This is a genomic window from Brenneria populi, from assembly GCF_036016195.1.
In the GTDB taxonomy this organism is placed as follows: domain Bacteria; phylum Pseudomonadota; class Gammaproteobacteria; order Enterobacterales; family Enterobacteriaceae; genus Brenneria; species Brenneria populi.
In genome coordinates, this window is the sequence record NZ_JAYWTM010000009.1 from 1 (window position 1) to 57,671 (window position 57,671).

General features: G+C 56.3%; 51 protein-coding genes and 1 tRNA gene (1 of these 52 running past the window's edge). 27 read left to right on the forward strand and 25 right to left on the reverse strand.

Features of this window, described 5'->3' with window-relative positions; all coding sequences use genetic code 11:
- Positions 1-23: 23 nt before the first annotated feature.
- Positions 24-539, reverse strand: a complete 516-nt coding sequence (mobB, locus tag VSX58_RS11640; RefSeq protein WP_327618231.1) for a molybdopterin-guanine dinucleotide biosynthesis protein MobB — start codon at positions 537-539, stop codon at positions 24-26.
- Positions 529-1,107 carry a molybdenum cofactor guanylyltransferase MobA gene (mobA, locus tag VSX58_RS11645; protein ID WP_327618232.1) on the reverse strand — a complete coding sequence of 193 codons (579 nt, stop codon included), beginning with the start codon at positions 1,105-1,107 and terminating at the stop codon, positions 529-531. The genes mobB and mobA overlap by 11 nt, the downstream gene beginning before the upstream one ends.
- Before the next feature lie 123 nt (positions 1,108-1,230).
- Here mobA and VSX58_RS11650 point away from each other — a divergent pair, with 123 nt between their 5' ends.
- From VSX58_RS11650 to VSX58_RS22580, 5 genes are all read left to right on the forward strand, one after another.
- A complete protein-coding gene (locus VSX58_RS11650) occupies positions 1,231-1,500 on the forward strand; it encodes a YihD family protein (protein ID WP_327615342.1) in 270 nt (89 codons plus the stop codon).
- 102 nt (positions 1,501-1,602) lie between these two features.
- Positions 1,603-2,589 (forward strand): serine/threonine protein kinase, encoded by a 987-nt coding sequence (locus tag VSX58_RS11655; protein ID WP_327618233.1) that lies wholly within the window; start codon positions 1,603-1,605, stop codon positions 2,587-2,589.
- A gap of 24 nt (positions 2,590-2,613) precedes the next feature.
- Positions 2,614-3,237, forward strand: a complete 624-nt coding sequence (dsbA, locus tag VSX58_RS11660) for a thiol:disulfide interchange protein DsbA (protein ID WP_327615340.1) — start codon at positions 2,614-2,616, stop codon at positions 3,235-3,237.
- A 509-nt stretch (positions 3,238-3,746) separates the two neighbouring features.
- Entirely contained in the window at positions 3,747-6,539 is a 2,793-nt protein-coding gene (gene polA / locus VSX58_RS11665; protein WP_327618234.1) for a DNA polymerase I, read from the forward strand.
- A 174-nt stretch (positions 6,540-6,713) separates the two neighbouring features.
- Entirely contained in the window at positions 6,714-6,761 is a 48-nt protein-coding gene (locus VSX58_RS22580; RefSeq protein ID WP_071892919.1) for a spot 42 RNA, inhibition of DNA synthesis, read from the forward strand.
- Positions 6,762-6,930: 169 nt separating this feature from the next.
- Here VSX58_RS22580 and yihA read toward each other — a convergent pair whose 3' ends face one another.
- Positions 6,931-7,569 carry a ribosome biogenesis GTP-binding protein YihA/YsxC gene (gene yihA / locus VSX58_RS11670; RefSeq protein ID WP_327618235.1) on the reverse strand — a complete coding sequence of 213 codons (639 nt, stop codon included), beginning with the start codon at positions 7,567-7,569 and terminating at the stop codon, positions 6,931-6,933.
- A gap of 1 nt (position 7,570) precedes the next feature.
- Here yihA and VSX58_RS11675 point away from each other — a divergent pair, with 1 nt between their 5' ends.
- From VSX58_RS11675 to hemN, 4 genes are all read left to right on the forward strand, one after another.
- Entirely contained in the window at positions 7,571-7,786 is a 216-nt protein-coding gene (locus tag VSX58_RS11675) for a hypothetical protein (protein WP_327618236.1), read from the forward strand.
- A 28-nt stretch (positions 7,787-7,814) separates the two neighbouring features.
- Positions 7,815-8,354, forward strand: a complete 540-nt coding sequence (gene yihI, locus VSX58_RS11680) for a Der GTPase-activating protein YihI (RefSeq protein WP_327618237.1) — start codon at positions 7,815-7,817, stop codon at positions 8,352-8,354.
- A 3-nt stretch (positions 8,355-8,357) separates the two neighbouring features.
- Positions 8,358-8,531: a hypothetical protein gene (locus VSX58_RS11685; RefSeq protein ID WP_327615335.1), complete on the forward strand. Its 174-nt coding sequence runs from the start codon at positions 8,358-8,360 to the stop codon at positions 8,529-8,531.
- Between the two features lie 132 nt (positions 8,532-8,663).
- Positions 8,664-10,037: an oxygen-independent coproporphyrinogen III oxidase gene (gene hemN, locus VSX58_RS11690; protein WP_327618238.1), complete on the forward strand. Its 1,374-nt coding sequence runs from the start codon at positions 8,664-8,666 to the stop codon at positions 10,035-10,037.
- Positions 10,038-10,113: 76 nt separating this feature from the next.
- On the opposite strand, the gene VSX58_RS11695 is transcribed toward hemN, so the two are convergent.
- The 6 genes from VSX58_RS11695 to glnA form a co-directional block, all read right to left on the reverse strand.
- Positions 10,114-10,236 carry a YshB family small membrane protein gene (locus VSX58_RS11695; protein ID WP_327615324.1) on the reverse strand — a complete coding sequence of 41 codons (123 nt, stop codon included), beginning with the start codon at positions 10,234-10,236 and terminating at the stop codon, positions 10,114-10,116.
- 163 nt (positions 10,237-10,399) lie between these two features.
- Positions 10,400-11,446 (reverse strand): MBL fold metallo-hydrolase, encoded by a 1,047-nt coding sequence (locus VSX58_RS11700; RefSeq protein ID WP_327618239.1) that lies wholly within the window; start codon positions 11,444-11,446, stop codon positions 10,400-10,402.
- Positions 11,447-11,543: 97 nt separating this feature from the next.
- Positions 11,544-12,230 (reverse strand): DUF2076 domain-containing protein, encoded by a 687-nt coding sequence (locus VSX58_RS11705; RefSeq protein ID WP_327618240.1) that lies wholly within the window; start codon positions 12,228-12,230, stop codon positions 11,544-11,546.
- A 206-nt stretch (positions 12,231-12,436) separates the two neighbouring features.
- Complete coding sequence (glnG, locus tag VSX58_RS11710; RefSeq protein ID WP_327615321.1) at positions 12,437-13,849, reverse strand: nitrogen regulation protein NR(I); 1,413 nt, start codon at positions 13,847-13,849, stop codon at positions 12,437-12,439.
- A gap of 8 nt (positions 13,850-13,857) precedes the next feature.
- Entirely contained in the window at positions 13,858-14,907 is a 1,050-nt protein-coding gene (gene glnL / locus VSX58_RS11715) for a nitrogen regulation protein NR(II) (protein WP_327618241.1), read from the reverse strand.
- A gap of 289 nt (positions 14,908-15,196) precedes the next feature.
- A complete protein-coding gene (gene glnA, locus VSX58_RS11720) occupies positions 15,197-16,606 on the reverse strand; it encodes a glutamate--ammonia ligase (RefSeq protein WP_327618242.1) in 1,410 nt (469 codons plus the stop codon).
- A gap of 369 nt (positions 16,607-16,975) precedes the next feature.
- Between glnA and typA the strand changes: the two genes are divergently transcribed.
- The 4 genes from typA (at position 16,976) to fabY (ending at position 21,073) form a co-directional block, all read left to right on the forward strand.
- Positions 16,976-18,790 (forward strand): ribosome-dependent GTPase TypA, encoded by a 1,815-nt coding sequence (gene typA, locus VSX58_RS11725; protein ID WP_327618243.1) that lies wholly within the window; start codon positions 16,976-16,978, stop codon positions 18,788-18,790.
- A gap of 154 nt (positions 18,791-18,944) precedes the next feature.
- Positions 18,945-19,556 carry a glucose-1-phosphatase gene (gene yihX / locus VSX58_RS11730; RefSeq protein ID WP_327618244.1) on the forward strand — a complete coding sequence of 204 codons (612 nt, stop codon included), beginning with the start codon at positions 18,945-18,947 and terminating at the stop codon, positions 19,554-19,556.
- Between the two features lie 66 nt (positions 19,557-19,622).
- Positions 19,623-20,060, forward strand: coding sequence for a D-aminoacyl-tRNA deacylase (dtd, locus tag VSX58_RS11735; protein WP_327615316.1), 438 nt, complete (start codon positions 19,623-19,625; stop codon positions 20,058-20,060).
- A gap of 71 nt (positions 20,061-20,131) precedes the next feature.
- The gene (gene fabY, locus VSX58_RS11740; RefSeq protein WP_327618245.1) at positions 20,132-21,073 is read left to right on the forward strand and encodes a fatty acid biosynthesis protein FabY; all 942 of its coding nucleotides are present in this window, start codon (positions 20,132-20,134) and stop codon (positions 21,071-21,073) included.
- Positions 21,074-21,100: 27 nt separating this feature from the next.
- On the opposite strand, the gene VSX58_RS11745 is transcribed toward fabY, so the two are convergent.
- The 7 genes from VSX58_RS11745 to gmk all read right to left on the reverse strand — a co-directional run bounded on the left by VSX58_RS11745 (position 21,101) and on the right by gmk (position 30,350).
- Positions 21,101-22,795 (reverse strand): AsmA family protein, encoded by a 1,695-nt coding sequence (locus VSX58_RS11745; protein WP_327618246.1) that lies wholly within the window; start codon positions 22,793-22,795, stop codon positions 21,101-21,103.
- Positions 22,796-22,951: 156 nt separating this feature from the next.
- Entirely contained in the window at positions 22,952-24,340 is a 1,389-nt protein-coding gene (locus VSX58_RS11750) for a uracil-xanthine permease family protein (protein ID WP_327618247.1), read from the reverse strand.
- Between the two features lie 159 nt (positions 24,341-24,499).
- Complete coding sequence (recG, locus tag VSX58_RS11755; RefSeq protein ID WP_327618248.1) at positions 24,500-26,581, reverse strand: ATP-dependent DNA helicase RecG; 2,082 nt, start codon at positions 26,579-26,581, stop codon at positions 24,500-24,502.
- Positions 26,581-27,273, reverse strand: a complete 693-nt coding sequence (gene trmH, locus VSX58_RS11760; RefSeq protein WP_327618249.1) for a tRNA (guanosine(18)-2'-O)-methyltransferase TrmH — start codon at positions 27,271-27,273, stop codon at positions 26,581-26,583. The genes recG and trmH overlap by 1 nt, the downstream gene beginning before the upstream one ends.
- A gap of 5 nt (positions 27,274-27,278) precedes the next feature.
- Complete coding sequence (spoT, locus tag VSX58_RS11765; protein ID WP_327618250.1) at positions 27,279-29,378, reverse strand: bifunctional GTP diphosphokinase/guanosine-3',5'-bis pyrophosphate 3'-pyrophosphohydrolase; 2,100 nt, start codon at positions 29,376-29,378, stop codon at positions 27,279-27,281.
- Positions 29,379-29,396: 18 nt separating this feature from the next.
- The gene (gene rpoZ, locus VSX58_RS11770) at positions 29,397-29,672 is read right to left on the reverse strand and encodes a DNA-directed RNA polymerase subunit omega (protein ID WP_048636744.1); all 276 of its coding nucleotides are present in this window, start codon (positions 29,670-29,672) and stop codon (positions 29,397-29,399) included.
- A 54-nt stretch (positions 29,673-29,726) separates the two neighbouring features.
- Positions 29,727-30,350 carry a guanylate kinase gene (gene gmk / locus VSX58_RS11775; protein ID WP_327615309.1) on the reverse strand — a complete coding sequence of 208 codons (624 nt, stop codon included), beginning with the start codon at positions 30,348-30,350 and terminating at the stop codon, positions 29,727-29,729.
- 318 nt (positions 30,351-30,668) lie between these two features.
- Here gmk and ligB point away from each other — a divergent pair, with 318 nt between their 5' ends.
- Together ligB and eptB are read left to right on the forward strand one after the other, a co-directional pair.
- Complete coding sequence (gene ligB / locus VSX58_RS11780) at positions 30,669-32,363, forward strand: NAD-dependent DNA ligase LigB (protein WP_327618251.1); 1,695 nt, start codon at positions 30,669-30,671, stop codon at positions 32,361-32,363.
- Positions 32,364-32,541: 178 nt separating this feature from the next.
- Complete coding sequence (eptB, locus tag VSX58_RS11785; protein ID WP_327618252.1) at positions 32,542-34,218, forward strand: kdo(2)-lipid A phosphoethanolamine 7''-transferase; 1,677 nt, start codon at positions 32,542-32,544, stop codon at positions 34,216-34,218.
- 47 nt (positions 34,219-34,265) lie between these two features.
- Here the strand turns inward: eptB and uhpT are convergent, their stop codons facing one another.
- The 4 genes from uhpT to uhpA all read right to left on the reverse strand — a co-directional run bounded on the left by uhpT (position 34,266) and on the right by uhpA (position 39,350).
- Positions 34,266-35,657 carry a hexose-6-phosphate:phosphate antiporter gene (gene uhpT / locus VSX58_RS11790; RefSeq protein ID WP_327618253.1) on the reverse strand — a complete coding sequence of 464 codons (1,392 nt, stop codon included), beginning with the start codon at positions 35,655-35,657 and terminating at the stop codon, positions 34,266-34,268.
- 236 nt (positions 35,658-35,893) lie between these two features.
- Positions 35,894-37,249, reverse strand: a complete 1,356-nt coding sequence (gene uhpC, locus VSX58_RS11795; protein WP_327618254.1) for an MFS transporter — start codon at positions 37,247-37,249, stop codon at positions 35,894-35,896.
- Between the two features lie 8 nt (positions 37,250-37,257).
- Positions 37,258-38,760: a signal transduction histidine-protein kinase/phosphatase UhpB gene (uhpB, locus tag VSX58_RS11800; protein ID WP_327618255.1), complete on the reverse strand. Its 1,503-nt coding sequence runs from the start codon at positions 38,758-38,760 to the stop codon at positions 37,258-37,260.
- Positions 38,760-39,350, reverse strand: a complete 591-nt coding sequence (gene uhpA, locus VSX58_RS11805) for a transcriptional regulator UhpA (RefSeq protein ID WP_327618256.1) — start codon at positions 39,348-39,350, stop codon at positions 38,760-38,762. The genes uhpB and uhpA overlap by 1 nt, the downstream gene beginning before the upstream one ends.
- Before the next feature lie 23 nt (positions 39,351-39,373).
- Here uhpA and VSX58_RS11810 point away from each other — a divergent pair, with 23 nt between their 5' ends.
- From VSX58_RS11810 to VSX58_RS11820, 3 genes are all read left to right on the forward strand, one after another.
- Positions 39,374-39,547, forward strand: a complete 174-nt coding sequence (locus tag VSX58_RS11810) for a hypothetical protein (RefSeq protein ID WP_327618257.1) — start codon at positions 39,374-39,376, stop codon at positions 39,545-39,547.
- Between the two features lie 21 nt (positions 39,548-39,568).
- Positions 39,569-39,645 (forward strand) — tRNA-Pro (locus VSX58_RS11815).
- 439 nt (positions 39,646-40,084) lie between these two features.
- Positions 40,085-40,615, forward strand: coding sequence for an Ail/Lom family outer membrane beta-barrel protein (locus VSX58_RS11820; RefSeq protein WP_327618258.1), 531 nt, complete (start codon positions 40,085-40,087; stop codon positions 40,613-40,615).
- Positions 40,616-40,678: 63 nt separating this feature from the next.
- Here VSX58_RS11820 and VSX58_RS11825 read toward each other — a convergent pair whose 3' ends face one another.
- Together VSX58_RS11825 and VSX58_RS11830 are read right to left on the reverse strand one after the other, a co-directional pair.
- Positions 40,679-42,274 carry an EAL domain-containing protein gene (locus tag VSX58_RS11825; RefSeq protein WP_327618259.1) on the reverse strand — a complete coding sequence of 532 codons (1,596 nt, stop codon included), beginning with the start codon at positions 42,272-42,274 and terminating at the stop codon, positions 40,679-40,681.
- Between the two features lie 197 nt (positions 42,275-42,471).
- The gene (locus VSX58_RS11830) at positions 42,472-43,671 is read right to left on the reverse strand and encodes a BaiN/RdsA family NAD(P)/FAD-dependent oxidoreductase (RefSeq protein WP_327618260.1); all 1,200 of its coding nucleotides are present in this window, start codon (positions 43,669-43,671) and stop codon (positions 42,472-42,474) included.
- Between the two features lie 281 nt (positions 43,672-43,952).
- Here VSX58_RS11830 and pitA point away from each other — a divergent pair, with 281 nt between their 5' ends.
- Entirely contained in the window at positions 43,953-45,467 is a 1,515-nt protein-coding gene (gene pitA / locus VSX58_RS11835) for an inorganic phosphate transporter PitA (protein ID WP_327618261.1), read from the forward strand.
- Between the two features lie 253 nt (positions 45,468-45,720).
- Here the strand turns inward: pitA and uspB are convergent, their stop codons facing one another.
- Positions 45,721-46,056: a universal stress protein UspB gene (gene uspB / locus VSX58_RS11840; protein WP_327615301.1), complete on the reverse strand. Its 336-nt coding sequence runs from the start codon at positions 46,054-46,056 to the stop codon at positions 45,721-45,723.
- Positions 46,057-46,612: 556 nt separating this feature from the next.
- On the opposite strand from uspB, the gene uspA reads away from it, so the two are divergent.
- The 8 genes from uspA to VSX58_RS11880 all read left to right on the forward strand — a co-directional run bounded on the left by uspA (position 46,613) and on the right by VSX58_RS11880 (position 56,091).
- Complete coding sequence (gene uspA, locus VSX58_RS11845; RefSeq protein WP_327618262.1) at positions 46,613-47,056, forward strand: universal stress protein UspA; 444 nt, start codon at positions 46,613-46,615, stop codon at positions 47,054-47,056.
- A gap of 303 nt (positions 47,057-47,359) precedes the next feature.
- Complete coding sequence (gene gdhA / locus VSX58_RS11850) at positions 47,360-48,703, forward strand: NADP-specific glutamate dehydrogenase (protein ID WP_327618263.1); 1,344 nt, start codon at positions 47,360-47,362, stop codon at positions 48,701-48,703.
- 611 nt (positions 48,704-49,314) lie between these two features.
- Positions 49,315-50,301 (forward strand): autoinducer 2 ABC transporter substrate-binding protein, encoded by a 987-nt coding sequence (locus VSX58_RS11855; protein WP_327618264.1) that lies wholly within the window; start codon positions 49,315-49,317, stop codon positions 50,299-50,301.
- A gap of 107 nt (positions 50,302-50,408) precedes the next feature.
- Positions 50,409-51,908: a sugar ABC transporter ATP-binding protein gene (locus VSX58_RS11860; protein ID WP_327618265.1), complete on the forward strand. Its 1,500-nt coding sequence runs from the start codon at positions 50,409-50,411 to the stop codon at positions 51,906-51,908.
- A complete protein-coding gene (locus VSX58_RS11865; RefSeq protein ID WP_327618266.1) occupies positions 51,901-52,890 on the forward strand; it encodes an ABC transporter permease in 990 nt (329 codons plus the stop codon). Before VSX58_RS11860 ends, VSX58_RS11865 begins: the two co-directional genes overlap by 8 nt.
- Position 52,891: 1 nt before the next feature.
- Positions 52,892-53,845, forward strand: coding sequence for an ABC transporter permease (locus VSX58_RS11870; protein WP_327618267.1), 954 nt, complete (start codon positions 52,892-52,894; stop codon positions 53,843-53,845).
- Between the two features lie 15 nt (positions 53,846-53,860).
- On the forward strand, positions 53,861-55,498 hold the full coding sequence (locus VSX58_RS11875) for an FGGY-family carbohydrate kinase (protein ID WP_327618268.1): 1,638 nt from the start codon (positions 53,861-53,863) through the stop codon (positions 55,496-55,498).
- The gene (locus VSX58_RS11880) at positions 55,495-56,091 is read left to right on the forward strand and encodes an SIS domain-containing protein (protein WP_327618269.1); all 597 of its coding nucleotides are present in this window, start codon (positions 55,495-55,497) and stop codon (positions 56,089-56,091) included. Before VSX58_RS11875 ends, VSX58_RS11880 begins: the two co-directional genes overlap by 4 nt.
- Here VSX58_RS11880 and rsmJ read toward each other — a convergent pair.
- Both rsmJ and prlC read right to left on the reverse strand, forming a co-directional pair.
- Complete coding sequence (gene rsmJ / locus VSX58_RS11885) at positions 56,088-56,834, reverse strand: 16S rRNA (guanine(1516)-N(2))-methyltransferase RsmJ (RefSeq protein ID WP_327618270.1); 747 nt, start codon at positions 56,832-56,834, stop codon at positions 56,088-56,090. The two genes, VSX58_RS11880 and rsmJ, sit on opposite strands and share 4 nt — an antisense overlap.
- A 13-nt stretch (positions 56,835-56,847) precedes the next feature.
- A protein-coding gene (prlC, locus tag VSX58_RS11890) for an oligopeptidase A (protein WP_327618271.1) crosses the window boundary here: on the reverse strand, positions 56,848-57,671 show its final stretch. The gene runs 1,219 nt beyond the window's last position; 824 of the gene's 2,043 nt are visible here — the last part of the coding sequence; the start codon falls outside the window, past its right edge; the stop codon is at positions 56,848-56,850.

Sequence of the window (57,671 nt, forward strand, 5' to 3'; positions counted from 1 at the left end):
GCGAATAGGATAATGTGCGGCGATTAGCGTCCTAGGTTGATCCACCGGTGAATAAAGTCGGCTATCTGTCGCGGCTGATTGATATCAAGCTGGGTGAATGATGTGGTAAGAGGGCTATCCGTAGCAATGGCGATTACATACTCGTCCAGTAAATCACTCAGCGGACGCCCCAGATCCTGACGAAACAGCACGATCTTGTTAATCTCCTCCTGCTTAAACCCTTCCACCAGAATCAGATCGAGCGCGGAGGCATCCATCCTTTTCGCCAATTCATGCAAATCGGGCGGCTGTACGGGGGTTTCCGTCATCAAGGCCCATCGTTGGTTACTGACCACCATGGTCTGCTCTGCGCCGGCCTTGCGTAGTTCATAACTATCTTTGCCCGGCGTATCAACATCCATGTTGTGGTGCGTATGCTTGATTAGGCCAACCCGAATACCAGCCTGCTTAAGGATAGGGATGATTGCCTTTAGCAACGTTGTTTTTCCGGTACCGCTATAAGCGGCGATAGCGAGCAATTGGGGCTGTTCATGATTCATTATGCCGCCTTTGGAGAGATGTCAGATCCTCGGGGAAATTCAAATTAAGAAATGCTTCTGGCTGATCGGAAAACGATATCGGCGTGGCTCCGATCTGCTCCATAAAGATCATAAGCTTTCGATCGCCGTGACCGAGATATGTTTCCAGCGGCTTCAGAAGGCAGCGATTAATCAGCAGTAAGGTAGGGTGCCCGCGTTTACCGTCGGTGGCATAGGCTGCGTTTTTTCCGTTCCGCCCTTCCCATAGCCGCTTTACCAGGTCCTGCGGCAGCTCAGGAACATCACAGGGAACGAAAACAATCCACTCCGAGGTAGAGGCATACATGCCGGTGAGTATGCCGGCCAAAGGCCCGGAAAAGCCATTTGGCAGGTCGCTAATGACCCTATATCCGCTTTGTTGATAAACAGGAAGGTTGCGATTGGCATTGATAAAGATGCCATCAACCTGTTCTCTTAACCGCGTCAGTACGTGTTGATATAACGGTAGCCCGTTTAACGCCAGCAGACCTTTATCACAGCCGCCCATACGGGTTGCCTGCCCGCCGGCCAGAATCACGCCAGTGATCATTTTTCGCCTCGGTTGTTTATGCCATGCGTTATTTTCTGAAAACATTTGCTGAAGACCAAGTTCTTTTCACATATTAATAAGACTGTTATTTTTGTCATGGTATTTACATCTGAGGATCAAAAAATGAAATGTCATCGCGTTAATGAATTGGTTGAACTGCTGCATCCGGCATGGCAAAAAGAGCCGGATTTAAATCTTGTACAATTTTTACAAAAACTTGCACAGGAGGCGGGGTTTGAGGGGCAGTTTAGTGACCTGACTGATGATATCCTTATTTACCATCTGAAAATGCGTGGTTCAGATAAAGAGCAGGCCATTCCGGGGCTCAAAAAAGATTATGAGGAAGATTTTAAAACCGCATTACTTCGTGCTCGCGGAGTCATTAAGGACTGACGCGGCTAAGCATGCAGGCTTCTGTTTGCATGGCCCAATAATTTTCTGATGTTGATATTCATACGTGTTTATCTTACGTCGTCGTTACCGGTAGTGGTTGTTATGAACGGTTCGGTTTTTAATTTTCAAACGCTGTTCCCTGAACTGATAATGGATGCACTGTTGAACGCGGGGATACGCGTGGACTCTGGTTTAACAGCCCTAAACAGTTATGAAAACCGGGTATATCAGTTTATTGATGAGGAGCGGAAGCGTTTCGTTGTTAAGTTCTATCGCCCAGAATGGTGGAGCGCCGAGCAAATTATGGAGGAACACGCGTTCGCGCGTGAGCTTGCGGAAGATGAGGTGCCGGTAGTCGCTCCGTTAGTGCTTAATGGCCATACGCTTCATTTTTATGAAGGATTTCATTTTGCCGTTTTTCCAAGCGTTGGCGGGCGGCAATATGAGATGGATAATGAAGATCAGTTGGAATGGGTTGGGCGTTTTTTGGGCCGAATTCATCAGGTCGGCCGTCGCGCCTCATTTTTGCAAAGGCCGACGATAGGTTTGAATGAATATCTGCATGAGCCCTATAAGGTATTGGAACGCTCTGCGCTAATACCGGAAACGCATCGCAATGCTTTTTTACAGGCAACCCGTAGGCTGAGCGATGCTGTCGAGGGGTGCTGGAGTTCGGATTGGCAATCGATTCGTTTACATGGGGACTGCCATCCGGGGAATATTTTATGGCGTGATGGCCCTCTGTTTGTTGATTTGGACGATGCCCGCAATGGTCCGGCGGTACAGGATTTATGGATGTTGCTGCATGGCGAACGCCATGAGCAACGCATTCAGTTGGATATTCTGTTGGAGGCTTACGGTGAGTTTGCCGAATTTCAGGATAAAGAGTTGGCGTTAATCGAGCCTTTGCGGGCGATGCGGCAGGTTCATTATTTGGCCTGGATTATACGACGCTGGGAGGATCCCGCTTTCCCGCCGAATTTCCCCTGGATAAAGGATGCGGATTTCTGGCTTAAACAGATATCAATATTTACCGAACAGGTTAAGCTGCTGCAAGAGCCTCCTTTGCAGCTAATGCCAATGTACTGAAATTGAACGAAGAGAGAGTATTTTATGAAAAAACTATGGTTTGCACTGATTGGCGTGGTTCTGGCATTTGGCGCGTCAGCGGCTGATTTTTCTAATGGCAAACAGTATGTTGAATTAGAAAAAACCGCCACTCAGGAGCCTCAGGTTCTCGAATTTTTCTCGTTTTATTGTCCGCACTGTTATCAGTTTTCTCAGGTTTACCATATCTCCGATGCGGTAGAAAAGGTGCTGCCTGCCGGAACGAAATTAACGCGTTATCATGTTGATTTTCTTGGTCCGTTAGGAAAAGATTTGACCCAGGCCTGGGCCGTGGCCACGGCTCTGGGGGTGGAAGATAAAATTAGCCCATTGATGTTTGATGCGGTTCAGAAAACGCAAACCGTACAGAAGCCGGAAGATATTCGTAACGTATTTATTAACGCGGGCGTCAGCGCTGAAGAGTATGACGGCGCGTTAAATAGCTTCGTCGTGAAGTCCCTGGTGGTTCAACAGGAAAAAGCGGCGGCGGATTTACAGTTACGCGGCGTTCCCGCCATGTTCGTTAACGGTAAATATATGATCAAGAGCGACGGGCTTGATACCAGCTCAATGGATGCTTACGTAAAACAGTATGCCGAGGTTGTGAAATTCCTGCTCGATAAAAAATAAGCTATGCGTATATAACCGCGTCGATGATGTTCTAGATAATTTGAGTTGCAGGACAAAAACGCCAAAAGCGTTTTTGAACGCCGCTTGCGGCGGCCCCAATGGATGGGGCGAGTAACAAAGCCAACGCACATGCGACTTGAAGTATGACGGGTATATATCGACGTGGTTACACCCATCTCTCCCCATCACCTGTTTAGACCATAAAAATCAATCTTACATTAATATTGAGCGGACTCATTTATATCCACAAATATGAATCATCTTTTATCGATCGGTGAAAATGACGGCTTTATTATAACTGCATGAAAATTATGATTATAATAATGAATGCCATAATTTTCGTTAGCATGGATAATTAATCTGTTATTTCTATTCACAAAGTTATCCACAGATGGATCTTGCGTATATCCTCGCAAAAAACGGCGAATATCGCGCGTTAAGGATCGTCTCTTTCCCTTAGCTATGGCATGCTTAGCAGCATGGCAGACGACAAAGATCATATACAGGCTATGGCTCAGATTGCAGAAAACCCTTTAATTCTGGTGGACGGTTCTTCCTACTTGTACCGTGCGTATCACGCATTCCCTCCATTGACCAACAGCGCCGGAGAGCCCACCGGGGCAATGTACGGCGTATTGAATATGCTGCGCAGTTTGCTGGCGCAATATCATCCCAGCCACGTGGCGGTTGTCTTTGACGCCAAGGGCAAAACGTTCCGCGATGAGCTATTTGAAAACTACAAAGCGCATCGTCCTCCGATGCCGGATGATTTACGCGAGCAGATTGAGCCTTTGCACCGTATGGTAAAAGCGATGGGGCTGCCGCTGCTGGCTATTTCCGGCGTCGAAGCCGATGATGTTATCGGTACGCTCGCGCTACAGGCGGAGAAGGCGGGTATTCCGGTATTAATCAGCACCGGCGATAAAGATATGGCCCAGTTAGTCACGCCGAACGTTACGCTGATCAACACCATGAACAACACTATCCTGGGGCCGCAGGAGGTCTGTGACAAGTATGGGATCCCTCCCGAGCTGATTATCGATTTTCTTGCTTTGATGGGCGACGCTTCCGACAACATTCCCGGCGTTCCCGGCATTGGTGAAAAAACGGCGCAGGCCCTGCTGCAGGGCGTGGGCGGGTTGGATGAGCTGTACGCCAATCTTGATAAGATTGCCGGACTGTCGTTCCGCGGGGCCAAGACCATGGCGCCGAAATTGGAACAGCATAAGGACATTGCCTACCTTTCCTACAAGCTGGCCACGATTAAAACCGATGTCGAACTGGAGCTATCCTGCGATCGGCTAACCGTGAATGAGCCGGATGTGGATGAATTGCATCGCCTATTTTCCCGTTACGAATTCCGACGCTGGCTGTCGGATGTCGAGTCCGGCACCTGGCTGCAGGGGAAAAAGAGCGGCCAGGCGCCGCAAAAAGCCGTGGCGAAGTCGCAAGACGCGCCCAAAAAAGAAGAGCTCGCCGCCGTTGCGCTCTCTTCGGATGGCTATATCATCATCCTGGATGAAAAGACGCTGCTGGAATGGATCGAGCGTATCAAGAAAGCGGATGTTTTCGCTTTTGATACCGAAACGGACGGTCTGGATACCCTTACGGCCAACCTGATCGGCATGTCGTTTGCCGTAACGCCGGGCGAAGCCGCCTATCTGCCGCTGGCGCATGATTATCTGGATGCGCCGGAACAGCTGGATCGCGATCGGGTTCTGGCGCTGTTTAAACCGCTGCTGGAAGATGAAAAGCGGTTGAAGGTTGGTCAGAATCTCAAATTCGATAAGGGCGTGATGAAACGCTATGACATCGAATTGCGGGGGATCGCCTTTGATACCATGCTGGAGTCCTACGTTCTGGATAGCGTTGCCGGCCGCCATGATATGGACAGCCTGGCCGATCGCTACCTTGGCCATAAAACCATCAAGTTCGAAGATATCGCCGGCAAAGGTAAAAATCAGCTGACCTTCAACCAGATTGCGCTGGAGGAGGCGAGTCCCTATGCCGCGGAGGATGCGGATGTCACCCTGTATCTGCATCAGAAAATGTGGGGCGAGTTACAACAGCACGAAGAGTTGCGCAAGGTATTTCAGGCCATCGATATGCCGCTGGTTCCGGTGCTGTCCCGCATGGAGCGCAACGGCGTTCTGATCGATCCCCATATTCTGGCGGAACACTCGAAAGAGATCGCCGTTCGCCTGGGGGAACTGGAGGCGCAGGCATATGAATTGGCGGGCGAAGAGTTTAACTTGTCGTCTACCAAGCAGCTGCAGGGCATTCTGTATGAGAAACAAAAGCTGCCGGTGCTGAAAAAAACGCCTAAAGGCGCGCCGTCCACCAATGAGGAGGTGTTGGCTGAGTTGGCGCTGGATTACCCCCTGCCGAAGCTGATTCTGGAATATCGCGGTCTGGCAAAGCTGAAATCGACCTATACCGATAAGCTGCCGCAGATGATTAACCCGTCAACCAAGCGCGTTCATACTTCGTATCACCAGGCGATAACGGCGACGGGGCGTCTGTCCTCCAGCGATCCTAACCTGCAGAATATTCCGGTGCGTAATGATGAAGGGCGCCGTATCCGGCAGGCGTTCATCGCGCCGGAAGGGTGCAGCATTGTTGCGGCGGACTATTCACAGATTGAGTTGCGCATTATGGCGCATCTTTCCGGCGATAAGGGGCTGCTGCGCGCTTTCTCCGAAGGAAAAGATATTCACCGGGCTACCGCGGCGGAAGTTTTTGGCCTTGAACTTGATAAGGTGACGCCTGAACAGCGCCGCAGCGCCAAAGCCATCAACTTCGGCCTGATTTACGGCATGAGCGCTTTCGGCCTATCGCGCCAGCTGAATATTCCGCGCAGCGAATCGCAGAAATATATGAACCTGTACTTTGAGCGCTATCCGGGGGTTCAGGACTATATGGAGAGGACGCGTCAGCACGCCGCCGAGCAGGGATATGTGACGACGCTGGATGGCCGGCGCCTCTATCTGCCGGAGATCACGTCGCGCAACGCAATGGCGCGCAAGGGCGCTGAACGGGCCGCGATTAACGCGCCGATGCAGGGTACGGCGGCTGATATCATCAAAAAAGCGATGATCGCCATTGACGGCTGGCTACAAAAAGATCGGCCGTCAGTGAAGATGATTATGCAGGTTCACGATGAGCTGGTGTTTGAGGTTCATGATTCGGTATTGAACGAAGCTAAAAACAAAATCAGAGAGTTAATGGAAGGATGTATGCAGCTGAGCGTTCCGCTGCGGGTTGATATTGGAACCGGGCTGAACTGGGATGAGGCGCACTAAGCGCGAGCGCCAAAGAGTGGACAAGGTTTATTTATGTAATTAAGCAACACTATTTTGTGACCTGGCTTAACTTTGTCTCTCTGGTTGTCATTTTTTATGAAAGTAAACTACAAAAACCCCTTTTTTATCATGAAAAAATAGGGTAGAGTTATAGGCGTAGGGTACAGAGGTAAGATGTTCTATCTTTCAGACCTTTTACTTCACGTAATCGGATTTGGCTGAATGTTAGCCGCCCCGGTCAGTTTTGACCGGGGCGTTTTTTATTGTGGCTACCCTTGCCATATCTCTTCATGGCCGCCGCCACGAACGCGCCCGGCGCTTTTCCAGTAGCGAAAGGTTTTCGGCGGCATTGAAGCGGTGGCGGAGGTATATAACCTCCTCTTCGATCCGACTACTCGCTTTCCCGCCTATCGTCTTCCGTCTGCGGCAGCGCGCTGAACCAACTATCAAGCTTCTGGCGCAGTTTATCGACGCCCAATTTTTTCAGTGAAGAGAACGCCTCTACCTGAATATCGCCCATAAACGGCAATACCGCTTTCCGCACCATATCGAGCTGCGCTTTGCGCGCGCCGGAAGCCAGTTTGTCCGCTTTGGTCAGCAAAACCAGCACCGGAATTTGCGCGTCGACCGCCCATAAGAGCATCTGTTGATCGAGGTCTTTCAGCGGATGACGAATGTCCATCAGAACGACCAGTCCTTTCAGGCTGTTGCGCTTATGGAGATATTCCCCTAATGCCCGCTGCCATTTGAGCTTCATTTCTTCCGGCACTTCGGCATAGCCATAGCCGGGTAAGTCGACCAGACGAACGCCTTCCGTGACTTCAAACATATTGATTAGCTGCGTTCTTCCGGGGGTCTTACTGGTGCGCGCTAGATTTTTTTGATTGGTCAGCGTATTCAACGCGCTGGATTTACCGGCGTTAGAGCGCCCAGCAAAGGCGACTTCAATACCGCTATCTGTTGCCAGGTGGCGAATATCCGGGGCGCTAATAACAAAATGCGTCGTGTGGTAATTGTATTGCTGGGTCACAATGATTATCTCTTTCTGGATCTATGTCTGGTTGAGGATTATACCTGTTACTGACAATAAAGGCGGCTTTATCTGTATTGAAGGGGCGATGGGTGTACCCTTTACTGGCATCTATTGGCGATGGTCGGGAATTATCGCTGAAGTAATGAAAAGCGCCATCGGTCGATGCGCGCTCTTTTTTATTGCCGGGCTTTCTGCTAGATTCCGCCGCAATTAACTTCATCTCCGTACCTGAGAACTTGATTATGAACCGACCAGTTAAAGGTTCTGGTGGTAACGCCACTAAACCCAAAATGAAAAGAAAAAGCCGTGAAGAATTGAACCAGGAAGCTCGCGATAGGAAACGGCAGAAAAAACATCGCGGTCGTGCGCCGGGGAGCCGCGCTCAAGAAGCGGATACGGCGGGAAAAAGCGCCGCGTCGCGCCAGATCGCCGATCCCCGTATCGGCAGCAAAAAACCGATTCCCCTGGGCATTTCAGACAAAGCCGCCGCCAGGCCCAAGCCGAAAGCGGTTGCGCCTGAAGCGAAACCGATAGCGCTGTCGCCGGAGGAAGAGCTGACATTATTGGAAAATGACGCCCGGCTGGATGAGCTGTTGGATCGCCTGGATAGCGGTGAGACGTTGAGCGCCAAAGATCAATCCTGGGTGGATGAAACATTGGATCGTATCGATGTCTTGATGGAGCAGCTCGGCATTGAACTGGACGATGACGAAGAGGGCGAAGAGCAAGAAGAAGATATGCTGCAACTTTTGAAGCGCAATGGCCCGAAAGACGATGTGTAATCAATGAAGCTTGTGTTTCTGCTATTGGCGTTGCTGGTTACGCTTTATCTTTTTTGCCTGTTGGGCAAGCTATGGCTTCTGTCGAAACGAAAGGCGCGGTTGCATCGTGCGGTTTTTAACCGGCGGCAAATGCCGGTGGCGCCTTCCGCCGGAAAAAAACGCCGGGAGCGTTTTTAAACGTCGCCACGCGACGGCCCGGAGGGCGAGTCCCAGGGACGGGACGAGTAAAAAAACGCTGCGATGTGGCGAGCGGCTAAAAGAGAGCGGGCACACAGCCCGCCGTAAAAAAGACTGGAGGGACTAAGCAGCATGTCTGAGCAAGCAGTCGATTGGGACCTGGCCCTGATTCAAAAATATAACTATTCCGGGCCGCGTTATACGTCTTATCCCACCGCGTTGGAGTTTAGGGAAGAGTATGACGAGTCCGCTTTTCAGCGCGCCGTCGCGCGTTACCCACAGCGACCGCTGTCGCTGTACATCCATATCCCGTTTTGCCATCGGCTATGTTACTTCTGCGGCTGCAATAAGCTGGTAACACGCCAGCAGCACAAGGCGGATGAATACCTCGATGTGCTGGAGCGGGAGATTCGCCAGCGCGCGCCGCTGTTCGCCGGGCGGACGGTGACGCAGATGCACTGGGGCGGCGGTACTCCCACCTACCTGAATAAAGCGCAGATCGGCCGTTTGATGTCGCTGCTTCGCGATCGGTTTTCGTTTTCAGATCGGGCGGAGATCTCTCTGGAGGTCGATCCGCGGGAAATTGAACTCGATATTATCGATTGTCTGCATGCGCAGGGGTTTAATCGCCTCAGCATGGGGGTGCAGGATTTTAATAAAGAGGTGCAAAGGCTGGTAAACCGCGAACAGGACGAGGCGTTTATCTTCGCGCTGATTGAGCGGGCCAAGTCGCTTGGGTTTGCGTCGACCAATATTGATTTGATTTACGGTTTGCCGAAACAGACGCCGGAGAGCTTCGCTTTTACTTTGCAGCGCGTGGCGGAATTAAGCCCGCACCGGCTCAGCGTTTTTAACTATGCTCATCTGCCCAGTTTATTTGCCGCGCAGCGTAAGATCAAAGAAGCGGATCTGCCGGGTGCGGAGCAAAAACTGGAAATATTGCAACAGACCATCCGTTCGCTGACTGACGCCGGGTATCAGTTTATCGGCATGGACCACTTTGCCCGTCCGGATGACGAGCTGGCGCTGGCTCAACGCGCCGGGAAATTGCACCGTAATTTTCAAGGCTATACGACGCAGGGAGAGTGCGACCTGCTGGGGCTGGGCGTCTCGGCGATTAGTATGATCGGCGATAGTTATGCCCAGAATCAGAAAGAGCTGAAACGCTATTATGCGCAGGTCAAGGATAGCGGCAATGCCTTGTGGCGCGGGCTGCGGCTGACGCGTGACGACTGCATCAGGCGCGACGTCATTAAAGCGCTGATCTGTAATTTTCGATTGGCCTATGATGCGATTGAAGCTCAATACTCCATTGATTTTAAATCATATTTTTCAGAAGATTTACAACAGCTGGCGCCTTTGGCCGCCGACGGGCTGGTGGATATTGATGCGGCGGGAATTAAGGTAACGTCGAAAGGTCGTTTGCTGATTCGCAATATCTGTATGTGCTTTGACGTCTACCTGCGCGATAAAATGCGGATGAAGCAGTTCTCTAAGGTGATTTAAAAAACTACGGCCGCATAACGCGGCCGTAGGTTTATATAGCGTTAGCCGATATCCAGGTCATGGGTTGACCTGGATATTAACTAAAGAAGTTTATCAGCGCGGCACAGAGTATCGCGGCGATAGCAGCCTGCGGCGAATGGCTTGCCGCAGAACCGATTTCAGCGCCGTGCGTCAGCGCGGAAATTAATGAATCCAACATGGTGTTCCTCCCGAATCAGCGACACGATCATACTGCTGACTTGGGGTATGTAAAGTATAAATTAACGACAATTTCGTGCGTCAGTTTGTATTTTTGTACTTGTTCCGATCTCCGGCGGCTAACGCCCTTGCGTTACGTTTTTCTCCTCCGGCATCCCGGCGGGTTATTCGCTTTCGGCCTGGGTTTCGTGCCGGGCCACCGGACAGCGCCGCTCCAGCGCTTCCCACCAGCGGGTCGTGGCCTGATGCGGCGTGGCTACTTCACCCAGCCGCGGGGTGATCATCGCCTGCTGGCGGGCGGCGGCCAGCGCGCTGGAGCGCGCCACCGGCTCCCACCAGGGATGAAACGCCAGGCTGAACATCCCCCAGTGGATCGGCATGAATACCCGGGCGTTGAGATCCTGCGCGGCCTGCACCGTTTGTTCCGGCGTCATGTGGGAATCGGGCCAGCGGGCGTCGTACTGGCCGTTTTCGATAAACGCCAGATCGAACGAGCCAAAGCGTTTGCCGATAGCCTGAAAGTGGCTGTCGTAGGCTGAGTCGCCGCTGAAAAAGAGGCGCTGGCTTTTCCCTTCAATCACCCATGAGGCCCACAGCGTGCCGCCGTTGTCCGACAGACCGCGGCCGGAGAAGTGGCGCGACGGCGTAGCGGTGAAATTTAGGCTGCCGTCGCGGTGGCTGTCGAACCAGTCCAGCTCCGTAATGCGTTCGCGCGCGATGCCCCATTTCCGCAAGTGCTTGCCCACCTTCAGCGGCACGATAAAGCGGGTCGCGCGATGGCGAAAAAAGCGGATGGTGCGCTGGTCCAGATGGTCGTAGTGGTCGTGCGACAGCAGGATAATATCCACGTTCGGCAGCGCTTCCAGCGCCGCCGGCGGCGGCTGAAAGCGGCGGAAGATGAAAGAGAACGGCGAGACGCTGGCGGAGAATATCGGATCGATGAGAATGCTGACGCCGTCCAGATTGAGCAGCAGTGTGGAGTGGCCGAACCAGATAAACTTCAGAGGTTCGGCGCCGGCGGACAACGCCGCCATATCGGGCGTTACCGTCGGCAGCGGCGCGGACGGACTCCGCTCGCCGCGGGCGAAGGCCAGTTGACATACCAATTTCAAGCTGCCGAGCAGGCCGATGCGCGCCGCGCCTGACGGCGGGGTGGGATTGTAAAAGCGCTTGGTCCGGGCGGAGTAGTGGGGAATGTTCCAGTCCTGCATACGGCCTCCGATGAAATAAGGCGATAACGCCTGACGGTAGAGTGATGCATTAATATGGCAAAAGGATTACCCCCCGGAGCGAAGGGGGGTATGGCGGTTAGAGGAACGAGCCGTCGTCGTCGCTGCCGAAGTCTGAGGAAAAATCGTCACTTGGAGCATCGCCGCCCTGCCACTCATTGCCGGTATTTTCCCATTGTGCGTCGCCGTGGTTGAAGGTATCTAGGTTGGCGTCTTCGGTCAAATTCCGGTCCAGGCCGCCGTCCAGCGGCGTTTCATTGATGATGTTGACGATCTCTTCCGGCTGCGCGCGGTGGAACATGCCGGTCAGCATATCGGCCAGCATCACGCCGCCCGCGACGCCAGCCGCGGTTTGCAGCGCTCCGCCGATAAAGCCGCCGGCGCGGGAAGGCTGCGCGGCCGGGGCGTAATTGGGCTGAGAATAATTCGGCTGTTGGCTCGGGGCGCCGTACTGCGCCGGCGCGCTCGGCGCGGAACGGCCGCCGCCGAACAGTCCGGACAAGAACCCGCCGCCGCTTGGCCGGCTGGCGCTCTGGCGCAGCTGCGCCACCTCGCTTTCCAGCTCTTTGACGCGCTGGTCCATCTGTTTGAGCGCCGCTTCCTGAATAATCAGCGCCTGGGCCATGTAGTAAGGCGCGGCGGGCTGCCGGCGCACATACTCGCTGATTTGTTGTTCGGCGCTGAGGTCGCGCGCTCCTGTTTTGGCTTCGGTCTCTTTCAGGCGGCTAAACAGACCATCGATAAGACGTTGTTCTTCAGCTTGCATGGGTCACCTCAAAATAACTATCCGTCGCGGAACCCGGCTCCGCTATCGTCTATGCTAATCGCTGCGGCGAAACGGTAAAACAAGACAGAGGTAAAGCTGGCTATGAATTTGTTACCAATTACGGCAGCCGGATTATCGTCGTCCGGCGAATCTGGATGCCGTTTGCCGATATGCGGGTTAAAAGCTGCATAAAAATGCAGCCTCGGTTACTCCATGCCCAGCTCTTTCAACTTCCGCGTTAGGGTGTTTCTGCCCCAGCCCAGCAGGCGCGCCGCTTCCTGTTTATGGCCCTGCGTGTGCCGTAGCGCCGTGGTCAGCAGCGTTCTTTCCATCTCCGGCTGAGCCTCCGCCAGCAGGTTTTGATGACCGGAGCGCAGCGCTCTGTCCGCCCACTGCGCCAGCAGGGTCGCCCAGCTATCCGGCAGCATATGCACCGTGGCGTCGGGCGCCGTTGTTTCAAAAAGCTCAGGGGGTAAATCCTGAATTAATACTTCCTGACCGGCGGCCATCACGGTCAACCAGCGGCAGGTATTCTCCAGCTGGCGTACGTTGCCAGGCCACGGCAGCCTGGTGAGCGCGGTTTCCGTTTCCGGATGAAGGTTTTTCGGTTCAACCCCCAGCTCTTTGGCGGTCGCCTGCAGGAAGTAGCGCGCGAGCCGGGGAATATCTTCCCGCCGTTCGCGCAGCGGCGGCAGATGGACGCGAATAACGTTCAGGCGGTGAAACAGGTCTTCACGAAATTTGCCTTCCTGCACCCGCAGCTCCAGGTTCTGGTGGGTCGCGGCAATGATCCGCACATCCACTTTTACCGCGGCATAGCCTCCGACCCGGTAGAACTGGCCGTCGGCCAATACGCGCAGCAGACGCGTCTGTACGTCCAGCGGCATATCGCCGATTTCATCAAGAAACAGGGTGCCGCCGTCCGCTTGCTCAAACCGCCCCTGACGGATTTGATTGGCGCCGGTAAAGGCGCCCTTCTCATGGCCGAACAATTCCGATTCGATCAGATCTTTGGGAATCGCCGCCATGTTCAACGCGATAAAAGGGGCTTTGGCGCGCGGGCTGTGGCGGTGTAAGGCGTGCGCCACCAGCTCCTTGCCGGTCCCTGATTCGCCGTTGATCAATACGCTGATGGAAGAGCGTGAAAGACGGCCGATAATGCGAAATACGTCCTGCATCGCCGGCGCTTCGCCGATGATGTCCGTTGTCGGACCGTTCATCGGCTGGTTGCGAACGGGCTGCTGCTGCTCCAGATAGTGGCTGATGGCGCGTTCGACCAAGGCGACCGCTTCATCGATATCAAAAGGTTTGGGTAGATAATCAAACGCGCCCTGCTGATAAGCGCTGACCGCGGCGTCAAGATCGGAGTGCGCGGTCATAATGATGACCGGCAGCATCGGATGCCGTTGTTTTATTTGCTGCAATAACGCCAGCCCGTCCATTCCCGGCATACGGATATCGGACAGCAGCACGTCCGGCGTTTGCGTCGCCAGGGCGTGCAGCACCTGATTCCCGTTATCGAAAGTGGCGCAGGTTAAGCCGGCGCCAGTGAGCGCGCGTTCGAGCACCCAACGGATGGAGCTATCGTCATCGACAATCCAGACTATCCCTCGTTGCATTGTGAACCTCACTGGCGAATGGGCAGGTAAACCGAAAATTCGGTATGGCCTGGCCAACTGTTAAATTCAATTTTACCGGAGTGTTGATCGATAAGGCTGCGTGCGATCGATAATCCCAGACCGGTGCCGCCTTCGCGTCCGCTTACCATAGGATAGAACAGCGTATCCTGTAGCTGGGCCGGCACGCCGGGGCCGTCATCTTCAATATCAATGCGCGCCGCAAGGCGATAGCGTACGCCGTGCAGGGTGAGCTGAAACGCGGTTCGGGTGCGCAAGGTAATGGTGCCGCCTTTTTTTCCTAACGCCTGCAGGGCGTTACGCGTAATGTTCAGCAAAACCTGTTCTATCTGATCCGGGTCGTGAGTGAGTTCCGGCAGGCTGGGATCGTAATCTTTCACCAGCATGACATTGTCCGGCTTCTCCAGCGAAACCAGCTGGCATACGCGTTCCGCCACCTGATGAATACTTTGCGTGACATGCAGGCCGGGCTGCTGCGGGCCAAGCAGTCGGTCAACCAGATTACGCAGGCGATCCGCCTGTTCGATAATCACTTTGGTATATTCGGTCAACGCCGGGTCCGGCAATGCTTTCGAGAGCAGCTGCGCGGCCCCGCGTAACCCGCCAAGCGGGTTTTTAATTTCGTGGGCCAATCCCCTGACCAAATCGCGGGCGGCCTGTTGCTGCGCCTGTTGGAGCTGCTCCTGGCTCAGGCGGCGTTGGTTATCCATCGGCGCCATTTCCAGCAGAATAAAACTATTGGGCATACGCTGGGCCGTAAGCGACATAATGTGCGCTTTACCGTCTACCACGATGGTGACTTCGTTATCGGTAAAACCTTGCCCTGAATCCAGACTTTCACGCATCAAATCTATATTCAGAGAAAAGTATCCCAGTAAATCCGGCAGCGGGGTCCCTGATAATTTACGCGAGCTCTGGGCCAGTAGTTGTTGCGCCGCCGGGTTGGAATAATGAATAGCCAGATCGTTATCCAATAACAAGATACTGTTTATTAAAGAATTTAGGATCTGCCCAGCATCGGGCAGCGTGCCTGTTGCCATAACGCAGACTCCCGCACCCCATGAGTGCATGTATTGTTGATGATGGATATGGTGTAGCAACTTCAGCGTCCGTGGAGAAAAAAGCCCATCATGAGATGGGCTGAAAAGTTTCCACGGCAACAAAAAATTTTCGGGAAAAATTTTAACGTCGCGCCGCGACGGCCCCTATTGGGATGACGGGCATGGATAGCCCGTCAAAAAAGACAAAACATCAATAAAAACGACCAATTCAATTCGTCGGTAGCCTGAACGTCAGCGCGAGCAGGCTACCGTCTCACCGCATGGTGAATTAAACGCTGTAATACAGTTCAAACTCAACCGGATGCGGCGTCATGCGCACGCGGTCATTTTCTGCTTTACGCAGTTCGATGTAAGCGTCGATCGTGTCGTCGGTGAATACGCCGCCGCGGGTCAGGAATTCACGATCCGCATCCAGCGCGTTCAGCGCTTCTTCCAGAGATCCTGCAACCTGTGGAATTTCTTTCGCTTCTTCCGGCGGCAGATCGTACAGATTTTTGTCCATGGCGTCGCCAGGGTGGATCTTGTTGATGACTCCGTCCAGACCGGCCATCAGCAGCGCCGAGAAGGCCAGGTATGGGTTGGCAGCCGGATCCGGGAAGCGGACTTCGATACGGCGCGCTTTCGGGCTGGCCACTACCGGAATACGGATGGAAGCGGAACGGTTACGGGCGGAGTAGGCCAGCATAACCGGCGCTTCGTAGCCCGGGACCAGACGTTTGTATGAGTTGGTGGTCGGGTTAGCCAGCGCATTGATGGCCTTGGCGTGTTTGATGACGCCGCCGATGTAGAACAGCGCGGTTTCAGACAGGCCGCCGTACTTGTCGCCAGAGAACAGGTTAACGCCGTCTTTGGACAGGGACATATGGCAGTGCATGCCGGAACCGTTGTCGCCGAACATAGGTTTCGGCATGAAGGTCGCGGTTTTGCCGAATGCGTGAGCGACGTTATGCACGACGTATTTGTAAATCTGAATTTCGTCGGCTTTTTTGGTCATGGTGTTGAAACGGGTGGCAATTTCGTTCTGACCGGCCGTGGCGACTTCGTGGTGATGCGCTTCGACCACCAGACCCATCTCTTCCAGGGTCAGACACATGGTGGAACGGATGTCCTGCGATGAATCGACCGGAGGAACCGGGAAGTAACCGCCTTTCACCGCCGGGCGATGGCCTTTGTTGCCGCCTTCGTACTCTTTGTCGGAGTTCCATGCGCCTTCGATGTCGTCGATAGCGATGTGGGAACCGGAGATGCTGCTGCCGAAGCGAACGTCGTCAAACAGGAAGAATTCAGGTTCCGGCCCAAACAGCACGGTGTCGGCGATGCCGGAAGAGCGCAGAAAATCTTCGGCGCGTTTGGAGATGGAACGCGGGTCGCGGTCATAGCCCTGCATGGTGCCCGGCTCCAGAATGTCGCAGCGAACGATCAGCGTGCTTTCTTCATAGAAAGGGTCGAGGACTGCGGTGCTGGCGTCCGGCATTAATACCATGTCGGATTCGTTAATGCCTTTCCAGCCGCCAATCGAAGAACCATCAAACATTTTGCCTTCTTCGAAGAAGTCGGCGTCAACTTGATGAGCTGGAATGGTGACGTGCTGTTCTTTGCCTTTGGTATCAGTGAAGCGTAAATCAACGAACTTCACATCATGTTCATTCAGCATCGCCAAAACGTGTTCTGCGGACATACTTGGTTCTCCCGATTGTCATTTATCGTCGTGGAACGAATATCGTTGTAGATTGATGTTGTTACCGTGAGTAGACTAAAGCTAAAAGTGTGCCAACTTTTTAAATTAGTGCTATGTGTTGCCGTCCGGGGCTTTCTCCCCGCAGAACGCCTGCACCATTATAGCTTGTAGCACCAAAATGGTGCTTTGTCCGTGAGTTATTGCACTATAATGGTGCTATCACCCTCACTTGTAGCGTTTTTGCACCGTGAAAGGGATCACAAAGTAAGCAGTATCAGGTTGTTTATGATTGATGCTTGTGATCTTGTTTAGTCTCTCGATTAATACGTGTACAATAGCGCGCTATTTCTAAATGCCTGAGGCAAAGCTGTGATCGAAAATTTGCGTAACATCGCCATTATTGCGCACGTTGACCATGGGAAAACCACCCTGGTCGATAAGTTGTTGCAACAATCCGGAACTTTCGGAGAACGTACTGAAGCAACCGAACGTGTAATGGACTCCAATGATTTGGAGAAAGAACGTGGAATAACCATTCTCGCCAAAAATACCGCCATTAACTGGAAAGACTACCGCATTAACATCGTGGATACCCCCGGACACGCCGATTTCGGCGGCGAGGTTGAGCGTGTAATGTCGATGGTGGACTCGGTGCTGTTAGTCGTTGACGCAATGGATGGGCCGATGCCGCAGACGCGTTTCGTGACCAAAAAAGCTTTTGCCAATGGTCTGAAGCCGATCGTGGTAATCAACAAGGTCGACCGTCCCGGTGCGCGTCCCGATTGGGTTGTCGATCAGGTGTTCGACCTGTTCGTGAACCTGGATGCAACCGATGAACAGCTGGATTTCCCTATTGTTTATGCTTCCGCATTAAACGGTATCGCCGGTCTGGATCATAACGATATGGCCGACGATATGACGCCGCTGTTCGAAGCGATCGTCAAACATGTCGACGCGCCGAAAGTGGATCGCGACGGTCCTTTGCAGATGCAGATTTCCCAGTTGGACTACAACAGCTATGTCGGCGTTATCGGGATTGGTCGCATCAAGCGCGGCGTGGTCAAACCGAACCAGCAGGTGACGATTATCGACAGCGAAGGGAAAACCCGCAACGGTAAGGTCGGCAAGGTCCTGGGCCACATGGGTCTGGAACGTATTGAGAGCACGCTGGCGGAAGCGGGCGATATCATCGCCATCACCGGCCTGGGCGAACTGAACATCTCCGATACCATCTGCGATCCCAATACGGTTGAAGCGCTGCCGGCGCTGAGCGTCGATGAGCCGACGGTAACCATGTTCTTCTGCGTCAATACCTCGCCGTTCTGCGGTAAAGAAGGGAAGTTTGTGACGTCTCGCCAAATTCTTGACCGTTTACGCAAAGAGCTGGTTCACAACGTTGCGCTGCGCGTTGAAGAGACGGAAGATGCGGATGCGTTCCGCGTGTCCGGACGCGGCGAGCTGCACCTGTCGGTACTGATTGAGAATATGCGCCGCGAAGGGTTTGAGCTTGCGGTATCCCGTCCGAAAGTTATCAACCGCGTTATCGACGGCCGCAATCAGGAACCGTTTGAAAACGTGACGCTGGATATTGAAGAACAGCATCAGGGCGCCGTGATGCAAGCCATGGGCGAGCGCAAGGGCGATGTGAAAAACATGGTTCCGGACGGCAAAGGACGTATCCGTTTGGATTACCTGATCCCGGCGCGCGGCCTGATCGGCTTCCGTACCGAATTCATGACCATGACGTCCGGCACCGGCCTGCTGTACTCCACGTTCAGCCACTATGATGACGTGCGTCCGGGCGATATCGGCCAGCGTCAGAACGGCGTTCTGATCTCCAACGGCCAGGGTAAAGCCGTGGCGTTTGCGCTGTTCGGCCTGCAAGATCGCGGTAAACTGTTCCTGGGTCACGGCGCGGAAGTGTATGAAGGCCAGATCATCGGCATTCACTCCCGTTCCAACGATCTGACGGTAAACTGTCTGACCGGTAAGAAACTGACCAACATGCGCGCGTCCGGTACCGATGAAGCCACCGTGCTGGTTCCGCCGATCAAAATGTCGCTGGAACAGGCGCTGGAGTTTATCGATGACGACGAACTGGTTGAGGTGACGCCGCTGTCGGTTCGTATTCGTAAACGCCATCTGACGGAAAACGATCGTCGCCGCGCGAACCGCGGTGGTTAAAAACGGTTAATTTTTCAGCTGGTTTTTCATATGACAGGGCGCCTTAGGGCGCCCTGAATTTTATCTGACGCACTTCGCTTTGAACTCCCTCTGTTCTGTTTTGCCATTTCCCGTTACAGTGAAAATCCTACGGTTACAGCAGAAGGAAAATGCCATGCTTTATATCTTTGATTTGGGCAATGTCGTCATTGATATTGATTTCAACCGTGTATTGGGCGTATGGAGCAAGTTGAGCAGCGCGCCCTTGGCCACGCTGAAAGAGCGGTTCGTGATGGGGGAAACCTTTGAACGGCATGAGCGTGGCGAAATCAGCGATGAAGAGTTCGCCGAACGTTTATGCCATGAGATGCGTATCTCGCTAAGCTTTGAGCAGTTCACCGCCGGCTGGCAGGCTATTTTCGTCGAGCTGCGGCCCGAAGTCATCGATATCATGCATCGACTGCGTAAAGAGGGGCACCGGGCGGTGATCCTTTCCAACACCAATCGCCTGCACTGCGCGCATTGGCCGGTCTTGTTCCCGGAGGTAGAAGAGGCGGCCGACCGTCTCTATCTCTCACAGGATATCGGGGCGCGGAAGCCGGAAGCGGCCATCTATCAATATGTTTTAGCGCAAGAGGGGGTTACGTCCGATCGGGCTATCTTCTTTGATGATAATTCCGCTAACGTCGCCGCCGCGCAGGCGCTGGGCATCCGCAGCATTCTGGTTGAAGATCGTCAGACGGTGCCGGATTTTTTCGCGGCGCTTGCCGCCGGCGTCAGTAAGTAAATCAACCCACGGGGTGGCGGCAAGTTACCGCCAGAAGAATAATGAAAGCAGGAGCTGTAACATTCGATGATCGCGTTAATTCAGCGGGTTTCCAGCGCTAGCGTTAGCGTAGACGGCGCTATCGTCGGGGAAATCGGAGCCGGGCTGCTGGTGTTGCTGGGCGTAGAGCAAGGCGACGACGAGCAAAAAGCGGCGCGTCTTTGTGAGCGGGTTCTCGGTTATCGCATATTCAGCGATGACAATGACAAAATGAACCTTAATGTTCATCAAATCGGGGGAAGCGTACTGGTGGTATCGCAGTTTACGCTGGCGGCCGATACCCAGAAGGGAATGCGTCCCAGCTTTTCCCGCGGCGCGCATCCGGCGCAGGCCGATCGTCTTTATCAATATTTTGTCGAACAGTGCCGCGAGCGGGATATCCGCACTGAAACCGGACGTTTTGCGGCGGATATGAAAGTGGCTTTGGTTAACGATGGTCCGGTGACATTCTGGCTGCAGGTATAAAAAATCACCCGGTTTATATATTTAACTATTTGAAAATAAAGGCCCCGTCACTCTTTTAATGAGGCATGTTTATGTATCACCTGAGAGTACCGCAAACCGCAGAAGAACTCGATGCGTACTATCAATTCCGTTGGGAGATGCTGCGTAAGCCGCTGCGCCAGCCGCTGGGGTCCGAGCGCGATGCCTATGATGCCTTGGCGCATCATCAAACGGTGGTGGATGAACAGGGTCGGCTGGTGGCGATAGGCCGGCTGTCTATTAATGCGGATAATGAAGCCTCGATCCGCTTTCTGGCGGTTCATCCCGACGTCCGGGGGAAAGGGCTGGGCACGCTGCTGGCGATCGCGCTGGAGTCGGTGGCGCGGCAGGAAGGGGTAAAACGCGTGGTGTGCAGCGCCCGCGAAGATGCGATGGAGTTTTTCGCCAAACTGGGGTTTGTCAATCAGGGCGAGATTACCGCCCCGCAAACCACGCCGATACGACATTTTTTGATGATTAAACCGGTTGAAACGCTGGATGATATTCTGCATCGGCCCGATTGGTGCGGGCAGCTACAGCAGGCCTGGTATGAGCGCATTCCGTTGAGCGAAAAGATGGGCGTGCGCATCAGCCAGTATACCGGGCAGAAATTTATCACCACCATGCCGGAAACCGGCAATCAGAACCCGCACCATACCCTGTTCGCCGGCAGCATGTTTTCTCTTGCCACCCTAACGGGGTGGGGATTGATCTGGCTGTTGCTGCGGGAGAGGCATTTAGGCGGCACGATTATTCTGGCCGACGCGCATATCCGCTACAGTACGCCGATCGCCGGCCGGCCGAGCGCCGTCGCCGATCTCGGCTCGCTGAGCGGCGATCTGGATCGTCTGGCGCGCGGGCGCAAAGCCAGGGTGCAATTGAACGTGGAGCTGTTCGGGGACGACAAAAAAGGCTCGCTGTTCGAGGGCGTCTATATCGTACTGCCGGCAAGGCCGGACGAGCCGCTGGAGCCGGACGACTCGGCAATAAAATAGTAACGCCGCCGTTCCCGCGTCGGCTGTTTACGGCGACGTTTCCGTGGCGACGCCCTGGCGTATCTGCTGTCCGATCGGCTGCCCGTTGTGGTCGCCGCCCTGCAGCGAGCCGTTTAGCGTCGGTTTCAACGGCGTATCGGCCGCCAGTCGCCCGTTCAGCTGCAATTGCAGATTCGCGTCGCCTGACGGCGTAAGCGCCGGAGCCGGCCAGCCCCAGCGGGTCAGAATATCCGCGGGGACGGAGCGTCCGTTCAGGGTCAGGGAAAACGCCCGACCGGGCTGCTGGGCGATCGCGGCTTTGGCTTCCAGCAGGCCGTTTTGCGTAAAGGCGCTGAGGTCGGTAAGGGCGATTTGGCGGTCATCGGCGGTTAACGCCAATGACGGCCGGCGGATATCGACCTTGTTGAAGGTGGCGTCGCTGGCGTTCAAATTCAGCGAGCCGGCCCAGACTCCCCACTGATGATTGCGGGCCAGGCGCAGATCGCTGCCGTATCCGTCCAGCGCGGTAATCTGGAAGGGGAAATCAGGGTTGATATCAATCAGCAGATTGCGGTTGGCGGTGAATTTTTTGACGGTTACCTCCGCCAGCCAGGCCGGTAGGGCGGTTTGCCAGCGGCGGATCCAGTCGCCCGGCAGCGTGTATTCCATGCCCGCCACCACCAATTCATTCAGCTGCAGACGGTGATTGTCGCGTTGCCAATTGCCGTTGGTGCGCAATAATCCCCCTTCCCAGCGGGTGGTGAACTGTTTGATATCAACGCCGTGCGGGGAAAGCGCCAGATTAACGATGGGGTCGATCAGGTGCATATCGCCGTTAACGATGTCGGTGGCGTTGAACGACAGCTCGCCGTCATCGCTTTGCCAGTCGTCCTGTTTGAACGTCACGTTTTGCAAGGTAACGTCGAGATCGATAAACGCCCACCCCGGCCCTTCGATGCGGGCATCGATCAAATCAAAACGCGAAACGGCGACGGAGGGTAACGCGGCGATCGGTTGCCAGAATTCCCGCATGGTTTTGGGCGTTTGCAAACGAACTTTGCTCAGGCGCAGATTGTCGATTTGCCAGCCGCCGTTTTCCGCCCGCCTGGCGTTGCCGGTTAACTGGCCCTGCGCCACGTCGGCGCCGAAATTGTTCAAGACGAGCTGGCTGTGATTAATTTCGCCTTGCACCAATACCTGACTGGCGGGGACATCGTTGAGCCGCAGCGAGCGGGCGCTAAGCTGGAAGCGCCCCTCCTTGCCTAATAAATACCCCTCTTGCGGCTGCCAGGGCGCGATCCCACCGTTAACCTGCTGACCGTTTAAGTGCCAGTTATCGTCCTGAGCCTGAAGCGCCATGGCGCGCAGTTGCAACACATCGGCTTCAATCGGCAGTGTGGCGGCGGATGGCGACAGATTGAGGGTTCCCCCGGCAAGCTCCAGACTGGCAAAATGGCGCGGTTCGGTTATCTGGCGAACGCTGAGCCCGGCGGCAATTTGTTTGGCGGTGAGCGTCGGCGGCTGATTCTTATGACCAAAAACGACGTCTTGCAGCAGAATACGATCGGGTTCGGACCAGCGGTGGTCGATTTTTCCCAGGGAGAGCCGGTAACCGGTGTTTTGATTTACCCAATTGCCGATCCGGACCGAAGCCCAGGTGGTTTGCAGTAATACATACAATATAACCAGCGCCAGCAGCGCCAGCAGCAGTAGGGTCAGCAATAATTTCCCGAGAAATTTCATCGTGTCAGTCCATGCCAAACGTCAGGGGTATCTGTTTTTATGCCGCAATTACCTTAACGGCTCAACAGATAATGCCGTTACAGACAGTAAAAAGCGACCGCTGTTGCATCGGCGGTCGCTTTTATCACCCGTTTCAGAAATTATTGCTGTCGGTTATTATTTTTCGTCGTGTGGGAATACCAGATTCAGCACGATCGCCGTAATACCGCCGGCGGCGATGCCGGAAGAGAGCAGCGTCTTTATCCAGTCGGGCGCAAACTGCAGAATCAGCGGCTGCTGGGAAACGCCCAGCCCTACGGCCAGGGAGAGGGCGATAATCATGATGGCGCGGCGGTTCAGCGGCTCACGGGAGACAATACGCACGCCGGAGGCGGCGATGGTGCCGAACATGACGATGGTGGCGCCGCCGAGCACCGGCTCCGGAATGTGCTGCACGAAACCGCTGACGGCAGGGAACAGGCCCAGCACGATCAGCATCAACGCCACCACAAAGCCGACGTAGCGGCTGGCGACGCCGGTAAGCTGAATGACGCCATTGTTTTGCCCGAAGCAGGAGTTGGGAAACGTATTGAACACGGCGGATAGGCAGGAGTTCAGCCCATTCGCCAGCACGCCGCCTTTCAGCCGTTTCATGTACAGGGGGCCGCTGACCGGCTGCTCCGAGACGTCCGACGTCGCGGTGATATCGCCGATGGTTTCCAGCGAGGTCACCATAAAGACCAGCATCAGCGGGATGAGCAGGTTCCAGTCAAAGCCCAGGCCGTAATAGAGCGGCGTCGGTACCATAATTAACGCAGACTGCTCCGCCGGCGCGCCGGCTGGCAGCATTCCCATCAGCCAGGCGCCCAGATAGCCGACGGCCATGGCAATCACCAGCGAGGCGACGCGCAGATAAGGATTGCGCTGACGGTTGAGCAGAATGATCACCAACAGCACGATCCCGGCCAGCAGTAGGTTTTTCGGGGCGCCGAAGGTATGGCTGTTCATGGCGGCATAGCCGCCGCCGATGGAGGTCAGGCCGACCTGAATCAGCGACAGGCCGATAATCATCACCACAATCCCCGAAACCAGCGGCGTAATGATGCGGCGGGCCAGGTGCAGGAAACGGGAGAGAATGATTTCGGTGCAGGAGGCGAACATCAGGGTGCCGAACAGCGCCGCCATCATGGTGGGAACGTCGGCGCCGCCGTTTTTCAGTGCCAGTCCGCCCATGATTAGCGGGGTAACGAAGTTAAAACTGGTGCCCTGAATGGACAATAGGCCCGAGCCCACCGGGCCCCAGGTCTTTATCTGCAGTATCGAGGCCAGGCCGGAGGCGAACAGCGACATGCTGATGATATGCTGCGTATCTTGCGCCGGCAGGCCCAGCGCCTGGCAGATCAGCAGGGCCGGGGTAATGACCGCGACGAACATCGCCAGCAGATGTTGGCTGGCGGCAAACAGGGTTTGCGCCAGCGGCGGCCTGTCTTCCAGACGGTAGATCAATTCGCTGCCGCGCGCGGCGGCGGAGGTTTTCTGCTGGGGAGTATCCGTGGTGGTAGTCATAATAGCGGGCGTTCCAAAACGACAAAGAGGGCATTTTAATGCGCTTACGGGTAAAAGCAATCGTTTGCGGCGACGGCGTCTAATAGGAAATTCATTTGACCGGCAGTGCCGGGCTATTTAGCGGGATAGCGTAGCGGTTTTAGGCGCGATACAGCGCTTTTACGCATTGGTATAACGGACGCGCTCCGGCAGCCAGCGTTCAATCAGAGCGCGGGCGTGCTGCGGATAGCGCTCGTGCAGATGGCGGGCGACGCGCTGTACCTGAGGGATCAATGCCCGGTCGCGCAGTAAGTCCGCGACCTTGAATTCGGCGTTGCCGGTTTGACGCGTGCCTAAGAGTTCGCCCGGTCCGCGAATTTCCAGATCGCGCTGGGCGATGACGAAACCGTCGTTGCTGTCGCGCAATACCTGAAGCCGCTTCTGCGCCGTCTTGCTGAGCGGCGTTTTATACAGCAGCACGCAGTGCGAGGCGACGGCGCCGCGCCCGACGCGCCCGCGCAGTTGGTGGAGCTGCGCCAGCCCCAGCCGCTCCGGGTTTTCGATAATCATCAGGCTGGCGTTCGGCACGTCGACGCCCACTTCAATCACCGTCGTCGCCACCAGCAACTGCAGTTCGCCTTGTTTGAAGGCCTGCATGACGACTTGTTTTTCCTGGGATTTCATGCGGCCATGCACCAGGCCGACGCGAATGTCTGGCAGCGCGGCTTTCAGTTCCTGGCAGGTGGCCTCGGCCGCCTGCGCTTCCAGCAGGTCGGACTCTTCAATCAGCGTGCAGACCCAATAGGCCTGCCTGCCCTCTTGCCGGCAGGCGTTGTTGACCCGTTGAATCACCTCGCTACGGCGCGCGTCCGCAATCGCCACCGTCGTGACGGGCGTTCTGCCCGGCGGCAGCTCATCGATGACCGAGATGTCCAGATCGGCGTAGGCGGTCATCGCCAGCGTTCGAGGGATAGGGGTGGCGGTCATAATCAGCTGGTGCGGGTGGAAGCCCTGCTCTTCGCCTTTTTCCCACAAAGCCAGACGCTGATGCACCCCGAAACGGTGCTGTTCATCGATGATCACCAGCGCTAGCCCGTTGAACTTGACCTGTTGTTGGAAGATGGCGTGCGTCCCCACCACCATGGATACCTGACCACCGGCGATGGCGTCCTGCTGAGCCTGTCGGGCCTTGCCTTTTTGCTTCCCGGCCAGCCAGCCGACTTCAATCCCCAGCGGTTCAAACCACTGGCGGAAATTGTGGGCATGCTGTTCCGCCAGCAGCTCCGTCGGCGCCATCAGCGCCACCTGTTTGCCATGCGCAATCGCGCGCAGCGCGGCCAGCGCCGCTACCAGCGTTTTTCCCGAACCGACGTCGCCCTGCACCAGGCGCATCATGGGGATGCTTTTCGCCAGATCGGTTTCAATCTCATCCACAACCCGCGCCTGCGCCTGGGTAGGCGAGAAAGGCAGCGTGGCCAGCAGACGCCGTTTCAGGGCGTCGTCGACCGGCAGCGGCAGCGCCCGATAGCGCTGCGCCCCGGCGCGCACGGCCAGCATGCTTAAATTGTGCGCCAGCAGCTCTTCCATAATCAGGCGCTGCTGCGCCGGGTGTTTTCCCTGTTCCAGCTCGCCGAGTTGCATATCCGGCGGCGGGCGATGCAGGGTATGCAGCGCTTCGGGCAGGCTGATCAGCGACCGGCTGAGTTCTTCCGGCAGCAGTTCGTCTATCGGGTTGGCGTCCAGCAGCGCCAGAGCCTGATCGGTGAGTTTACGCAGCGTCGCCTGGCGCACGCCTTCCGTGGTGGGATATACCGGCGTCAGCGACGCCTGCAGTTCGATCCGGGCCTCATCGCCCTGCAGGCGGTATTCCGGGTGGATAATCTCCGCGCCGATTTTACCCCGTTTAATTTCGCCATAGGCCGTAACCCGCTGTCCCGGCGCCAGGCTATTCTTCATCGCGGCGTTGAAATTAAAAAAGCGCATGGTCAACATGCCGCTGCCGTCGCTTATCTGGCAGGTCAGCATGCGGCGGCGGCCGAAGGTAATGTCATTGCGCAGAATTTCGCCTTCCACCGTGGCGTACATGCCGGGAAGCAGATCGCCGATGGGATAAAGACGCGTGCGGTCTTCGTAGCGCAGCGGCAGGTGAAACAGTAAATCCTGTACGGTTTCCAGCCTGATGCGGGCAAGCCTAGCGGCCTGGCTGGCTCCCACACCGGCAAGCGCGCTTAGCGGTTGAGTATGCAGCAGGCGGCCTTGCATCAGCGCTCCGAGGATTGCATTGAGGCCCACCAGGCGGTATCGGCGACGATTTGTCCGTCGTCATCGATATAAGGGCGGGGCAGGCCTTTACGTTTGGCGACGCGCGCCAGCACCGGATAGCCGCCTTCGAACAGCAGCCGCTGCTGCTCTTCCTCCGCCAGCGGGCTGTCGGCGCGCCGATACATCCCGGCCTGCTGACGCTGGCGCTGCGCTTCATACAGAATTAATGCCGAGGCGACGGAGACGTTCAGCGACTGCACCATGCCGGTCATCGGGATAATGATATCTCGATCGGCCAGCTTCAGCGCCCCGGCGCTAATGCCGGTTTTCTCCTGTCCCAGCAGAATGCAGGTGGGACGGGTATAGTCGACGGCGCGGAAATCGACGGCCTGCGGGGAAAGGTGGGTTGCCAGAATCTGCATGCCCGATATTTTCAGATGGCGGACCGCCTCATCGATGGTGCGGTGTGTCTTCACCTGGACCCAGCTGTTGCTGCCGGCGGCGGAAGAGACCAGCGTTCGCATCTTGCGGGTCGGCCATACGGCGTGGATCTGATGAACGCCGACCGCGTCGGCGGTACGAATAACCGCGGAAACGTTATGCGGCTTATGCACCTGCTCCATGCAGATGGTCAGATCGGGCTGACGGCTGGCCAGCATCTCTCTTATGCGCGCATAGCGTTGAGGAGTCATAACGGTTAATTTCGGTTACGGTTAACTTTTATCACATCCGGCATGATGCGGATTTTTCGCATAACGTTCGCCAGATGAACGCGGTCGAGCGTAGTGAGACGGATAAAGGCGCTGTAAACGCGGCCGTCTTTTTCTTCCGTGTTGATGCTTTGGATATTCGAGTTGGCGGCGTTGATCGCGGTCGCCAGATTCGCCAATGCGCCCTGATGGTTGAACATATCCACTTTGATTTCGGCGATAAACTCTTGCTCGGTTACCTTATCCCACTCCACCGCCATGAATTTCTCGGGCTCTTTCTGGTAACCGCGAATATTGCGGCAGGATTCGTGATGGATAACCAGACCTTTACCGGGGCTGACATGGGCGATAATCGGATCGCCGGGAATAGGGCGGCAACATTTGGCGAATGAGACCATCACGCCGTCCGCGCCTTTAATCGGCAATTTGTGCTGCCCGGCGTTGTTCAACTGGGACTGCTCATTCAGCAGGTTTTTCGCCACCACCACGCTCATGGCGTTGCCCAAGCCGATTTCCGCCATCAGATCGTCCAGGGAGGCGAGTTTCATCCTATCCAGCTCGGTCTGAATATTTTGCGGCGGGATATCCGAAAGCTTGCGTCCGTTGCCCAAGGCGTGACTGAGCAAACGGCGGCCGAGGCTGACGGAGTCGTCTCGCTTGAGGTTTTTCAACATCTGGCGAATTTTGGCGCGCGCTCTGGAACTGACGACGAAATTCAGCCAGGCGGCGTTCGGTCTGGCGCCGGGCGCGGTGATGATCTCAACGGTCTGCCCGCTGTTCAGCGATTGAGACAGCGGATAGGGTTGGCGATCGACTCTGGCGCCGACGCAGGCGTGGCCGATATCGGTATGCACCGCATAGGCGAAGTCGACCGGGGTGGCGCCGGCGGGCAGCTCCACGATCCGCCCTTCCGGGGTGAACACATAGATTTCGTCGGGAAAGAGATCGGACTTGACGCTTTCGATAAATTCGAACGAACTGCCCGCGCTCTGCTGCAATTCCAGCAGGCTTTGCATCCAGCGCTGCGCGCGGACCTGCGCCGTGGTGCTGCTTTCGCCCTCTTTGTACGCCCAGTGCGCGGCCACGCCCATTTCCGCCATCTGATCCATATCATCGGTACGGACCTGCACCTCCACCGGCACGCCGTGCGGGCCGATCAGCGAGGTATGCAGCGACTGATAGCCGTTGGCCTTGGGGATGGCGATATAATCTTTTACCCGGCCCGGACGCGGCTTATACAGGCTATGAACCTGGCCTAATACGCGATAGCAGGTATCGACCTCTTTAACGATCACCCGAAACGCGTAAATGTCCATAATGGAGTGGAAACGCTGCTCTTTCAGGTGCATTTTGCAGTAGATCGAATAGAGGTGCTTTTCGCGGCCGCTGACGCGGCTGGCGATCCCGGCTTCGGTCAGACGGCCTTCAATCTCGGCGAGGATTTTCTGGATCATCTCCTTCCTGTTGCCGCGGGCGGCCTTGACCACCTCTTTAATCACCCGGTAACGATTGGGATAAAGGGCTTCGAAACCCAGCTCTTCAAGCTCGGTTTTCAGGTGATGAATCCCCAACCGGTGCGCCAGCGGACTGTATATCTCCAGCGTTTCGCGGGCGATGCGGCGGCGCTTGTCCGGGCGCAGCGCGCCCAGCGTGCGCATGTTATGGGTGCGGTCGGCCAGTTTGATCAGGATAACGCGGATATCCTGCACCATCGCCATAATCATTTTGCGATAGTTTTCCGCCTGCGCCTCTTTCTTGTCGCGAAACTTCAGCTTATCCAGCTTGGAGACGCCCTCCACCAGTTCGGCAACGCTCTTGCCGAAGCCCTGCTCTATGTCCTGGTAGGTGGTGGGCGTATCCTCGATCACGTCATGCAACAACGCCGCCATCAGCGTCTCATAGTCGAGACGCATCTCCGCCAGAATACAGGCGACGGCGACGGGGTGAGTGATATAGGGCTCGCCGCTGGAGCGCGTCTGCCCCTCGTGAGCATCACGTGCAACAATATAGGCTTGCCGTAAACGTTGAATCTGCTCTTCCGGCAGATAACGTTGAATCAGTAGATTTAGGCTTTCAAAAAGATACAAGGGAGACTCATAGTCTAATTAACGGCGGCCTTCAGCAATCGCGGTGACCGCTTGAATTTCCGCGGCTTCCTGCTCTTGCTGTTCCTGACGATCGCGAACGTCCAGAATTTGGGCGTTGATCAGACCTTCTTCGATCTCGCGCAGGGCGATCACGGTGTATTTGTCGTTTTCTTCGGCAACCAGCGGCTCTTTGCCGCCCGTTTGGATTTGGCGGGCGCGACGAGCAGCGACCAACACCAGGTCAAAACGATTACCAATTTTCTCTACAGCGTCTTGAACAGTTACGCGTGCCATAATGTGCTACTCCACAGGGAAATAAAAGGACTGGGCATCATACTGAAAGAGCCGTCAGTCTGCCAATAGTTTGGTGATTAATGCATCATGTCGCACCTTCTGCCTGCTTAAACGCAGACGTTCGGCGCGGATAATGGTTTTTAAGTCGAGCAATGCCAAATCGAAATCATCGTTAACGATTAAATAATCGTATTCGGCATAGTGCGTCATTTCAGCCACGGCTTGCGCCATGCGGCGCGCGATAACCTCTTCGCTATCCTGACCGCGGCCGCGCAGACGGCGCGCCAGCTCTTCTTTCGACGGCGGCAAAATGAAAATGCTGCGCGCCTGCGGCATGCGGGTACGGATTTGCTGGGCGCCTTGCCAGTCAATATCCAGAAATATATCCACGCCGGTCGCCAGCACCTGCTCAATCGCGCTACGGGAGGTGCCGTAGTAATTACCGAAAACTTCGGCGTATTCCAGAAATTCGTCTTCCTGGATCATACGCTTGAATTCATCAACCGCGACAAAGAAATAGTGTTCGCCGTGGTTCTCTCCCGGCCGTTTGGCTCGCGTGGTATGTGAAATCGATACCTGAGTGTCGTAAAGAGGCTGCGTTTTTAATAGCGCCTGGATCAAACTGGACTTCCCCGCCCCGCTGGGAGCGGAAACGATATATAACGTGCCTTGAGCCATAGTGAAGTTTTATTAATTGCGATTGATTGTCGGTATGGATGCAGCAGAGTGTGCATTTCCTCACATTATACACGGCGATACGCCATCAGTCGCGTGGCGATAAATATCATCGCTGAATGTTTTATTGTTATGCCACCATAAATGGGGTTTGCCAACCCTACCGATATGCGTTGCGCAGCCGATTCCCGTGAATTTTCATAGAGATTGCAATGGGGAAAAAACGTTGCGGGGCGCTGCGCATTCCTTCATTTCCGCCCTCGTTTTATCGCGGCGCCTGCGCTGTACTGCGCTCAGTCCGTATTCAAGGAGGGAGGTTACATGAATTGCTGGGTCAGACGATTTGTCATCACGCTATTGGCGGGCGCCGCCGGTTGGTCGTGCGCCGCGGCCTCTCCTTGCCCGGACTGGTCGGCCGAGCGCGCCCAGACGGAAATGGCGGCGCTCGGCCGGCAGCTGGCGGTGTGGGATGCGGCTTATTATCAGGCGGGGGAGAGCCTGGTGGACGATGAGATTTACGATCAACTGCGAAGCCGGCTAACCCGCTGGCGACGCTGTTTTTTACCGGATAAAGCGGATTTTCCCGTCTCGTTGCCGAATGGCGGAAAACAGGCGCATCCCGTCGCGCAGACGGGGTTGAACAAGCTCTCTGAACGCGGAGAGCTACGGCAATGGATAAAACAGCATCAAGATTTATGGATCCAGCCCAAAATCGATGGCGTAGCGGTGACGCTGGAGTACCGGCGGGGGAGACTGGCGTCGGCGACGAGCCGGGGGAACGGTCTACGGGGAGAAAACTGGACGCAGAAGGTTCTCGCCATACCGGCGGTGCCCAAACGGCTGGAAGAGGCGTCGGAAACCGTGGTGCTGCAGGGTGAGCTCTTTCTCAAGGCGGACGGCCATCGGCAAAATCTGCGCGGCGGAATCAACGCCCGCGCGATCGTCGCCGGGGAGATGCGCCGCCGCCGGCACTCGTCCGTTACGCCGCGTATCGGCATCTTTATCTGGGCATGGCCCGATGGGCCGGCCGCGCTGTCTGAGCGTATCGAGGCATTGCGAACGATGGGATTCGCCCTGACGGCCGACTATACGCATCGCATTGCTTCGCTGGAAGAGGCCGAACGCTGGCGCGATCGCTGGTATCGCCAGCCGCTGCCTTTCGTTACCGACGGCGTGGTGATCCGCCGAGACAAGGAACCTCAGGGGCGCTACTGGCGTAATAGGCCGGCCGATTGGGCCGTGGCCTGGAAATATCCGTCGGTGCGGCAGGTGGCCGAGGTCAAGAGCGTTGATTTCTCTATCGGCCGCACGGGAACGATACATGTGGTCTTAAATCTCAACCCGTTGCGCCTGGATGACAAAGCGGTGCGCCGGGTGAATGTCGGCTCGCTAGCGCGCTGGCGGCGATGGGATGTTTTGCCTGGCGATCAGATAGGCGTCAGCCTGGCCGGACAGGGCATTCCCCGCTTGGACAACGTAGTGTGGCGCGCGGCTGTGCGCCCGCCGGTCACGCCGCCGGACGCGCGTGATTTTCACTCTCTCAGCTGCTTTCGGTACAGCGTTTCCTGCCGGCAACAGATGCTCTCCCGGTTAATCTGGCTGAGCGGCGAGCATGGGCTGAATCTGAGCGGGGTCGGCGAAGGGGTTTGGCGGCGTTTGATGCGGCACGGCGCGCTGAGCGATGTCGTATCCTGGCTGTCGCTGACCCGGGAGCAGATAAAGGACGTCAGGGGGATAGGAGATACTCAGGCTGATAACATCTATGACAGCCTGCAGCGGGCGCGCCGGCTGCCGTTGGCCCGCTGGCTGCCGGCTCTGGGGATGCCGCTGCCTCGTTCCGCCGCCGGCGCGCTGGAGAATATAGATTGGCGGCGGTTGCAGCAAAGGACATTGTCGCAGTGGCGACAGTTTCCGGGAGTCGGCGTTAAGCTGGCTGAAGAAATTATGGCGTTTTTGCATCATCCGGCGGTTGTCGAACTTATCGCCAGAATCGGCCGCGAAGGGGTTGAAACGTAATTCCCCGGGCGTTTTCGGGATATGAATAAATGGGGGGATGCGGCTTACGGCAGCCTTACTGGGCAATCGCTTATTTTTACAAAAATAACGACTTATTTTCCGCATCTGAACTCTGACATTACGCTGTTGTCCTATAGCTTCAGATAATAAATAAGGTTTGGTCGGAGCATTTGTCGCGATGAAGTTTAGTTCCCCCTTTTCACAAGCAACGTTATCGTTCTTACTGGCAATTTATATCGGCTGTTTCCTTAATATCTCGGTGTTTTATCGCCGTTTTGATTCTTTTTCAATATTGTCCGGCACTCATACTTCAAAATTCACTCCCATGGTAATTGAGCTGCTCGCCTGCATCTTTTTTACCTTTTTCCTGATGCGCATTATTTCTTTGGGGGGACGTTTTTTTTACCGCATCGCCGCATCTTTGCTGGTGCTTATTTCCGTAGCGGCCAGTTATTACATGACCTTTTTTAATGTAGTGATTGGTTACGGCATTATCGCCGCGGTAATGACCACGGATATCGACCTGTCCAAGGAGGTGGTCGGCTTCCGTTTTATTCTGTGGATGCTGCTGGTAAGCGCGCTGCCCTTGCTGCTGATTTGGAAAAACTCATTACGCTATACGTTGATTGAGCAGCTGAAGTCGCCGGGGAAACGCCTGGCGCCGCTTCTTGTGTTGCTGGCGGTGGTTGCCTTGGTCTGGCTGCCGATCCGCTATATGGATAAAACCCAGTCGATCTCTGAAAAGTCGTCCAACGTTGACTTGCCTAGCTATGGCGGCGTGGTCGCCCACTCTTATCTGCCGTCGAACTGGCTGTCTGCGCTGGGGCTGTTCGCCTACACCAAATATGACGAAAATCAGGACGCGGAGAATCTGTTCGATCCCGGCAAACATTTTACTTACCTTGCGCCGAAAGGGATTGATGACACCTATGTGATTTTCATCATCGGCGAAACCACCCGTTGGGATCATATGGGGCTGCTGGGATATGAGCGCGATACCACCCCCAGGCTGTCGAAAGAAAAAAATCTGGTGGCGTTTCGCGGAAAATCCTGCGATACCTCGACTAAACTCTCCATGCGCTGCATGTTTGTACGGGAAGGCGGAACGGAAGATAACCCTCAGCGCACGCTGAAGGAGCAAAATGTTTTTGCGGTATTGAAGGAGCTGGGCTTCACTTCCGAGCTGTTCGCGATGCAAAGCGAAGTTTGGTTTTACAACAGCATCGAAGCGGACAACTACTCCTTTCGCGAAATGATCGCGTCGGAAAAAAGTAACGACGGAAAGTCTGTGGACGACATGCTGCTGGTGGATGAAGTGCAAGAGTCTTTGGCGCGTTACCCTAAAGGCAAGCATTTGATTGTGCTGCATACCAAAGGATCTCATTACCTTTACTCCATGCGTTACCCGCGCAGCTATGCGCGCTATCAGCCGGAGTGCATGGGGGTAGACGCGTCCTGTTCCCGCGAACAGCTGATTAACGCATTTGATAACAGCGTATTGTATACCGACAGCTTTATCAGCAACGTTATCAACCAGGTGCGCGATAAGAAGGCTCTGGTGTTTTACGCCTCCGATCATGGCGAGTCCATTGACGAAAACTTCCATCTGCACGGTACGCCGCGCGAAATGGCGCCGCCGGAGCAGTTCCGCTCGCCGATGATGGTATGGGCGTCGGATAAGTTTCTGGCGGACGCCGATAACCTGAATGCCTTCGAGCGGCTAAAGGCCCAGCAGCGGATAGGAAGCACCCACCGTCACGAGGAGCTGTTTGACTCGATATTGGGATGTCTGGGCTATAGCTCGCCGGACGGAGGCATCAATCCTAAAAACAATTGGTGCAATAAGGGACGCTGACGGGGGAAGCCCGGTACATCAACCGGGCTATCTCTGGTATCGACCGCTTATGCGGTTTTCTGTTTGCGGAGGCGATTTTCGCGGCGGATTTTGCGCTCTTCCATCACCGCAACCATCGCCATCAGACAGATACAGCAGACGGCGGCGGTATCCAGCGCGGCGAAGGTGCCCGCCCAGCCGGTCAGACCGAAGATCGGCGTGCCGTCGGCAATCATCCCCAGCCCCAGTTTGGCGAAGCTGTCGCCAATCAGGTAGGCGAAGGTGCCCTTGATGCCGTCGGCCGCGCTGATGGCTTTTTTCGGCACAAAGCCCACGGCGGCGACGCCGATCAGCAGCTGCGGACCAAACACCAGGAAGCCGAGCGCAAATAATGAAGAGAGATAAATATACGGATTGCTGGCATGCTGGTAGATGCCCAGGGTGGCGATGATCAGCGCCAGCGCGATGCAGGCCACCAGCGCGCGGCGGCCATTGGCCAGGTCGGAGAGATAGCCCCACAGCAAAGTACCGACCAATGCGCCGGCCTCAAACAGGGTAAAGCCCTGAATCGCAACCTCTTTCGACAGTTTTAGCTCCTGAAAGGCGTATACCGTGGACCATTGGTCGATGCCGATACGCACCACATAAAGGAAGACGTTGGAGAAACACAGCAGCCAGATGACCTTGTTCTTCAGCACGTACTCGACAAAGATCTGCCATTTGGTCATCGAGTTGTCTTCCGTTTCTTTATCCTCATCGCTGATCTCTTCGCCAAACAGCTCTTCCGCCTTACCCAGGCCGTAAGCTTCCGGCGAGTCGCTGCCGTAGCGTAGGCCGATAAAGCCGATAATCAGCGCGATAACGGACGGTACGATAAACATGCCGATCACATGACCGTTAAACAGGTAGTTCGCACCGAACAGCGCCACGCCTGCCGCGCCGGCGCCGCCCAGGTTGTGGGAGATGTTCCACAGTCCCAGATAGGTTCCGCGCTTACGGCGCGGCGTCCATTTGGTGATGGTGGAGTAGCTGCACGACCCGCCGGTGCTCTGGAAGAATCCGCTCAGCGCGTAGAAGGCGATCATCAGAAACAGGCTGACGGAGCCGGACCCCATGCTGGCGCTGAAGCCCAGCATACAGATACTGGAGAGGATCAGCATAAACGGCAGGAACTGCTTGGTGTTTTTGCCGTCGGCATAGTAGGAGACCAGCGTTTTTCCCACGCCGTAGGTGATGGAGAATCCCAGGCCGATCATCCCCAGCTGCGTCATGCTCAGGCCGTAGGTGGAGATCATGTCATTCTGAGCGATGTTAAAGTTCTTGCGGATCAGGTACATGGTCAGGTAGCCGATAAAGACCACCAGATAGGACTGCATAAAGGGTTTGAACCACATTTTGCGCCGCGTTTCGATCGGCAGGTTCAGGGTCGGCTTGCGCACCTGATTAAGAAAGGCCAGCATGGTTGTCTCCTCTTACTTGCAAACGCTGGAAAATGGCTGCATTGTAAGAAACCCAGGCCGGAACTGGCTTAAGACATCATCCCGTCAAAACTAAGAAAAATTCTCGGTTTTGGCCTTTTAGGCGCAAAAGAGTGAAGCAGGTCACGTCCCTGAGGGGATTTATGGCCGGCATCTTTGACGCGGACGCTTTACTTTTCCATTGCACGATCGCCGTTTTCGTTCCGTAGGCGGGGTTGTCAACCGTCTGAAAAAGGTATCTCGGAAGTTTTTGGCGCGCCGTCGCGCGGAGCCTGCGCGTTTAAAAACGGCAGCAAGAGCAGGGCGGAGACGCCCGCCGCGACGGCAATCACCGCAAAGAAACCGGTCCAGTGCCAGATATCCATAATCTGCGCCAGCGGCCAACCGGAAAGCGACGCTCCCAGATAGGCGAAGAGTCCGACGAAACCGGTGGCGGCGCCCGCCGCGTCTTTGTGCGAACACTCCGCCGCCGCCATGCCGATCAGCATTTGCGGACCAAAAACAAAAAATCCCGTGGTAAAGAAGCAGGCCGCCTGCATCACATAGCTGACGAACGGCATCAGCCAAAGCGAACCGACGGAGAGCAGGATGCCGGCGGCGAAGATCAGGTTCATCGGTCCGCGGTTGCCGTTGAACAGTTTGTCCGAACCCCAGCCGGCGACCAGCGCGCCGATAAATCCGCCCAGTTCGAACATGGTTACCGCCGAGTTGGCGGTGACCAGATCCACGCCGAGGGTTTCCGACATATACAGATTGCCCCAGTCGTTGATGGCGGCCCGCACCACGTAAACCAATACATAGCAGAGCGCCAGCAGCCAGATGTAGGGGTTGGCGAGTACATACTTATGAAGAATTTCCCGGTGCGACAGCCCCTGGCCCTCATGCTGTTGCGCGATCTCCAACGCATCGCGGCGCCACTCGCCCACGCTGGGCAGCCCCAGGGTTTGCGGGCGATCGCGCAGCCGCCAGCATAAAAACAGCCCGACCGCTATTGCCAGCCCGCCGGCGATAATCAACCCGGCGCGCCAGCCGTAGTGCAGCGCCGCCGCCCCCACCACCATGGGGATCAGGGCGCCGCCCACGTTATGCGCGGTATTCCACAGCGCCCACCAGCCGCCGCGTTCGGTGCGCGAGTACCAGGTGGTGAGTAAGCGCGCGCATACCGGCGAGCCCCACCCTTGGAAGAAGGCGTTGGCGCCCCACAGCAGAGCGAACACCCATAGCGACGATGAAAAGCCGAACAGGATATTCACCACCCCGCTGGCAATCAGCCCCAGCCCCATAAAGTAGCGGGCGTTGGATCGGTCGCTGACGATGCCGGAAAAGAATTTCGACAGCCCGTAGGTGATGTAAAACAGCGTGGCGAGCAGGCCGATATCGGAGCGCGTCAGAATGTCGTTGGCGAGAATATCCGGCACTGCCGCGTTGAAACTTTTGCGCGTAAAGTAAAACAGCGCATAGCCCAGATAGATGGAGAGCAGGATATGCCGCCGCCAGTAGCGATACGTCTCGTCGATGGTTTTCCGGTCGCTAAGCGGCGGGATGCCGGGGGGTATTTTCAAAAAACCGAACATGACGATCCTTATTGATTACGCAGCGGCAAGCTGACGGTGACGCGGGTGCCGCGGGTGCAGGAGATAGTCAGCGAACCGCCGAGGGCCGAGACCCGTTCGCGCATGCTGGTCAGTCCCAGCCCCAACTGCCCCGAATTGGGCGGCAGCCCGCAGCCGTCGTCTTCAATCACCAGCATCAGCTGATTTTCTTTCCGCCAGCACGCCAGCATGACGGTGCTGGCGTTGGCGTGTTTGACGATGTTGTTCAGCCCCTCCTGGCAGACGCGAAACAGCGTGACGCGCTGGCTTTCGCTGAGCTGCGTCTCGTCGATTCGCCAGCTCAGTCGGCTGACGATGCCGTGTGCCTCCAGCTCCATTTCGCGCGTCAGCGAACGCATCGCCCGCTCGAGGGAAAGGTCGTCCAACTGGCGCGGCCGCAGGCGCCCCAGCAGACGGCGCACCGAGTCATACACGCCGAGAGAGAGCGTCTCAATCAACGCGCCGCTCTGCCTTACGCCGTTATTTTCCGGCGCCAGGCGCTGCAGAATCCCGGCTTGCGTACGAATTGCGGTAATGGTCTGGCCGATATCGTCGTGCAGTTCGCGCGCCACCTCCCGGCGCACGCTCTCTTCGGTTTCCAGCAGCCGTTCGGCGAGGCGGTGGTTGCGGGCCAGCTGGTTTTGCAGCGACAGGTTAAGCTCCCTCAGCCGCTGGATCCCCGCCCCCAGCAACAGTCCCGTCAGGCTCTGCGCCAGCAGCGAGAGCAGTAAATCCACCGGATGATCGTGCCAGGTTTGGCTGGCGATCAGCGCGATGGCGTTCATCAGCGTGGCGATGAGCGCCCCCTGCCAACCGTAATGCCAGGCGAGGGCGATAATCGGCAGCGCCAGACAAAACGGCGTAAAACGCGCCAGCTCGTTCGGCAGCCCCAGCTGTAGCCACAGGCTGACCGCGAACAGCAGCAGATACCAGAGCAGATGGCGGGTGCGCCAGTTGATCGGCTGAGCGACCAGCGCCGGTCCGAGCGGCAGCCAGATGGCGCTGGTAAGATAGTGCCAGATAACCAGACAGGTGGGCGCCAGCGTCAGTCCGCCGGTCAGCGTCAATAGCAGCACGGTGAGCGCGTTTTCCCCGTTGCCGATCCACGGCAGCGATTGCAACAGCGCGGCGGCGATTAGCGCGCCCCCCTGCAGCAACAGGGTATGCCAGTCATTGCGGCGGCGCTGGCGGCTGACCAGCGCGACGGGCAGCAGCGACAGCAGGCTGCCGATCATCAATAACGGCAGGTGGAGCAGGCCGACTTCCTGCGAGAGCCAAATCAGCAGCAGCCATTCGCTGCCCTGCAATACCGGCCAGTAGCCGCGCGGGCATTGCAGCATCAGCCCCAGGCGCAGGCCGAACGGGAACAGCAGCGCGGCCAGCTCAGGCCGTTCCACCAGATGCAGGCTGATGCCCCACAGGCAAAACCATGCGGCGGAGAAGATAAAAAGGCTGGCGACCAGCGAGATCGCCCGGGTAAGCAACGGACGCATCACCAGCCGGCGAACAGTCGACGGGCCAGCTCCACATCATTGCTGATGCCGAGTTTTTCCATCAGATTGGCGCGGTGCACATGCACCGTTTTGGGCGATAGCCCCAGTTCGGCGGCAATCTCTTTGACCGCCATCCCCTGCGCGAGTTTTTCCGCCACCTGGCGTTCGCGACGCGTCAGCGGATCCTGCCGCGAGGAGGCAAGCTTCAGCGCCACGTCCGGCGTGAGGTAGCAGCCGCCCGTCGCTACCGTACGCACGGCGGCGATCAGTTCGTCGGGGCTGCAACGCTTGGAGAGAAAGCCGCGCGCGCCGGCATGCAGCGCTTGTTCAATCAGCGCCGGGCTGTCGTGAACCGACAGCATTACCACCGCCATGCCTTTCGGCAGCTGGCTTAAGAGTTCAAGGCCGGAAATATCCGGCATAGAGATATCGCAGATGCAGACTTGCACGGTGCGTCCCGGTAGGCCGGCCAGCGCTTCTCGGCCGGAGCCGAACTCGCCGACAACCCGCATATCCGGCTCAAGGGCCAGCAGTTGGGCGAAACCGGAACGAACGATAAGATGGTCGTCAATGAGAGCGATAGTGATCATAGGGAAACCAGGCGTTGTAACAGGTGAGTACCTTAGCGTCACCGATCGTATCGTTCAAGTCTTGTTCGCTGGTTCCGCATCAAGCGCGCCGTCTTCGCCGGATGCTGGGCGGGACAGGCGGCGAAGACGGCGGCTGGATACTTTACCGCCAGCCGTTCGGCTTTTGCGAAAAAGAGATTGACGCTTCAATAGGCTAGCAGTAATATGCGCCCCGCATTCGGTGAGTGGCGCAGCCTGGTAGCGCACTTCGTTCGGGACGAAGGGGTCGGAGGTTCGAATCCTCTCTCACCGACCAAATCGACTTTCGGCAGGTATCGAATATCGCCAAAAGTATCAAGAAACCCGCGTCCTGCTTGGATTGGCGGGTTTTTTATTGCCCGTTATCTATCGTATACCCCGCTTACGGCCGGAAGCGTTGGGACTACATTTAGGACTGCATCCGCATAGTTCGATAAAAGCGTGGTCCCAACGGTAACCATCGTGGCAGTCCAGACAAAACCCCTCAGAAATGTCCCAAAAAGCGCGCGTTTATCGGTTTTTATTTGTTCGATTTTTTATTATCTAATTGTTTATTATTGGTTTTTATATTTGTTTTTATATCGTAATCTTAGTGTAAGCATCTTTACGAAATTATTATTAAATGCGATTTTATTTGCAGGGAAATAGGTGCGGTGGGCAACTATTTCCTGGTTGACGTATTATCCACTATGACCCAAACCTGGAAGGTGTCATCAATGATAAAAAGAACGGCGCTGTTATTTTCTACTCTGGTTGCCTGTGGTATGGGAATCTCCGTTGCCCATGCGGCTCAGACGGTATCATTGGGCTATGCGCAAGCGAAGGTCGACGATTTTAAAGACCTGAAAGGCATTACGGCCAAGTACCATTATCAGGGGGATTCCGCCCTCGGTATTATCGGCTCTTTTACGTACGTCAGTGCAAAAGAGACGGAATATTATCAGAACTCAATCAACGATCATTATAAGTTTAAATATTACTCACTGATGGCCGGGCCGTCTTACCGTTTTAACGATATCGTCAGCATCTACGGTCTGGCGGGGGTTGGCTATGGTAAATCCAGTTGGGAAGAGGGAGGCGTCGCCTCCCGTCACTCTGGTAGCGAAAATAAGTCCAGCTTTGCCTATGGCTTCGGCGTTCAAATCGCGCCGGCAGCAAACTGGGTGATTGACGCAGGTTATGAGGGGACGAAAATTTACGATACGCGCGCCGACGGATTCAACATCGGCGTCGGCTATCGCTTCTGATCCCCTGAATTGATAAACCGCAGCCGGTAGGCATTGCGCTCTACCGGCCGTTATCCCCTCTTTTTATGTTTCCTTTTTGAACAAAATACGCTCCAGCGACCTGCTGCCGTTGTAGTGCAGCCAGACGATAAAGGATTCGCTGCTCATGGGTTTGGCGTAAAGAAATCCTTGAATCAAAACCACGCCGCGCTGTTGTAGATAAGCCAATTGTTCAGTAGTTTCAACGCCTTCCGCCACCATTCCGAGCTTCATGCGATGGCTAAGGCTAATGATGGCGTCAAGGATGGGCGCTTCTTCATCCGGGGATGAGAGGATATGGATGAATCCCCGATCGATTTTCAGAAAATCGATCGGGAAGTTTTGCAGATAGGAGAGGGAGCAGTGACCGGTGCCGAAATCATCAATGGATATTGAGAATCCGTCTTTGCGCAGCTGATGTAAGCGCTGTATTACGTCCGCGCCGTTGCCGATCAGCGTGCGTTCCGTCAGCTCCAGCGAGATGTTCAGCCGATGCGCGGCGATCTTTGCCGCAAAATCGCGCACATCCGCGACAAAGTCCGGATGCTGTAGATGTTCCGCGGCCACATTGAGGCCGAGATGAAACCCGGGATCCACCCTCCAGCCGGCGATATCCGTCGCGACGAGATCGAACAGATGCTGAGTGAGGGGGATAATCATCCCCTCCGTTTCCGCGGTGGAAATAAAGATATCAGGCTTGATCCACTGGCCGTTGCTGCGCCGCCAGCGCAGCAGCGCTTCAACGCCGATGCAGCTCTGTGACTCGATGCTGTAAACCGGCTGGTAATAGACGGAAAACTCGCCTTTGGCGATGCCTCTATGAATTTCGTCCTGTCGCTGGCGCAGGCGTTTCTGCCTGCGCCACAGGATGACGGTGAAAATCAGCGACAGCACGACGGCGAGAGGAATAAAGGTAAAACTGGTTTTTTGCCAAATTCTTATCGATTCTGACGTCGGCGCCATTACGCGTATGGCGATCGGATACTTAGCGGATTGGAAAAGCAGTTCGGTGGTGGGGAAGACCCCTGACGCGGGCGCAATGGGCCGGCCCACCTGAATGGGATATCCCTGGTTTACCGTCAGCGTCAGCTGATATTTGCGTATCTGGCCGACCGCGCGCATCAGATCGATAAAGTGCCGGGCATCGACGACGACATAGGAGCCATAGCCGCGCGACGGCGTTTGCGCGAAGACCACGGCCGGCCGATTTTTTACGTCGAGCGCACCCTTAAGGGATTGGCTCCAGCGTTCAGACGCCGGGGCCGGCAGCCGCGGCTGCGCCGCCATGTCCAGCGGCGTCGCGGCATTGAAAGGGAGCGACGAACAGTAAACCCGGGCATCCCGCGTCACGCCTATCATGCGAAAATAGGAGAATACGGAGATAAGATGCTGTAGGTCAGCGCTGATTGCGTCGCAGGGCCGGCCCGCCAGGCGATTAAGCTCGTCCGCCATCGACCATGCCCGATCGGCGATATGCTCCGCGTGAAACATGACGACTTGCGCAGTGGATTCCAGATCCCGTTTTACCATTATCCGGGATTCAACAAAGGTAAGCAGTAACCCAAACAGCAGCGGCAATAGGCTCGCTGTCAGTAATAGAGGCCAATGGCGTTTACGCTTCTTGCCATGTCTGGAAATCATCCGCATCTCCTTTTTTCGCGGATCCAATACCTTGGATGAGGATACGTGACTCTCCGGCGCTGGCAAGCCTGCATAACCAATAAGATCAATCGGTTTTTCTGCTGATTTATCGTCCGGCGCAAGCGGCCGCGGCCGTACAAGTCCGCGCTTCCCTGCCTTAACGATGCGATATTGCTAGTAAATAACCATTACCGGTCCTATTTAGCGTGAGGCAGCGCCTGCGCGCAGGCCCAGGCGGAACTCCAGGCCCACTGGAAATTATAGCCGCCCAGCCAGCCGGTCACGTCGACCACTTCGCCGATGAAGTACAGCCCCGGCACTTTACCGGCTTCCAGGGTTTTTGACGATAGTTCGCGGGTATCCACGCCGCCCTGGGTGACTTCCGCGGTGCGATAGCCTTCGGTGCCGTTGGGCTGTACCCGCCATTGCGTTAAATTCTTCTCGATTTGCCGTTGCTGCGCGCAGCCGAGCTGTTTCAGCGTGACGTCCGGCAGCTGTCCCAACGTTTGCAGGCACTCGACCAGGCGTTTGGGCAGCCGCTGCGCCAGCGTGTTTTTCAGGCTCTGGTTGGGGTGGGCCAGCCGTTCATCATTAATCAGCGCCGCAATATCCTGGTCCGGCAGCAGGTTGATCGTGACGTATTCGCCGGCCTGCCAATAGCTGGAAAGCTGCAGCGCCGCCGGGCCGGAAAGGCCCCTGTGGGTAAACAGAATATTTTCGCGAAACGTCGCGCCATTTTCCGCGGCGATGGCCGCCGGCACGGAGACGCCGGAGAGCGTCTGCAAATGCTCCAGCAGCGGTTTATGCAGGGTAAAGGGCACCAGCGCCGCGCGCGTGGGCAGAACATTCAGGCCGAATTGCCGGGCGATTTGATAACCGAAGGGCGTCGCTCCCAGACCCGGCATGGACAGGCCGCCGCTGGCGATCACCAGCGCCGCGCCATGGAGCGTTTCGCCGTTGGTTAATCTCAGGGTAAACGCGCCGCCTGATTTTTCCACCGCCGCCACTTCGCTGCGTAACCGGATCTCGACCTGAGCCTCCGCGCACTCTGTAACCAACATGTCGACGATCTGTTGAGCTGAATCATCGCAGAATAGCTGGCCGAGGGTTTTCTCGTGGTAGGCGATACGGTGGCTATTCACCAGGCTGATAAAATCCCATTGGGTATAGCGCGCCAGGGCGGACTTGCAGAAGTGAGGGTTTTCAGAGAGATAAGCCGCAGGCTCGACGTACAGATTGGTGAAATTGCAGCGTCCCCCGCCGGACATTAAAATTTTACGTCCGGGCTTCTTGCCATTGTCGAGCAGCAAAACGCGTAGCCCGCGCCGTCCGGCCTGTGCGGCGCAGAAGAGCCCCGCCGCGCCGGCGCCGATGATGACAACGTCAAACTGTTCCACAATGATTTCTCCGCTGATGGTTTGCGCGTATTTTCTACCTTGAGATAAAAGGCGTGATGATCCAGGGCGGCAAATTGTAGTGTTCGTTGCAGTTGGATGCCAGCGTAACAATTTACGCCATTTGGTAATAATATATAATCTTTTGATTTTTATTAATTAATTATATATTTCGCCATCGGCCGTCACCGATTAAGTCAAAAAAATGTCATTTTTCCCTTTTCCCGCCCCAGCTTGTCGCAGATAATGCGCCGCGTTCATGACCACTAAATGGCCTAACGCTTATGCTACATTTATTTGCCGGACTGGATTATTACACCGGCCTGATGTTGATCCTGGCTTTACTGTTCGTGTTGATGTATGAAGCCATTAATGGTTTTCACGATACGGCCAACGCCGTCGCCACCGTGATTTATACCCGGGCAATGAAAGCGCAGTTCGCGGTTGTCATGGCGGGAATCTTCAATTTCTTAGGCGTGTTGCTGGGCGGGCTAAGCGTTGCTTATGCCATCGTCCACCTGCTTCCTACCGACTTATTGCTGAATGTCAGTTCGGCGCATGGTCTGGCCATGGTCTTCTCCATGCTGCTGGCCGCGATTATCTGGAACCTCGGCACCTGGTATTTCGGCCTGCCCGCTTCAAGCTCGCACACGCTGATCGGCGCCATCATCGGCATCGGCCTGACCAATGCCCTATTGACGAATACCTCCGTGGTGGACGCGCTCAATATTGGCAAAATGGTCAGCATTTTCCTGTCGTTAATCCTGTCGCCGATCGTGGGGATGGCGATCGCCGGCGCGATGCTGTTCTTATTACGCCGCTTTTGGAACAGCACGAAAAAACGGCAGCGCGTACATCTGACGCCTAACGATCGTGAAAAGCAGGACGGCAAACGCAAGCCGCCGTTCTGGACGCGCACCGCCCTGATTTTATCCGCCATCGGCGTCAGCTTTTCTCACGGAGCCAATGACGGTCAGAAGGGCATCGGTTTGATTATGCTGGTGTTGATCGGCGTGGCGCCGGCCGGGTTTATCGTCAATATGAACGCCTCCGGCTATGACATCAGCCGCACCCGCGACTCGGTGCTTAATCTTCAGGAATATTATCATCAGCACGGCGCCGCGCTGGGGCATGTTATCGACCTGTCCCCGCCGCTGATCCTGTCCGAGGAAAAAACCATTCCCGCCGATGAGAGCGGGGCGACGGAGTTCTATTGCGATAGCTCCCGCGTGATGGTGGCGATTGACCAGACGATGGGCCTGCTGAACAACCTGAAAGGCTACGAACAGTTAAATGCGGACGATCGCGGCAAGGTGCGCCGTTTACTGATGTGCATTGCCGATACCATGGATCGGATTATCAAGCTGCCGGAAACCCAGGCTGACGACAAGCGCTACCTGAGCAACCTGCGCAAGGATCTGCTGCAGACCGTCGAGTATGCGCCGATTTGGATCATCGTTGCGGTGGCGCTGGCGCTCTCTCTGGGGACCATGGTGGGCTGGAAACGCGTGGCGACCACCATCGGCGAGAAGATCGGCAAACGGGGAATGACCTATGCGCAGGGGGTGTCGGCGCAGGTCACCGCCGCCCTGTCGATTGGCGTCGCCAGCTATACCGGCATGCCGGTTTCCACCACGCACGTGTTGTCGTCCGCGGTGGCCGGGACGATGATCGTCGATGGCGGCGGCGTTCAGGGTAAGACGGTGAAAAACATCCTGCTGGCCTGGGTGCTGACGCTGCCGGTCTCGCTGGTCTTGTCGGGGTCGCTGTACTGGCTGGCATTGAAACTGATCCAGTAGCGGGCAAAGCTGGTCGATGAAGCGGTTCAGGCGGCCAGCCCCGTCGGATAAAGCCCGTTCCTCCCCGCGGCGGTCGGCGGGAACAGACAACAGGCGATTCTTAACGGATTAATGCCGTTTTAAGCCGGTTTTTCGGCGAAGCGCCGGGGGAGGTTGCCGTAGAGACGCCTCGCCCCGGGTCTCTCGATGCTTAAACCATCGCCATGAATTCTCAGCGGATCGCCTTTTTACCGTCGCTAACGGACTCGTTTTTTCAATACCAAATCAGCATCGCGATCAGGCTGACAATCACCAATCCACACAGCGCGGTGGTGAGCAGAAACTGGCCCCGCACCCTTTCGCAGCGGCGCATAAATTCAGGATCGTGATGCTCAAGATAACGTTGCGCGTAGATATAGCGCACCAGTCTGATCTGTTTGCTTGGCTGGCCGTGCGAGGTGAAGAATCCTCCTCCGTCCACGTATTGATAAAGCAGCGGATCGCAGTCACGCAATACCAGAAGTAATACACGTAATGAGGAATAATATCGCGCCATATTGATGATGCAGACAACACATAGAGCCCAGAAAAGCGCAAATGTACTGATCATGCTTCCCTCCCGGTAAGTGTCATATTCGTCAGCCGCCCCGGTATGACCAAACCAACGGCATATCTGCGAACATTTATGCCACACGTTCTTCACGTGATTTTATCGTGTGACCGGATGATTAAAGCATCGCGGTTACCCCTGTTGTTATTTCTCCCCTGAGCGAGTCTGATAGCCCGACCTCTCATTTTTATTGTAGAAGAGGAATGTCTCTTTTTTCTACAGCGACAGTAAAATCGGCGCATTAGACGACTTTCTCCGCCTTTATGGGCGGCTTCGAAGCATAAACTATGTACTTAAGGCGTAAATGGAAGCGCTTTCTTCCAAACCGGCCCATAATATTGACAGGATTGAAAATAGGTCTTTAATGGAAGAATCAACGCGTTAGCGGCCCAATGGCCTGATTGTTTCCTATGTCATTTTATTAATGCATATCGTTGTGATCGGCTGAACATACCGTGATGCGGCGAAGTGCTATCATATAAATCTCTATTAAGTCGCAGATTGGCAGCAGAAAATCTGTTGACCTAATTTTAGCCTTTACGGAAGGAGTCTTATTATGGCTTACAAACATATCCTTATTGCTGTCGACCTTTCTCCGGAAAGCAAAGTGTTAGTGGAAAAAGCCGTCTCTATGGCTAGACCTTATAACGCGAAAGTGTCTTTAATTCATGTCGATGTAAATTACTCCGATCTGTACACCGGGCTTATCGATGTCAATCTGGGGGATATGCAGCAACGCATCTCTGAAGAGACTCAGCATGCGCTGCTTGAGCTGTCCCAGAACGCCGGTTATCCCATTACGCAGACGCTGAGCGGCAGCGGCGATTTGGGGCAAATCCTGGTTGACGCCATCAAAAAGTACGATATGGACCTGGTGCTCTGCGGCCACCATCAGGATTTCTGGAGCAAGCTGATGTCCTCCGCGCGTCAATTGATTAATACGGTACACATCGACATGCTGATTGTCCCGTTGCGGGACGACGAAGAAGACGAAGAATAAATATCAGCGCGATTTTCGCGTTTTTAATCGACGAGAAGGTATAGTCCCTGGGCTATACCTTTTGTTATATAACAAAAACTTATGCTGAATTCCCTCCTGTTTTTTTACCCGCCGGCGCGAAAAAAAACCTCCCTATCCCATTGGATTATAAGGTTATCTGAAAAGAAAAGGCTTGCTCGAATATCCACCGCCGGTGTTATATTCCAAGGCTCGCGACATCATTTCCCACGATCCCGCACGCTTCAGCGCGGCTAAAAATCAAGAAGCGAAAGGGAGAAAAACTCGTTCAATCAGGAGCTGTTAATGACGCACATGGTACCTCTGGCACGTTTCCTTGACTCCGTTCAACAACGCGATCCCCACCAGCCGGAATTTTTGCAGGCGGTAAACGAAGTCCTTTCCACGCTGTGGCCCTTTCTAGAACAAAATCCCCGCTATGCGGATTACAGCCTGTTGGAGCGCCTGGTTGAGCCTGAGCGACTCATTCAGTTCCGCGTCGCCTGGACCGACGATAAAGGTCAGGTGCAGGTTAACCGTGCCTGGCGCGTGCAGTTCAGTTCGGCCATCGGGCCTTACAAAGGCGGGATGCGTTTTCATCCGTCGGTGAATCTGTCGATCCTGAAATTCCTTGGTTTCGAACAGACCTTTAAAAATGCGCTGACGACGCTGCCGATGGGCGGCGGCAAGGGCGGTTCCGATTTCAATCCTAAAGGCAAGAGCCAAGGCGAAGTGATGCGTTTCTGTCAGGCGCTGATGACGGAGTTGTATCGCCATTTAGGCGCTGATACCGATGTTCCGGCGGGGGATATCGGCGTTGGGGGGCGCGAAGTCGGCTTTATGGCCGGCATGATGAAAAAGCTGACCAATAACACCGCCTGCGTTTTTACCGGCAAGGGGCTCTCTTTCGGCGGCAGCCTGATGCGTCCCGAAGCGACGGGCTACGGCCTGATCTATTTCACCGCAGCCATGCTCGAACGCCACGGAATGGGCTTGGAAGGCATGCGCGTCGCCGTTTCCGGTTCGGGGAACGTGGCGCAGTACGCGATTGAAAAAGCGATGGCGCTGGGCGCCCGCGTGGTGACGGCGTCCGATTCCAACGGCACGGTCGTCGATGAAGGCGGCTTCACGCCGGAAAAACTGGCGCTGCTGGCGGAAATTAAAAACCAACGCTACGGCCGGGTGGAGGATTATGCGCGCGCAGCCAATCTGAGCTATCTGGCGGATAAAACGCCGTGGGATGTTCCCGTCGATATCGCGCTGCCCTGCGCCACCCAGAACGAACTGGATCTGCCGGCGGCGCGCAGGCTGATTGAGAACGGCGTCAAAGCGGTGGCGGAAGGGGCGAATATGCCGACTACGATCCCGGCGACGGACGCCTTTCTGGACGCGGGCGTGCTGTTCGCGCCGGGCAAGGCGGCCAATGCCGGCGGGGTGGCGACGTCCGGTTTGGAAATGGCGCAGAACGCCGCGCGTCTGGGGTGGAAAGCGCGAGAGGTGGACGACCGCCTGCAGCGCATCATGCTGGATATCCACGGCGCGTGCGTCCAGTACGGAGGCGATGGCGGCCAGACAAACTATGTGCGCGGCGCCAATATCGCCGGCTTTGTGAAAGTGGCGGACGCCATGCTGGCGCAGGGCGTGGTGTAATCGATCGTCGCGCAATCCCTGCATCGGCGTAATATCCTTCGCTTAAGCCGGTCTTTCGGGGAAACACCGGGGGAGGTTCCCGCAGGGATGCCTCCCCCCGATGGTCGCCCCGCGTATCTCGATGTTTAAACGATCGGCATTGCCTGCATCGGCGGGGATTCCGGCGCGCTAACGCCGGCCGCGCCATCTCTCCCTGATTTACGTTTTTTTATTACCTCATTCGCTAATCTTTAATGCAATCTTTCACCGCAGCGATCGTGACGCAGCCGCATCGTCCGGCGCTTTTTGGCGATGGAGTGTGACAGCCCTCACTATTCCAACGCATTTTTTCTTCCCCAGGCTGGCTGACGGCTTGCATTCACCGCCGCAGGCTGATTTTGGTTAATTATTTGTTATTAAATGGTGTGTTTTATGTTTTTATTCTGGCTTTGGCATGTAGTTATTTTACCACCAGAATATTATTTAACTTTTATTTAACCAATATATACATATATTTTAATATAAATCTGCGTAGATCACATTTATGCAACCTCAGCCACGCAGCCTCTTCCATTTCTTTGTAATCTGCATTCGCGGAGAGATCCCCCTACAAATAAAGAAAAGGTAGAGCTATGAAATCCAACCTCGCGTTACTTAAGGCATGTGCGGTCTCTGTTTGCATGCTGGCAACAATACCTTCTTTCGCCGCCGAGAAATATGAAATCGCCGTTGTGGCCAAGGTCACCGGTATTCCCTGGTTTAACCGTATGGAAGCAGGCGTGAAGGAGGCGGCGCAGAAGCTCAACGTCAATGCGTACCAAACCGGCGCATCCACCCCGGACCCGGCCGCTCAGGTGAAAGTTATTGAAGATCTGATCGCCAAGAACGTCAACGCCATTGTCGTTGTCCCCAACGATGCCAGCGTGCTGGAGCCGGTGCTGAAAAAGGCCCGTGATAAAGGCATTGTGGTGCTGACGCACGAATCCCCGGATCAGCAGATCGGCCAGTGGGATATTGAAACCATCGATAGCGAGAAATATGCCCAAGCGAATATGGATGAGCTGGCGAAAAGCATGGATGGCAAAGGCGGCTATGCCGTTTATGTCGGTTCGCTGACCGTGCCGCTGCATAACGCCTGGGCGGATTACGCCATTAAATACCAGAAAGAAAAATACCCGGAAATGTTTGAAGTGACCTCGCGCCTGCCGGTAGCGGAAAGCATCGATAGGTCTTTTTCCACGACGCAGGATCTCATCAAAACCTATCCGCAGATGAAAGGGATTATCGGCTTTGGCTCGCTAGGGCCGATCGGCGCCGGCCAGGCGCTGTCGAAGAAGCGCGGCGGCGATAAGATCGCCGTGGTGGGTATCGCCATGCCGTCTCAGGCCGCGCCTTACCTGATGCGCGGCGACATCAAGAAAGCGCTGCTGTGGGATCCGAAAGACGCGGGCTATGCGGTGGTGACGATCGCCGATCGACTACTGCAAGGCCAGGAAATCACCGGCGATCTTACCATCGAAGGGTTGGGCAAGGCGGATATCGATCGGGAAAATAAAGTTATTCGGTTTAATAAAATACTGGAAGTGACCAAAGATAATGCCAAGTCGCTCGGGTTTTAATTTTTAATTAATTCACCACACCAGGGAAATTTACTTCACGCAGGGACACGAAATAGCGTGTCCCAGGCTTCGGTCTTGCAAAAAATAAGCCTGCACAGGTTAATACTATGACATCACCCACTGCATTTATCACTCTGGAAAATATTAGTAAGAAATTTCCCGGCGTGCTGGCATTGGACCAGATCAACCTGACGCTGAATAAAGGCGAAGTACACTGCCTGGCAGGTCAGAACGGCTGTGGAAAGAGCACCATTATTAAAATAATTTCCGGCGTTTATCAGCCGGAAAAAGGCGCCAATATCGTACTTGACGGTAAATTATTTCACTCTTTAACGCCGCAGCTTTCCGGCCATTACGGTATTCAGGTCATCTATCAGGATCTGTCGTTATTTCCCAATTTGACCGTGGCGGAGAATATCGCCGTTCACCGTTATTTACCCGGCGGCTATTTCTGGGTACGGAAAAAAGCGATGCGTCAAATTGCGCAAGACGCGATGGCGCGTATTGGCGTGCATATCGATGTGAATAAGAAAGTGGAAAAGCTCTCTATTGCCGACCGCCAGCTGGTCGCGATCTGCCGCGCCATCGCCGCCGACGCGCGTTTGGTCATCATGGACGAGCCCACGGCGTCTCTGACGCGCCAGGAAGTGAATGGCCTGCTGCGGGTGGTCAGCGAACTGAAGGCCGCGGGCATCTGCGTGGTGTTTGTCAGCCACCGGCTGGATGAGGTGATGGAGGTGGCCGACCGGATCAGCGTCATACGCGACGGCAGGCTGGTGGGAACCTGGCCGGCCAGCGAATTGGACAGCCATGAGCTGGCGTTCCTGATGACCGGCCAGCGTTTCCACTACAGTCATCTGCCCGCCCGTCCGCCGGCGGAGAGTACGCCGCTGCTGGAGGTTCGCAACCTTAGCCGGCGCGGCAAGTATCGCAATATCAACCTTGCGCTGCACGGCGGCGAGATTGTCTCGATTGTCGGCCTGCTCGGCTCCGGGCGTACCGAACTGTGCCTTAGCCTGTTCGGCATGAGTGCGCCGGAAAGCGGCGAAATCCGCGTGGCCGGTCGGCCGGTGCGGCTGCATAACAACCGCGAAGCGGTGCGCCACGGTATTGGCTACGTTTCCGAAGACCGCCTGACCCAGGGGCTGATTATGGAGCAGTCCATCTATGACAATACCATCGCGACGGTATTTGATCGGCTGCATACCCCGCTCGGCCTGCTGGATCATCAAAAGGCCGAGGCGCTGGTCAGCCGGCTGATCCGCGATCTTAATATCAAGGTGTCCGACCCCTCATTGCCGGTGAAGACGCTGTCGGGCGGCAACGCCCAGCGCATCGCCATCGCCAAATGGGTGGCGACGCAGCCGAAGATCCTGATCCTCGACTCGCCTACGGTCGGCGTCGATATCGCCAATAAAGAGGGGATCTATCAGATCGCCAAAGATCTGGCCGGTATGGGGATGGCGGTGCTGATGATCTGCGACGAGATCGCGGAAGCCTGGTACAACAGCCATCGGGTGCTGGTGATGCGCAAGGGCGAACTGGTGGCTGAATTCTCCCCGCGCCACAGTAGCGAACAAGAGATTGCCGAGGTGGTGAATGGATAAATCGTTTCTCTTCCGTCTGGCCGGGCGGCATGAATTCTATCTGGGGCTGCTGGTTCTGGCGCTGGCGATCGGCCTGAGTCTCGGCACCGACGAGTTCCTGACGCTCGGCAATCTGACCGACGTCGCCACCAGCTACGCCATATTGGGGATTTTAGCCTGCGGTCTGTTCGTCGTCCTGATTGCGGGCGGCATCGATATCTCGTTTCCGGCGATTACCTCTATCGCTCAGTATGTGATGGCCAGTTGGATTATCCAGCACGGCGGCAGCTTTCCCCTGGCGTTCGCCATGTCCATCGGCGTGGGGCTGCTGCTCGGATTGGTCAACGGGCTGTTGGTCTATTGGCTGAAAGTCCCGGCGATCATTATCACCATCGCCACGCTGAATCTGTTTTATGGCTTGCTGGTCTATGTTACCAATGGCACCTGGCTCTACGGCTTTCCCGATTGGTTTATGGACGGCGTCAACTGGTTCTCGTTCACCGCGTCCGACGGTTATGACTACGGCCTGACGCTGCCGCTGCTGTGCCTGCTGGCCGTGATTGTCGTGACCGGCGCGTTGATGAACTTTACCCGTCTCGGCCGTCAGATCTTCGCCATGGGCGGCAACCGCGATGCGGCTTCGCGCCTGGGGCTGAATCTGATGCGCCTGCACTTTTACGTCTATGGCTATATGGGCATGCTGGCCGGCATCGCCGCCGTGGTGCAGGCGCAGATTACCCAGTCGGTGGCGCCCAACGCGTTGCTCGGTTTCGAACTGACGGTACTGGCGGCCGTGGTGCTTGGCGGCACCAGCATGACCGGCGGGCGCGGCTCGCTGACGGGAACGCTGCTCGGCGTGGTGCTGCTGGCCTGCCTGCAGAACGGCCTGACGCTGCTCAGCGTCTCTTCCTACTGGCACACGGTGTTCAGCGGCGTGATTATTCTGATCAGCATCAGTAGCACCGCCTGGAACGAAAAACGCAAGCTGGCTAAGGAGTTATAACATGTTACGGTTAACCCGTTTACTGCCCGGCGATCGCGTTATCCGCCTACAGAGCGTTATCCTGATCGCGGTGGCGCTGCTGTTCGCCGCGCTGCTTGGCACGCGCTTTTTCAGCGTCGGCAACTTTCAGTCTATCGCCTCGCAGCTGCCGATTCTCGGGATGCTGGCGCTCGGAATGGGCATTACCATGCTGACCGGCGGTATCAACCTGTCCATTATCGCCGGGGCGAACGCCTGTTCGCTGGCGATGGCGGCGATTATCGTCAGCCATCCCGAACAACCGCTGTTTTTGGCGTTGGCGCTGCTGGCCGGGCTGGCGCTGGCGGTCGCCATCGGTTTTCTGAACGGCGCGCTGGTCGCCTGGATCGGGGTGTCGCCGATACTCGCTTCGCTGGGCACCATGACATTGATCACCGGTCTGAACATCCTGCTTTCCAACGGCGCGGTGATTTCCGGCTTTCCGGCGGCTATTCAGTACCTCGGCAGCGGCGTCGTTCTCGGTATTCCGGTGGCGCTGCTGTTGTTCTTGCTGGTGGCCGCCGCGCTGTGGCTGCTGCTGGAACACACCACCCTGGGCCGCAGCCTGTATCTGATTGGCTCCAATGAGCAGGCCACCCGCTTTAGCGGGGTGAATACCGCCCGCGTCCAGATTGCCGTTTATATCCTCTCCGCGCTGCTGGGCTGGGGCGCGGCTTTGCTGATGATGGCGAAGTTCAACTCGGCCAAAGCGGGCTACGGCGAATCCTGGCTGCTGGTGACGATCCTGGCCTCGGTGCTGGGCGGCATTAATCCGGATGGGGGATTCGGCCGCATTCTCGGGTTGGTGCTGGCGCTGATTGTTTTGCAGATGCTGGAAAGCGGCCTCAATCTGCTGGGCGTCAGCAGCTATTTGACCATGGCCCTGTGGGGCGGCGTATTGCTGCTTTTCATCGCATTACAGAATCGAAAAGCCTGATTTCAGGAGAAAATAATGGCGAGTTACTTTATTGGCGTAGATGTGGGAACCGGTAGCGCGCGCGCGGGCGTATTCGATCTTAACGGCCATATGGTGGGACAGGCCAGCCGGGCGATAGAGCTCTACCGGCCGAAAGCGGACTTTGTGGAACAGTCTTCGGATAATATCTGGCATGCGGTGTGCAACGCGGTGCGCGACGCCGTCAGCCAGGCGGACATCAACCCGATCCAGGTGAAAGGCCTGGGGTTCGACGCCACCTGTTCGCTGGTGGTGTTGGACAAGGAGGGCAGGCCGCTGACCGTCAGCCCCTCGGGGCGCAGCGAACAGAATATCATCGTATGGATGGACCATCGCGCCATCGCGCAGGCCGAGCGTATCAATGCCACCCGCCACCCGGTGCTGGACTTCGTCGGCGGAATTATCTCGCCGGAAATGCAGACGCCCAAAATGCTGTGGCTGAAACAGCATATGCCGAACACCTGGGCCAACGTGGGGTATCTGTTTGACCTGCCGGATTTTCTAACCTGGCGCGCCACCGAGGACGCCACGCGCTCGCTCTGTTCCACGGTGTGCAAATGGACCTACCTCGGCCACGAACAGCGCTGGGATAAAAGCTACTTCCGCCAGATAGGGCTGGAAGATGTGCTGGAGCACGACGCGGCGAAGATCGGCGGCGATGTGAAAATGATGGGCGAACCGCTGGGGCGCGGCCTGACCCAGCGCGCGGCGCGCGAAATGGGGCTGATCGCCGGTACGGCGGTCAGCGTCTCGATTATCGACGCGCATGCCGGCACGCTGGGGACGATAGGCGCCACCGGCGTTTCCGGCGAGGTGGCGGACTTCGATCGGCGTATCGCGCTGATCGGCGGTACTTCCACAGGGCATATGGCGATGTCGTGCAGCGCCCGCTTTATCAACGGCGTGTGGGGGCCCTACTATTCCGCCATTCTGCCCGAGTACTGGCTGAACGAGGGCGGTCAGTCCGCCACCGGGGCGCTGATCGATCACGTTATCCAGTCGCATCCCTGTTACGCGGCGCTGCTGGAGCAGGCCCGCGCCAACAACCAGACCATCTATGAGGTTCTGAACGCCCTGCTGCGGCGGATGGCGGGCGAGCCGGAGAATATCGCTTTTCTGACTCAGGATATTCATATGCTGCCCTATTTCCACGGCAACCGCTCGCCGCGGGCCAATCCGACGCTGACCGGGGTGATGACCGGGCTGAAGTTGTCGCGTACGCCGGAGGATATGGCGCTGTACTATCTGGCGGCCATTCAGGCGATCGCACTCGGTACGCGGCATATTATCGAAACCATGAACCATAGCGGCTACAGCATAGACACGATTATGGCCAGCGGCGGCGGCACCAAAAATCCGGTATTCGTGCAGGAGCACGCCAACGCCACGGGATGCGCCATGCTGCTGCCGGAGGAGAGCGAGGCGATGCTGCTGGGCGGGGCGATGATGGGGACGGTGGCCGCCGGGGTATTCGATACGCTGCCGGAGGCGATGAACGCCATGAGCCGGATTGGCAAAACCGTTACGCCGCAGACCAATCAAATTAAGCAGTATTACGATCGCAAATATCGCATATTTCATGAGCTGTACAACGACCACATGAAATATCGCCGGCTGATGCAGGAGGAGATATGAGCCAACGGGAGTGGTTATGCGCCGCCCGGGCCTGGTCGGTTTATAGCCGCGAGCTGGCGCAGCTGGAGGAGCGCATCGACGCGCGCACCTGGCAGCAGTTATTAACGCTGCTGGCGCAGTGCGCCGGGCGGATTGCGGTCACGGGGGTCGGCACGTCCGGCATCGCGGCGCGCAAGATAGCCCATATGCTGGCCTGCGTGGAGCGCCCGGCGATCTATCTCAGCGCCACCGACGCCGCGCACGGCGATCTGGGGTTTCTGCAGCCGGAGGATCTGATTATTTTGATCTCGCGCGGCGGCAACTCCGATGAACTGACGCGTCTGCTGCCGACGCTACAGGCGAAAGGCGTCGGCATTATCAGCGTGACGGAGAATCCACACTCCGCGATTGCCCGCTCGGCCAAGCTGGTGATCCGCACCGGGGTGGAAAATGAGATCGATCCGCTCAATATGCTGGCGACCACCTCTATCGTGCTGGTTCTGGCGATATTCGACGCCGCCTGCGTCTGCCTGATGGAGCGCGACGGCTACGATAAAGACAATCTGCTGGCGGTGCATCCGGGGGGCGATGTGGGAAAACGCCTGCGCGGTTAAAGCGGCAGATAAAAATCGAAGCGGTGGCTTTTGGTCGCCAGCATGGACTGCGCCGGCACGCCGGCCAGCGGCGGCGCATAGTCCGGCCGCTTCACCACCACGCGCTTTTGGGCCAGCCGCCGGGCGGGGGCCAGCAAGGCGTCGGCGTCGCTATCCGCCCCCACCAGCGACTGAAACACCCGCATCTCTTTTTTCACCAGCGCGCTCTTTTGCCGATGCGGGAACATCGGATCGAGGTAGACCACGTCGGGGGGCGGGGAGATATCGTCCAGCGCCGTCAGGCTGGAAGCGTGCAGCAGCGTCAGCCGCTCGCGCAGCCACGGGCCTATCTCCGCATTCTGGTAGCCGCGCCGCAGCCCGTCGTCCAGCAGCGCCGCCACGACTGGGTTCCTCTCCAGCATGCGTACCCGGCACCCTAACGAGGCAAGTACAAAAGCATCGCGCCCCAGTCCGGCGGTGGCGTCCACCACCTCGGGCAGATAATCCTTTTTAATCCCGACGGCTTTGGCGACCGCTTCGCCGCGCCCGCCGCCGAAACGGCGGCGGTGCGCCATCGGCCCGGCGACGAAATCGACGAAGATGGCGCCGAGCTTCGGTTCATCCCGCTTACGCAGCTCCAGACGCGCCGGCGTCAGCGCCAGCGCCATGACGGCCTCGGGGTCGGAGACCAATCCCCAGCGCTCGGCGAGCGCCGTCAGGGCGGCGTTATCGGCGCCCTGCTCCGCGAACAGGCAGATCTTCATCCTTTGCGGCCGTTCACCCTTTAATACCGTAGTGGAGCAGCATGGCGTCCAGCTTCGGCTCGCGGCCGCGGAAGCGTTTGAACAGCGTCATCGGCTCTTCGGAACCGCCGCGCGACAAGATATCGTCCAGGAACGACTGGCCGGTGGCGCGATTGAAAATACCCTCTTCCTGGAAACGGGAGTAGGCGTCCGCCGCCAGCACGTCGGCCCACAGATAGCTGTAATAGCCCGCCGCGTAACCGCCGGCGAAGATATGGCTGAACGCGTGCGGGAAGCGTCCCCAGTCCGGGCTGGGCACCACGGCCACCTGCGCTTTCACCTCGGCCAGCGTCGGCAGAATGCGCGCGCCTGCGGTGGGGTCGAACTCGGCATGCAGACGGAAATCGAACAGGCCGAACTCAAGCTGGCGCAGGATGAACAGCGCCGCCTGATAATTTTTCGCCGCCAGCATTTTATCCAGCAGCTCCCGCGGCAGCGGCTCGCCGGTTTCATAGTGGCCGGAAATAAAGGCCAGCGCCTCCGGCTCCCAGCACCAGTTCTCCATAAACTGGCTCGGCAGCTCGACGGCGTCCCACGGCACGCCGTTGATGCCGGCGACGCCCGCGGTGTCGATGCGGGTCAACATATGGTGCAGGCCGTGGCCGAATTCGTGGAACAGCGTGGTGACCTCATCGTGGGTGAACAACGCGGGCTTGCCGTTGACCGGGCGGTTGAAGTTGCAGGTCAGGTAGGCCACCGGTTTTTGCAGCTCGCCGTCGCCTTTGCGCAGGCGGCCGACGCAGTCGTCCATCCAGGCGCCGCCGCGTTTGTGTTCGCGAGCGTAGAGATCGAGGTAGA

Excerpts from the sequence above, each read along its gene's own strand:
- mobB (WP_327618231.1), bottom strand. The coding sequence starts at position 539 with ATGAATCATGAACAGCCCCAATTGCTCGCTATCGCCGCTTATAGCGGT.
- mobA (WP_327618232.1), bottom strand. The coding sequence starts at position 1,107 with ATGATCACTGGCGTGATTCTGGCCGGCGGGCAGGCAACCCGTATGGGC.
- VSX58_RS11650 (WP_327615342.1), top strand. The coding sequence starts at position 1,231 with ATGAAATGTCATCGCGTTAATGAATTGGTTGAACTGCTGCATCCGGCA.
- VSX58_RS11655 (WP_327618233.1), top strand. The coding sequence starts at position 1,603 with ATGAACGGTTCGGTTTTTAATTTTCAAACGCTGTTCCCTGAACTGATA.
- dsbA (WP_327615340.1), top strand. The coding sequence starts at position 2,614 with ATGAAAAAACTATGGTTTGCACTGATTGGCGTGGTTCTGGCATTTGGC.
- polA (WP_327618234.1), top strand. The coding sequence starts at position 3,747 with ATGGCTCAGATTGCAGAAAACCCTTTAATTCTGGTGGACGGTTCTTCC.
- VSX58_RS11675 (WP_327618236.1), top strand. The coding sequence starts at position 7,571 with ATGATTATCTCTTTCTGGATCTATGTCTGGTTGAGGATTATACCTGTT.
- yihI (WP_327618237.1), top strand. The coding sequence starts at position 7,815 with ATGAACCGACCAGTTAAAGGTTCTGGTGGTAACGCCACTAAACCCAAA.
- VSX58_RS11685 (WP_327615335.1), top strand. The coding sequence starts at position 8,358 with ATGAAGCTTGTGTTTCTGCTATTGGCGTTGCTGGTTACGCTTTATCTT.
- hemN (WP_327618238.1), top strand. The coding sequence starts at position 8,664 with ATGTCTGAGCAAGCAGTCGATTGGGACCTGGCCCTGATTCAAAAATAT.
- VSX58_RS11695 (WP_327615324.1), bottom strand. The coding sequence starts at position 10,236 with ATGTTGGATTCATTAATTTCCGCGCTGACGCACGGCGCTGAAATCGGT.
- VSX58_RS11700 (WP_327618239.1), bottom strand. The coding sequence starts at position 11,446 with ATGCAGGACTGGAACATTCCCCACTACTCCGCCCGGACCAAGCGCTTT.
- VSX58_RS11705 (WP_327618240.1), bottom strand. The coding sequence starts at position 12,230 with ATGCAAGCTGAAGAACAACGTCTTATCGATGGTCTGTTTAGCCGCCTG.
- glnG (WP_327615321.1), bottom strand. The coding sequence starts at position 13,849 with ATGCAACGAGGGATAGTCTGGATTGTCGATGACGATAGCTCCATCCGT.
- glnL (WP_327618241.1), bottom strand. The coding sequence starts at position 14,907 with ATGGCAACAGGCACGCTGCCCGATGCTGGGCAGATCCTAAATTCTTTA.
- glnA (WP_327618242.1), bottom strand. The coding sequence starts at position 16,606 with ATGTCCGCAGAACACGTTTTGGCGATGCTGAATGAACATGATGTGAAG.
- yihX (WP_327618244.1), top strand. The coding sequence starts at position 18,945 with ATGCTTTATATCTTTGATTTGGGCAATGTCGTCATTGATATTGATTTC.
- dtd (WP_327615316.1), top strand. The coding sequence starts at position 19,623 with ATGATCGCGTTAATTCAGCGGGTTTCCAGCGCTAGCGTTAGCGTAGAC.
- fabY (WP_327618245.1), top strand. The coding sequence starts at position 20,132 with ATGTATCACCTGAGAGTACCGCAAACCGCAGAAGAACTCGATGCGTAC.
- VSX58_RS11745 (WP_327618246.1), bottom strand. The coding sequence starts at position 22,795 with ATGAAATTTCTCGGGAAATTATTGCTGACCCTACTGCTGCTGGCGCTG.
- VSX58_RS11750 (WP_327618247.1), bottom strand. The coding sequence starts at position 24,340 with ATGACTACCACCACGGATACTCCCCAGCAGAAAACCTCCGCCGCCGCG.
- recG (WP_327618248.1), bottom strand. The coding sequence starts at position 26,581 with ATGCAAGGCCGCCTGCTGCATACTCAACCGCTAAGCGCGCTTGCCGGT.
- trmH (WP_327618249.1), bottom strand. The coding sequence starts at position 27,273 with ATGACTCCTCAACGCTATGCGCGCATAAGAGAGATGCTGGCCAGCCGT.
- rpoZ (WP_048636744.1), bottom strand. The coding sequence starts at position 29,672 with ATGGCACGCGTAACTGTTCAAGACGCTGTAGAGAAAATTGGTAATCGT.
- gmk (WP_327615309.1), bottom strand. The coding sequence starts at position 30,350 with ATGGCTCAAGGCACGTTATATATCGTTTCCGCTCCCAGCGGGGCGGGG.
- ligB (WP_327618251.1), top strand. The coding sequence starts at position 30,669 with ATGAATTGCTGGGTCAGACGATTTGTCATCACGCTATTGGCGGGCGCC.
- eptB (WP_327618252.1), top strand. The coding sequence starts at position 32,542 with ATGAAGTTTAGTTCCCCCTTTTCACAAGCAACGTTATCGTTCTTACTG.
- uhpT (WP_327618253.1), bottom strand. The coding sequence starts at position 35,657 with ATGCTGGCCTTTCTTAATCAGGTGCGCAAGCCGACCCTGAACCTGCCG.
- uhpC (WP_327618254.1), bottom strand. The coding sequence starts at position 37,249 with ATGTTCGGTTTTTTGAAAATACCCCCCGGCATCCCGCCGCTTAGCGAC.
- uhpB (WP_327618255.1), bottom strand. The coding sequence starts at position 38,760 with ATGCGTCCGTTGCTTACCCGGGCGATCTCGCTGGTCGCCAGCCTTTTT.
- uhpA (WP_327618256.1), bottom strand. The coding sequence starts at position 39,350 with ATGATCACTATCGCTCTCATTGACGACCATCTTATCGTTCGTTCCGGT.
- VSX58_RS11820 (WP_327618258.1), top strand. The coding sequence starts at position 40,085 with ATGATAAAAAGAACGGCGCTGTTATTTTCTACTCTGGTTGCCTGTGGT.
- VSX58_RS11825 (WP_327618259.1), bottom strand. The coding sequence starts at position 42,274 with ATGATTTCCAGACATGGCAAGAAGCGTAAACGCCATTGGCCTCTATTA.
- pitA (WP_327618261.1), top strand. The coding sequence starts at position 43,953 with ATGCTACATTTATTTGCCGGACTGGATTATTACACCGGCCTGATGTTG.
- uspB (WP_327615301.1), bottom strand. The coding sequence starts at position 46,056 with ATGATCAGTACATTTGCGCTTTTCTGGGCTCTATGTGTTGTCTGCATC.
- uspA (WP_327618262.1), top strand. The coding sequence starts at position 46,613 with ATGGCTTACAAACATATCCTTATTGCTGTCGACCTTTCTCCGGAAAGC.
- gdhA (WP_327618263.1), top strand. The coding sequence starts at position 47,360 with ATGACGCACATGGTACCTCTGGCACGTTTCCTTGACTCCGTTCAACAA.
- VSX58_RS11855 (WP_327618264.1), top strand. The coding sequence starts at position 49,315 with ATGAAATCCAACCTCGCGTTACTTAAGGCATGTGCGGTCTCTGTTTGC.
- VSX58_RS11860 (WP_327618265.1), top strand. The coding sequence starts at position 50,409 with ATGACATCACCCACTGCATTTATCACTCTGGAAAATATTAGTAAGAAA.
- VSX58_RS11865 (WP_327618266.1), top strand. The coding sequence starts at position 51,901 with ATGGATAAATCGTTTCTCTTCCGTCTGGCCGGGCGGCATGAATTCTAT.
- VSX58_RS11870 (WP_327618267.1), top strand. The coding sequence starts at position 52,892 with ATGTTACGGTTAACCCGTTTACTGCCCGGCGATCGCGTTATCCGCCTA.
- VSX58_RS11875 (WP_327618268.1), top strand. The coding sequence starts at position 53,861 with ATGGCGAGTTACTTTATTGGCGTAGATGTGGGAACCGGTAGCGCGCGC.
- VSX58_RS11880 (WP_327618269.1), top strand. The coding sequence starts at position 55,495 with ATGAGCCAACGGGAGTGGTTATGCGCCGCCCGGGCCTGGTCGGTTTAT.
- rsmJ (WP_327618270.1), bottom strand. The coding sequence starts at position 56,834 with ATGAAGATCTGCCTGTTCGCGGAGCAGGGCGCCGATAACGCCGCCCTG.